At 68.1% G+C, this 55007-nt stretch carries 57 protein-coding genes (2 of these 57 running past the window's edge); 22 read left to right on the top strand and 35 right to left on the bottom strand.

The annotated features are described in order from the left end of the window. Both glyS and OK349_RS08630 read right to left on the bottom strand, forming a co-directional pair. Positions 1-1780, bottom strand: partial view of a glycine--tRNA ligase subunit beta gene (gene glyS / locus OK349_RS08625; protein ID WP_265117408.1) — the 5' portion only. It extends 506 nt beyond the left edge of the window; the window shows 1780 of its 2286 coding nt (coding positions 1-1780); its start codon is at positions 1778-1780; its stop codon lies off the left edge, out of view. Continuing rightward, positions 1777-2658: a glycine--tRNA ligase subunit alpha gene (locus OK349_RS08630; RefSeq protein WP_265117409.1), complete on the bottom strand. Its 882-nt coding sequence runs from the start codon at positions 2656-2658 to the stop codon at positions 1777-1779. Before OK349_RS08630 ends, glyS begins: the two co-directional genes overlap by 4 nt. A gap of 110 nt (positions 2659-2768) precedes the next feature. Here OK349_RS08630 and OK349_RS08635 point away from each other — a divergent pair, with 110 nt between their 5' ends. The 3 genes from OK349_RS08635 (at position 2769) to pth (ending at position 5243) form a co-directional block, all read left to right on the top strand. Next, positions 2769-3614 (top strand): TraB/GumN family protein, encoded by an 846-nt coding sequence (locus tag OK349_RS08635; protein WP_265117410.1) that lies wholly within the window; start codon positions 2769-2771, stop codon positions 3612-3614. A 253-nt stretch (positions 3615-3867) separates the two neighbouring features. Next, the gene (locus OK349_RS08640) at positions 3868-4587 is read left to right on the top strand and encodes a 50S ribosomal protein L25/general stress protein Ctc (RefSeq protein WP_265117411.1); all 720 of its coding nucleotides are present in this window, start codon (positions 3868-3870) and stop codon (positions 4585-4587) included. 80 nt (positions 4588-4667) lie between these two features. Beyond that, the gene (pth, locus tag OK349_RS08645) at positions 4668-5243 is read left to right on the top strand and encodes an aminoacyl-tRNA hydrolase (protein WP_265117412.1); all 576 of its coding nucleotides are present in this window, start codon (positions 4668-4670) and stop codon (positions 5241-5243) included. A gap of 63 nt (positions 5244-5306) precedes the next feature. On the opposite strand, the gene OK349_RS08650 is transcribed toward pth, so the two are convergent. Both OK349_RS08650 and OK349_RS08655 read right to left on the bottom strand, forming a co-directional pair. After that, positions 5307-6293: a transferrin-binding protein-like solute binding protein gene (locus OK349_RS08650; protein ID WP_265117413.1), complete on the bottom strand. Its 987-nt coding sequence runs from the start codon at positions 6291-6293 to the stop codon at positions 5307-5309. 150 nt (positions 6294-6443) lie between these two features. Beyond that, positions 6444-6971 (bottom strand): hypothetical protein, encoded by a 528-nt coding sequence (locus OK349_RS08655; protein WP_265117414.1) that lies wholly within the window; start codon positions 6969-6971, stop codon positions 6444-6446. 101 nt (positions 6972-7072) lie between these two features. Here OK349_RS08655 and OK349_RS08660 point away from each other — a divergent pair, with 101 nt between their 5' ends. The 3 genes from OK349_RS08660 (at position 7073) to ychF (ending at position 9581) form a co-directional block, all read left to right on the top strand. Then, a complete protein-coding gene (locus tag OK349_RS08660) occupies positions 7073-7672 on the top strand; it encodes a TIGR02466 family protein (RefSeq protein WP_265117415.1) in 600 nt (199 codons plus the stop codon). Positions 7673-7751: 79 nt separating this feature from the next. Further along, positions 7752-8234 (top strand): glycine zipper 2TM domain-containing protein, encoded by a 483-nt coding sequence (locus OK349_RS08665; RefSeq protein WP_265117416.1) that lies wholly within the window; start codon positions 7752-7754, stop codon positions 8232-8234. 246 nt (positions 8235-8480) lie between these two features. After that, complete coding sequence (ychF, locus tag OK349_RS08670) at positions 8481-9581, top strand: redox-regulated ATPase YchF (RefSeq protein ID WP_265118566.1); 1101 nt, start codon at positions 8481-8483, stop codon at positions 9579-9581. 27 nt (positions 9582-9608) lie between these two features. Here ychF and OK349_RS08675 read toward each other — a convergent pair whose 3' ends face one another. After that, entirely contained in the window at positions 9609-10445 is an 837-nt protein-coding gene (locus tag OK349_RS08675; RefSeq protein WP_265117417.1) for an oxygenase MpaB family protein, read from the bottom strand. 74 nt (positions 10446-10519) lie between these two features. Between OK349_RS08675 and OK349_RS08680 the strand changes: the two genes are divergently transcribed. The 4 genes from OK349_RS08680 to OK349_RS08695 are packed head-to-tail and all read left to right on the top strand — an operon-like array spanning position 10520 to position 14079. Further along, positions 10520-10840, top strand: coding sequence for a hypothetical protein (locus tag OK349_RS08680; protein ID WP_265117418.1), 321 nt, complete (start codon positions 10520-10522; stop codon positions 10838-10840). 52 nt (positions 10841-10892) lie between these two features. After that, on the top strand, positions 10893-12314 hold the full coding sequence (locus OK349_RS08685) for a hypothetical protein (RefSeq protein ID WP_265117419.1): 1422 nt from the start codon (positions 10893-10895) through the stop codon (positions 12312-12314). 38 nt (positions 12315-12352) lie between these two features. Beyond that, positions 12353-13591 (top strand): alkaline phosphatase family protein, encoded by a 1239-nt coding sequence (locus OK349_RS08690; RefSeq protein WP_265117420.1) that lies wholly within the window; start codon positions 12353-12355, stop codon positions 13589-13591. A gap of 38 nt (positions 13592-13629) precedes the next feature. After that, a complete protein-coding gene (locus OK349_RS08695) occupies positions 13630-14079 on the top strand; it encodes a MaoC family dehydratase (protein ID WP_265117421.1) in 450 nt (149 codons plus the stop codon). Positions 14080-14101: 22 nt separating this feature from the next. On the opposite strand, the gene OK349_RS08700 is transcribed toward OK349_RS08695, so the two are convergent. From OK349_RS08700 to petA, 5 genes are all read right to left on the bottom strand, one after another. Then, positions 14102-14629 carry a hypothetical protein gene (locus tag OK349_RS08700; protein ID WP_265117422.1) on the bottom strand — a complete coding sequence of 176 codons (528 nt, stop codon included), beginning with the start codon at positions 14627-14629 and terminating at the stop codon, positions 14102-14104. Positions 14630-14694: 65 nt separating this feature from the next. Further along, on the bottom strand, positions 14695-15228 hold the full coding sequence (locus tag OK349_RS08705; protein ID WP_265117423.1) for an adenine phosphoribosyltransferase: 534 nt from the start codon (positions 15226-15228) through the stop codon (positions 14695-14697). Positions 15229-15302: 74 nt separating this feature from the next. After that, positions 15303-16136 carry a cytochrome c1 gene (locus tag OK349_RS08710; RefSeq protein ID WP_265117424.1) on the bottom strand — a complete coding sequence of 278 codons (834 nt, stop codon included), beginning with the start codon at positions 16134-16136 and terminating at the stop codon, positions 15303-15305. Between the two features lie 17 nt (positions 16137-16153). Continuing rightward, a complete protein-coding gene (locus OK349_RS08715; protein WP_265117425.1) occupies positions 16154-17443 on the bottom strand; it encodes a cytochrome b in 1290 nt (429 codons plus the stop codon). Between the two features lie 14 nt (positions 17444-17457). Continuing rightward, a complete protein-coding gene (gene petA, locus OK349_RS08720; RefSeq protein ID WP_265117426.1) occupies positions 17458-18030 on the bottom strand; it encodes a ubiquinol-cytochrome c reductase iron-sulfur subunit in 573 nt (190 codons plus the stop codon). A 207-nt stretch (positions 18031-18237) separates the two neighbouring features. Between petA and OK349_RS08725 the strand changes: the two genes are divergently transcribed. Genes OK349_RS08725 through OK349_RS08735 form a run of 3 tightly spaced genes read left to right on the top strand, consistent with a single transcriptional unit; the run spans position 18238 to position 20154 of the window. Then, entirely contained in the window at positions 18238-18702 is a 465-nt protein-coding gene (locus tag OK349_RS08725) for a tRNA (cytidine(34)-2'-O)-methyltransferase (RefSeq protein WP_265117427.1), read from the top strand. Between the two features lie 10 nt (positions 18703-18712). Then, positions 18713-19564 (top strand): oxygen-dependent coproporphyrinogen oxidase, encoded by an 852-nt coding sequence (gene hemF, locus OK349_RS08730; protein WP_265117428.1) that lies wholly within the window; start codon positions 18713-18715, stop codon positions 19562-19564. Then, positions 19555-20154, top strand: coding sequence for a GNAT family N-acetyltransferase (locus tag OK349_RS08735; RefSeq protein WP_265117429.1), 600 nt, complete (start codon positions 19555-19557; stop codon positions 20152-20154). Before hemF ends, OK349_RS08735 begins: the two co-directional genes overlap by 10 nt. Here OK349_RS08735 and OK349_RS08740 read toward each other — a convergent pair. Together OK349_RS08740 and OK349_RS08745 are read right to left on the bottom strand one after the other, a co-directional pair. Beyond that, positions 20118-20852 carry a hypothetical protein gene (locus OK349_RS08740; protein ID WP_265117430.1) on the bottom strand — a complete coding sequence of 245 codons (735 nt, stop codon included), beginning with the start codon at positions 20850-20852 and terminating at the stop codon, positions 20118-20120. The genes OK349_RS08735 and OK349_RS08740 overlap by 37 nt on opposite strands. Further along, positions 20849-21673: a hypothetical protein gene (locus OK349_RS08745; protein ID WP_265117431.1), complete on the bottom strand. Its 825-nt coding sequence runs from the start codon at positions 21671-21673 to the stop codon at positions 20849-20851. Before OK349_RS08745 ends, OK349_RS08740 begins: the two co-directional genes overlap by 4 nt. A gap of 88 nt (positions 21674-21761) precedes the next feature. Here OK349_RS08745 and lipB point away from each other — a divergent pair, with 88 nt between their 5' ends. The 3 genes from lipB to OK349_RS08760 all read left to right on the top strand — a co-directional run bounded on the left by lipB (position 21762) and on the right by OK349_RS08760 (position 23657). Further along, complete coding sequence (gene lipB, locus OK349_RS08750) at positions 21762-22430, top strand: lipoyl(octanoyl) transferase LipB (RefSeq protein WP_372340544.1); 669 nt, start codon at positions 21762-21764, stop codon at positions 22428-22430. An 88-nt stretch (positions 22431-22518) separates the two neighbouring features. Then, positions 22519-22773: a hypothetical protein gene (locus OK349_RS08755; protein ID WP_265117433.1), complete on the top strand. Its 255-nt coding sequence runs from the start codon at positions 22519-22521 to the stop codon at positions 22771-22773. Positions 22774-23009: 236 nt separating this feature from the next. Then, positions 23010-23657: a hypothetical protein gene (locus tag OK349_RS08760; protein WP_265117434.1), complete on the top strand. Its 648-nt coding sequence runs from the start codon at positions 23010-23012 to the stop codon at positions 23655-23657. Between the two features lie 187 nt (positions 23658-23844). Here OK349_RS08760 and queE read toward each other — a convergent pair whose 3' ends face one another. The 7 genes from queE to OK349_RS08795 all read right to left on the bottom strand — a co-directional run bounded on the left by queE (position 23845) and on the right by OK349_RS08795 (position 29879). Next, positions 23845-24477 (bottom strand): 7-carboxy-7-deazaguanine synthase, encoded by a 633-nt coding sequence (queE, locus tag OK349_RS08765; RefSeq protein ID WP_265117435.1) that lies wholly within the window; start codon positions 24475-24477, stop codon positions 23845-23847. Next, positions 24474-25175, bottom strand: coding sequence for a 7-cyano-7-deazaguanine synthase QueC (gene queC / locus OK349_RS08770; RefSeq protein WP_265117436.1), 702 nt, complete (start codon positions 25173-25175; stop codon positions 24474-24476). Before queC ends, queE begins: the two co-directional genes overlap by 4 nt. 75 nt (positions 25176-25250) lie before the next feature. Next, a complete protein-coding gene (locus OK349_RS08775) occupies positions 25251-25655 on the bottom strand; it encodes a hypothetical protein (RefSeq protein ID WP_265117437.1) in 405 nt (134 codons plus the stop codon). A gap of 44 nt (positions 25656-25699) precedes the next feature. Continuing rightward, a complete protein-coding gene (locus OK349_RS08780; RefSeq protein ID WP_265117438.1) occupies positions 25700-26620 on the bottom strand; it encodes an Hsp33 family molecular chaperone HslO in 921 nt (306 codons plus the stop codon). Positions 26621-26733: 113 nt separating this feature from the next. After that, a complete protein-coding gene (gene argF / locus OK349_RS08785; protein WP_265117439.1) occupies positions 26734-27669 on the bottom strand; it encodes an ornithine carbamoyltransferase in 936 nt (311 codons plus the stop codon). 53 nt (positions 27670-27722) lie between these two features. Further along, positions 27723-28919 (bottom strand): aspartate aminotransferase family protein, encoded by a 1197-nt coding sequence (locus OK349_RS08790; RefSeq protein ID WP_265117440.1) that lies wholly within the window; start codon positions 28917-28919, stop codon positions 27723-27725. A 111-nt stretch (positions 28920-29030) separates the two neighbouring features. Continuing rightward, entirely contained in the window at positions 29031-29879 is an 849-nt protein-coding gene (locus tag OK349_RS08795) for an ABC transporter permease (protein ID WP_265117441.1), read from the bottom strand. Positions 29880-29940: 61 nt separating this feature from the next. Between OK349_RS08795 and OK349_RS08800 the strand changes: the two genes are divergently transcribed. Continuing rightward, on the top strand, positions 29941-30597 hold the full coding sequence (locus OK349_RS08800; RefSeq protein WP_265117442.1) for a GcrA family cell cycle regulator: 657 nt from the start codon (positions 29941-29943) through the stop codon (positions 30595-30597). A gap of 151 nt (positions 30598-30748) precedes the next feature. On the opposite strand, the gene OK349_RS08805 is transcribed toward OK349_RS08800, so the two are convergent. Further along, positions 30749-32239, bottom strand: coding sequence for a ComEC/Rec2 family competence protein (locus tag OK349_RS08805; RefSeq protein ID WP_265117443.1), 1491 nt, complete (start codon positions 32237-32239; stop codon positions 30749-30751). Between the two features lie 132 nt (positions 32240-32371). Between OK349_RS08805 and parE the strand changes: the two genes are divergently transcribed. Next, positions 32372-34351: a DNA topoisomerase IV subunit B gene (parE, locus tag OK349_RS08810; protein WP_265117444.1), complete on the top strand. Its 1980-nt coding sequence runs from the start codon at positions 32372-32374 to the stop codon at positions 34349-34351. 9 nt (positions 34352-34360) lie between these two features. On the opposite strand, the gene OK349_RS08815 is transcribed toward parE, so the two are convergent. Genes OK349_RS08815 through metZ form a run of 5 tightly spaced genes read right to left on the bottom strand, consistent with a single transcriptional unit; the run spans position 34361 to position 38163 of the window. After that, the gene (locus tag OK349_RS08815) at positions 34361-34900 is read right to left on the bottom strand and encodes a GNAT family N-acetyltransferase (protein WP_265117445.1); all 540 of its coding nucleotides are present in this window, start codon (positions 34898-34900) and stop codon (positions 34361-34363) included. Beyond that, positions 34897-35769 carry a hypothetical protein gene (locus tag OK349_RS08820; RefSeq protein WP_265117446.1) on the bottom strand — a complete coding sequence of 291 codons (873 nt, stop codon included), beginning with the start codon at positions 35767-35769 and terminating at the stop codon, positions 34897-34899. The genes OK349_RS08815 and OK349_RS08820 overlap by 4 nt, the downstream gene beginning before the upstream one ends. Next, positions 35769-36563, bottom strand: a complete 795-nt coding sequence (locus tag OK349_RS08825) for a LysR family transcriptional regulator (RefSeq protein ID WP_265117447.1) — start codon at positions 36561-36563, stop codon at positions 35769-35771. The genes OK349_RS08820 and OK349_RS08825 overlap by 1 nt, the downstream gene beginning before the upstream one ends. Beyond that, positions 36560-36958: a Co2+/Mg2+ efflux protein ApaG gene (gene apaG, locus OK349_RS08830; RefSeq protein ID WP_265117448.1), complete on the bottom strand. Its 399-nt coding sequence runs from the start codon at positions 36956-36958 to the stop codon at positions 36560-36562. The genes OK349_RS08825 and apaG overlap by 4 nt, the downstream gene beginning before the upstream one ends. Continuing rightward, complete coding sequence (metZ, locus tag OK349_RS08835; protein WP_265117449.1) at positions 36955-38163, bottom strand: O-succinylhomoserine sulfhydrylase; 1209 nt, start codon at positions 38161-38163, stop codon at positions 36955-36957. Before metZ ends, apaG begins: the two co-directional genes overlap by 4 nt. A gap of 83 nt (positions 38164-38246) precedes the next feature. Between metZ and OK349_RS08840 the strand changes: the two genes are divergently transcribed. Beyond that, a complete protein-coding gene (locus OK349_RS08840; protein WP_265117450.1) occupies positions 38247-39485 on the top strand; it encodes a phospholipid carrier-dependent glycosyltransferase in 1239 nt (412 codons plus the stop codon). 58 nt (positions 39486-39543) lie between these two features. On the opposite strand, the gene OK349_RS08845 is transcribed toward OK349_RS08840, so the two are convergent. From OK349_RS08845 to uvrC, 7 genes are all read right to left on the bottom strand, one after another. Further along, positions 39544-40647: a glycosyltransferase gene (locus tag OK349_RS08845; protein ID WP_265117451.1), complete on the bottom strand. Its 1104-nt coding sequence runs from the start codon at positions 40645-40647 to the stop codon at positions 39544-39546. Next, positions 40644-41690, bottom strand: coding sequence for a 3-isopropylmalate dehydrogenase (gene leuB, locus OK349_RS08850; RefSeq protein ID WP_265117452.1), 1047 nt, complete (start codon positions 41688-41690; stop codon positions 40644-40646). The genes OK349_RS08845 and leuB overlap by 4 nt, the downstream gene beginning before the upstream one ends. A 161-nt stretch (positions 41691-41851) precedes the next feature. Continuing rightward, on the bottom strand, positions 41852-42583 hold the full coding sequence (gene recO, locus OK349_RS08855) for a DNA repair protein RecO (RefSeq protein ID WP_265117453.1): 732 nt from the start codon (positions 42581-42583) through the stop codon (positions 41852-41854). A gap of 31 nt (positions 42584-42614) precedes the next feature. Continuing rightward, positions 42615-43532 carry a GNAT family N-acetyltransferase gene (locus OK349_RS08860; RefSeq protein WP_265117454.1) on the bottom strand — a complete coding sequence of 306 codons (918 nt, stop codon included), beginning with the start codon at positions 43530-43532 and terminating at the stop codon, positions 42615-42617. Next, complete coding sequence (locus OK349_RS08865) at positions 43529-44482, bottom strand: polysaccharide deacetylase family protein (RefSeq protein WP_265117455.1); 954 nt, start codon at positions 44480-44482, stop codon at positions 43529-43531. Before OK349_RS08865 ends, OK349_RS08860 begins: the two co-directional genes overlap by 4 nt. A 44-nt stretch (positions 44483-44526) precedes the next feature. Then, positions 44527-47325, bottom strand: coding sequence for a DUF3857 domain-containing protein (locus tag OK349_RS08870; RefSeq protein WP_265117456.1), 2799 nt, complete (start codon positions 47323-47325; stop codon positions 44527-44529). Positions 47326-47383: 58 nt separating this feature from the next. Further along, positions 47384-49300 carry an excinuclease ABC subunit UvrC gene (uvrC, locus tag OK349_RS08875; protein ID WP_265118567.1) on the bottom strand — a complete coding sequence of 639 codons (1917 nt, stop codon included), beginning with the start codon at positions 49298-49300 and terminating at the stop codon, positions 47384-47386. Between the two features lie 220 nt (positions 49301-49520). On the opposite strand from uvrC, the gene OK349_RS08880 reads away from it, so the two are divergent. The 3 genes from OK349_RS08880 (at position 49521) to OK349_RS08890 (ending at position 52728) form a co-directional block, all read left to right on the top strand. Then, positions 49521-50840 carry an amidohydrolase gene (locus tag OK349_RS08880; protein WP_265117457.1) on the top strand — a complete coding sequence of 440 codons (1320 nt, stop codon included), beginning with the start codon at positions 49521-49523 and terminating at the stop codon, positions 50838-50840. Positions 50841-50923: 83 nt separating this feature from the next. Continuing rightward, on the top strand, positions 50924-51670 hold the full coding sequence (locus tag OK349_RS08885; protein ID WP_265117458.1) for a class I SAM-dependent methyltransferase: 747 nt from the start codon (positions 50924-50926) through the stop codon (positions 51668-51670). Next, positions 51667-52728, top strand: a complete 1062-nt coding sequence (locus OK349_RS08890) for a serine hydrolase domain-containing protein (RefSeq protein ID WP_265117459.1) — start codon at positions 51667-51669, stop codon at positions 52726-52728. Before OK349_RS08885 ends, OK349_RS08890 begins: the two co-directional genes overlap by 4 nt. 177 nt (positions 52729-52905) lie before the next feature. Here OK349_RS08890 and OK349_RS08895 read toward each other — a convergent pair whose 3' ends face one another. From OK349_RS08895 to OK349_RS08905, 3 genes are all read right to left on the bottom strand, one after another. Beyond that, positions 52906-53823 (bottom strand): alpha/beta fold hydrolase, encoded by a 918-nt coding sequence (locus tag OK349_RS08895; protein ID WP_265117460.1) that lies wholly within the window; start codon positions 53821-53823, stop codon positions 52906-52908. Between the two features lie 123 nt (positions 53824-53946). Continuing rightward, positions 53947-54531, bottom strand: coding sequence for an outer membrane protein (locus OK349_RS08900; protein ID WP_265117461.1), 585 nt, complete (start codon positions 54529-54531; stop codon positions 53947-53949). 192 nt (positions 54532-54723) lie between these two features. Continuing rightward, positions 54724-55007, bottom strand: the end of a protein-coding gene (locus OK349_RS08905) for a CHASE3 domain-containing protein (protein WP_265117462.1). It continues 1573 nt past the right edge of the window; only the last 284 of its 1857 coding nucleotides appear in the window; its start codon lies off the right edge, out of view; it ends in the stop codon at positions 54724-54726.

The raw sequence follows: 55007 nt of genomic DNA on the forward strand, positions 1-55007 counted from the left end.
GGCGTATGACTTCCGTCAGTCGCCCGAGCTCCGCCTGATCAGAAAGAAAGCCCGCTTCGATAAGGTCGTGTCTAACCCCAATCGCTCGCTGTTGAACCTTGAGACGTTCCAAGAAAAAATCGAATAGATCAAAAACGACTTCTCCTTCTCCGCCGATTTTGATGAAAACTTTCTCCAACTGAAAGCGGAGAGAATTCTCGGTAATCAAGGATAGCGCGCCAATCGCAGCTCGCCGTAGAGCGAAGGGGTCCTTCGAACCTGTAGGTTTTTCGCCGACCTTGAAGAAGGATCCGATCGTGTCGATCTTATCCGCCAGCGACACCGCCACCGTCACCGGTGCGGTGGGCACGTCATCCCCCTGCCCGACCGGCTTGTAATGGTCGCGGATCGCTTCGGCGACCGCCGCGTCCTCGCCCTGCGCGGCGGCGTAGTAGCCGCCCATCAGGCCTTGCAGCTCGGGGAACTCGCCGACCATGCCGGTGACGAGATCGGCCTTGGCGAGGCGGGCGGCGCGTTCGGCGAGGTCTGCCAATTCCTCCCCCGACGGGGGAGGGGGACGGTCCGAAGGACGGTGGAGGGGCGGCGGGCGTAGCCCGCCGTGTTCCACGGCGGCCCCTCCGCCATCGCTTCGCGATGCCACCTCCCCTGAAGGGGAGGATTTTACGACCCCTTCCTCGACCAGCCAGCGCGCGAGCTTGGCCACCCGCTCGACCTTGTCGGCCACCGTCCCCAGCTTCTCGTGGAAGACGATCTTCTCAAGCTTCTTCGCCTGCTCCTCGAGCGGCACCTTCAAGTCCGTCTCGTAGAAGAAGCGCGCGTCGCTCAGCCGCGCCGCGAGCACCTTCTGGTTGCCCTCGACGATCTTCGCGCCGCCATCGGCCGCGTCGATGTTCGCGGTGCAGACGAAGGCATTCGCCAGCTTGCCCGCCGCATCCTGGCACACGAAATATTTCTGGTTCATGCGCGCCGTCAGCTGGATCACCTCGGGCGGCACGTCGAGGAACGCTTCGTCGAAACGGCCGAGCAAAGGCACCGGCCATTCGGTGAGGCCGGCATTCTCGATCAGCAGCCCCTCGTCCTCGATCAGCGTGAGGCCGGCCTTGTTCGCCGCCATCTTGGCGCCGAGCGCGATGATGTTGCGGCGCTCGGCCTGGTCGACCACGACATGGCAGGCGCGCAGCTTCTCGACATAGTCGGAGGTCGAGCCGATCGTGATGACACCGGGATGATGGAAGCGATGCCCGACGGTCGCCGCGCCCGAGACGACGCCCGCGACCTCGCACGGAACCACGTCGTCGCCGAACAGCGCGACGATGCCCTGCAACGGGCGCACCCAGCGCAGGCTCTCGGTCGAGAGCGAGGCGTCGCCCCAGCGCATCGACTTGGGCCAGGGGAAGGCGCGGACGATCGCCGGGATCGCAGCGGCCAGCACTTCGGCGGTGGCGCGCCCCGGCTTGTCGATCACCGCGAAGTACACGCCGTCGCGCTCGACCAGCTGGTCCTGGGTCAGCCCCGCCTTGCGCAGGAACCCTTCGAGCGCCTGGGGCGGCGCGCCGACGCGCGGGCCCTTGGTCTCCTCGCTCACCGCCTGCGTCTGCGCAGGCAGATCGCGCGCGATCAGCGCGAGGCGGCGCGGGGTCGCATAAGTGACGAGCTCGGCGGCCTTGATTCCGGCCTTGTCCAGCTCGGCGGCGAACAGGCGCGCGAGATCCTCCCGCGCCTTGTCCTGCATCCGCGCGGGGATTTCTTCCGAGCGGAGTTCGAGGAGGAAATCCGTCACGCCGCCCACCCGTTCTTTTCCATCCACGCCGCGCACGACCCCTTCGCGAGATCGCGCACCCGCCCGATATAGGCCTGGCGCTCGGCGACCGAGATCACGCCGCGGGCGTTGAGCAGGTTGAAGATGTGGCTCGCCTCGATCGCCTGCTCGTACGCGGGAATCGGCAGGCCCGCGCCCAGGCAGTTCTCGCACTCCGCCGCGGCCTTGCGGAACAGGTCGAACAAAGTCTCGGTATCGGCGATCTCGAAGTTCCACTTCGACATCTGCTTCTCGTTCTCGAGGAAGACGTCGCCATAGGTGAAGGTCGGCTTGCCGTCCTGCGCGTCGTTGAACGCGAGATCGTACACGCTGTCCTTGTTCTGGATGTACATCGCCAGCCGCTCGAGCCCGTAGGTCAGCTCGCCCGACACCGGCTTGCAGTCAAAGCCGCCCATCTGCTGGAAATAGGTGAACTGAGTCACCTCCATCCCGTCGCACCACACTTCCCAGCCGAGGCCCCAGGCGCCGAGCGTCGGGCTCTCCCAATCGTCCTCGACGAAGCGGATGTCGTGCCTGGTGAAATCGATCCCGATCGCGGCCAGCGACCCCAGATACAGCTCCTGCAAATCGGGCGGGCTCGGCTTCAGGATCACCTGATACTGGTAGTAATGCTGCAGCCGGTTGGGGTTCTCGCCATAGCGGCCGTCGGTCGGCCGGCGGCAGGGCTGAACGAACGCCGCATTCCACGGGTCCGGCCCCAGCGCGCGCAGCGTGGTCGCGGTGTGGAACGTCCCCGCGCCCATGCGCATGTCATAGGGCTGGAGGATCAGGCAACCCCGCTGGCTCCAGTAATCGTGGAGCTTGAGGATCATGCCCTGGAAGCTGAGCGGCGTGGTCATATGGGGCTGCGCTTTGACGCAGGGCCAGAGCGCGGTCAACCGCAAGCGCTCGCACTGGTTAACCGGGCGGTGGTTGACGGCGGCGCAAGGGATCGGCTTGGAAGCGGCAGATGCTCAAACGCACCCTTCCCGCTCTCGCCGCGCTTCTCCTCTCCGGTTGCTCGATCTTCGGCAGCGATGCCGATCCGGCTTTGTGGATGGTCAAGGACGACGATACCACCATCTACCTGTTCGGCACGGTGCACGTGCTCAAGCCCGGCATGCGCTGGTTCGACGAGGGCGTGCGCGACGCGTTCGATGCGAGCGACGAGGTGGTGCTGGAGATCGCGAAGCCCGATCCGCAGGCGATCGCCGCGCTGACCACGCAGCTCGGCACGCGCGGCGGCCCGCCCTTCGCGCCGGAGGTCGATGCGGCGGCGCAGAAGCTCGGCATGCCCAAGGGTGCGATCGACAAGATGGAGCCGTGGCTCGCCGCGCTGACGCTCAGCCAGCTCGCGGTGGCGAAAGCCGGCTATGGCACGGAGGACGGAGTCGAGGCGGCGTTGTCCGAGGCGGCCGAGGGTGCGGGCAAGCCGGTCAAGGCGCTCGAATCGGCGCGCGGACAGCTGATGCTGTTCGACGGCCTCTCCGGCGCGGCGCAGAGCGCGATGCTCGACGCCACGGTCAAGGAGTTGCCCGAGGCCGGCCCGCGGCTGGCGCGCTTCGTCACCGCCTGGGGGGCGGGCGACGCCGAGACGGTGGGCGCCGAGATGAACCGCGTGGCGCAGGCCTCGCCCGAGGTCGCCGAGGCGCTGATCGCGCGGCGCAACGCGCGCTGGGCCGACTGGGTGGCGGCGCGGATGGCGCAACCGGGCACGGTATTCCTCGCGGTCGGCGCCGGGCACCTCGCCGGCAAGGGCAGCGTGCAGGCTCTGCTCGCCGAAAAGGGGATCAAGGCCGAACGCGTGGCGTATTAAGTTCCTCCCGACACGGGGAGGTGGCATCGCGAGGCGATGACGGAGGGGCCGCCCCGCAGAGGGCGGTGAACCTCGCCGCACGCACCGCCGTCTACGCGGCGGCCCTCCACCACCGCTTCGCGGTCGCCCTCCCCGTGCCGGGGAGGATTTACTTGCCTCTGGCGCTTCACCCGCCTATAGGCGCGCGCTTCCGGTCAGGGTCATCCCTGGAGGCTTGGCCGGTGATGAACCACTTAGCGCATAGGAACGACACATGAGCGACACGCTTACGCTGTCGGCCGAGACGCGCGACCGGGTTGGCAAGGGAGCCTCCCGTGCGCTGCGTCGTGAAGGCCGCGTCCCCGCCGTGATCTACGGCAACAATCAGGAACCGCTGAGCATCCACCTGGATGAGCGCGCGCTCACCAAGGCGCTGCACACCGGCCACTTCTTCAACTCGGTCGTGATGATCGAGGGCGCCGGCGGCAAGCCGATCCGCACCCTGCCCAAGGACGCGTCGCTCGACGTCGTGACCGATCGCCCGGTCCATGTCGATTTCCTGCGCATTTCCGAGCATGCCAAGGTGACCGTCAACGTCCCCGTCGTGTTCGCCGACGAGGAAGCTTCGCCGGGCCTCGAGAAGGGCGGCGTGCTCAACATCGTCCGCCACGAGCTCGAGATCGTCTGCGACGCCTCGGAGATCCCGAGCGAGATCACCGTGTCGCTGAAGGGCATGGACGTCGGCGATGCGCTGCACATCTCGGCCGTCACCCTGCCCAAGGGCGCCGAGAGCGCGATCGAGGACCGCGACTTCACCATCGCGACGATCGTCGCCCCGTCGGCACTGAAGGCCGAGGAAGCCGAAGCTGCGGAAGCCGCTGAAGCGGAAGCGGCGGCTGACGAGGCCACGGCCGAGGGCGAGACCCCGGCCGACGAGGCTGCGCCGGCCGAGACCGCCGGTCCGACCGACGGCGAAGCCAAGGACGGCGAGTAAGCCTTTTCCCCTCACCGGGGATCGATTAGACGCCTCCGCACCCCGGTGCGGGGGCGTTCTTCGTTTCGGGAGCAAGCGGCGTGCAATTGTGGGTGGGCCTCGGCAATCCGGGACCGCAATATGCGATGAACCGGCACAATGTCGGCTTCATGGCCGCCGACGCGATCGCGGAGGTGCACGGCTTCACCCCGCCCGCGAAGAAATTCCAGGGCTGGCTGCAGGAGGGGCGCGTCGGCGGGGAGAAGATCCTGCTGCTCAAGCCCGCGACCTATATGAACGAGAGCGGGCGATCGATCCGCGCGGCGATGGATTTCTACAAGCTCGGCGAGGCGGACGTGACCGTGTTCCACGACGAGCTCGATCTCGCGCCGTTCAAGGTCAAGGTGAAGCGCGGCGGCGGCGCGGCGGGGCAGAACGGCATCCGCAGCGCGATCCAGCATCTTGGGCCGGAATTCCGCCGCGTGCGCATCGGCATCGGTCATCCCGGGCACAAGGACCGGGTGACCGGCTATGTGCTCGGCAACTATGCCAAGAGCGAGATCGAGGACCTTTCCGACCTGCTCGGCGCGATCGCGGCGGAGGCGGAGTGGCTGGCCAAGGGCGACGACGCCCGGTTCATGAGCGACATCGCGCTGCGACTCCAGCAGGCGCCCTGAGAGCAAAGAAAAAGGCCGGGCGTGAACCCGGCCTTTTCTTCGATACGAGTTCGTTGCGGCGGATCAGCCCTGCCGCCCGATCACCACGCCGACTGCACGATTGTCGCTGCCCGTGATCGCGAAGGTGATGCCGAGTTCGGTCGCCTTCGGACCATAGGCAAGGCCCTGGAAGGTGCCGCCCGCGGGACTGCCCGGGCCGAAGCTGCCGGTGAACTGGTTGTTGCCCGCCGCGATCGCACCGGTGCCCGTGAAAGTACCGTAAACCGTACCGTCCTCCCGGGTCAGGTTGAGCGTCAGGTTGACGAGGCCCGTGGCATAGTTGAGCAGCACCGTCACCGTGCCCCCGAGCTTCTGAACGTTGCTCGCGCCTGCACCGGGCGAGGTGACCACGCGGCCGGCGATCCGCGCGATATAGCTGGAGTTGCCCGTGGTGGGCATGTCGCTGGGCACGGTGGGATAGCCGAAGGTGCCATAGGTCACCCGCTTGGCCCCCGTCGTGCTGTCGCCGCGCCACCAGGCGCCATAGCTCACATAGGAACGCGCCAGTGCGACGTCGCTGGTGACGACGCTGGGCGTCGCGGTGATCGTGTTGTTGAGCAGTTCGAGCCGGGTGAACTGACCCGGCGTGGTCGGCGCGGTGGTCTCGCTATAGACATATTCGGTGACCGTCGTCGCCGGCACGACGCTCAGGTCGGCGCCGGTGAAGCGCGACTCCTCGGTATTCTCGCGCACTACGACCTCGGTCGTCTGGCTGGTCGTCGCGGTGCTCTGCAGCGCAAGGCGCACACGGTTCGAGAAGCCGTCGGTGCCGGCGGTGCCGAGCGTGACCGGCCCCGCTGCGGGATCGCCGGTATAGCTCATCGCCGCGCTGACCGTGAACACCTCCGCCGCCACGGTGAGCGGGAGGGTCGAATAGCTGACCGGCGAGGGCGACGGGCTCGGCGTCGGAGTCGGCGACGGGGTGGGCGTCGGCGAGGGGTCATCGCCGCCGCATCCGGCGACAGTCAGCGCCACAGCGGTGCTGGCGATCAGAATGGAACGGCGAATCATGCTTCGACTCCTGTTACTTGCCCATCTGCAAGGCGCTTTTCGCCTTTACCGCGGATGAACGGGCATGCGCCCGCGGGGGTTGCGTGCGTCCTCCGGTAGCGTGACGGAGACGGAAACGGAAGGCCGCAATTGGGTTCGGGCTCCGCGTCCTCAGCTTCCGGTCGCCGTCATGATCTGCCGCAGCTCCTGAATGCGGCCGAGGCGCTCCGCCGGGCTGAGCTTCGCCATCGTCCCGGTGCCGAACTCGGCTGCGCTCTGGACGCAGGTGGTGAAGGTCGCCTGCGCCTGTGCACGATCGCCCTGGCCCAGATTATTCTCGATCTGGTCGGTCGCGGCCCAGGCGAGATAGGCATCGAGATTGGCCTTAGAGAGCTCGGGCTTGGGCGCCTGCGCGGGAACCACCTGGTCGCCGAGCTTGTTTGCGATCATCGTGCGGTAATAGCCGAGGAACGGCGCCGCGCCGCCCGTGATCGAGCGCGGCACCGGGCTGTCGAGGAACTTCTCCTGCCACTTGATCGCGGCATAGCAGCGCGTGTTGAGCGCAAGCGCATCGTCCAGCAGCTTCGCCTTCTCGGCCGCCACCGCCTTGGCTTTTGCCTCCGCCGCGGCCTTTTCCTCCGCCGCCTGGTCGCCGCAGCCGGCCAGCGCGGCGAGCGCCAGGATTGCGATACGATTCATGGACTTCCTTCCGTTTCGAACGCGCGACTTTGCCGTGCGTGGCGGGGGTGTCAACATGGCACGGCTTGCGCAGCCAACGCGCGCATGCTCTGCGGAGCGGCATGACGATCCGCACTTTGTTCGCCACGCGCTTTTCGGAAACCGCGCTGAATGACGACGCGCTGCTCGCCGAGCTCGGCGACGCCTGCCGCGACCTCGCGGAGCAGGATCGCGCAGGACAGGCCTGGTCCAAGGCGCATGGCTATCGCGGCTACACCTCCTATGCCTCGCTCGACGACCTGCCCGCGCGCGACCCGCGCTTCGCCGACCTCGTCCGCCACCTCAACCGCCACGCGGCCAGGTTCGCGGCGGAGTGTGCGTTCGACCTGGCGCGCAAGCCGAAGCTCGACAGCCTGTGGGTCAACATCCTCAAGCCCGGCGGCACGCATTCGGGGCACATCCACCCGCACAGCATCATCTCGGGCACGCTCTATATCGACGTTCCGCCCGGGGCGGGAACGCTCAAGCTCGAGGATCCGCGACTGCCGCTGATGATGGCGGCGCCGCCGCGCCGGGCCGATGCGCCAGAGGATCTCCAGACGTTCGTCTATGCCCAGCCCGCGCCCGGCACGATCTTCCTGTGGGAGAGCTGGCTGCGGCACGAGGTGGTGGCGGGAAATGCCAAGGCCGAGCGAGTCAGCATCAGCTTCAACTACCGATAAATCGTATCGGGCCGACCGATTTCCGGGAACCATTGCGCATGTGATACGATTCATCTTCCTGAGCTTCAGGAGATTTATCATGCGCAAGAGTTTGACCACAATTCTCGCGCTCTCGCTCGCCATCCCTGCCGTCTCCGCGCCCGTCCTGTCGGGCACGGCGCACGCGCAGAGCTGGGAAGAGCGCGAGCGTCAGCGCGATCGCGACTGGAACGACCGGCGCGGCCGCGACTGGCGCGACCGCGACCGCGACCGGGATCGCCGCCGCGACTATCGCTGGTACGGCGACCGCAGCGACCGCCGCTGGGATCCGTCGGACAATTATCGCAACGGCAATTATCGCGAGCGGCGTTTGAGCCGGAACGATCGCATCTATCGCGGCCGCGACAACCGCTATTATTGCCGCCGCAACGACGGCACGACGGGCCTGGTGGTCGGCGCGGCGCTGGGCGGAATCCTGGGCGGCGCGATCGGCAATGGCGACCTGCTCGGCGTGCTGCTGGGTGGTTCGGGCGGCGCGCTGCTCGGCCGTGAGATCGACCGCGGCAACGTGCGTTGCCGCTGACGTGACCAGTCCTCCCCTGCCTCGCAGGGGAGGTGGCATCGCGCAGCGATGACGGAGGGGCCGCCGGGCGAAGCACGGCGGAAATCGCTCAACCCGATACCGCCCTCTTCGGGGCGGCCCCTCCACCACCCGCTACGCGGGCGGTCCCCCTCCCCTGAGCAAGCTCAGGGGAGGATTTTTTGCATGCTGGCCTTTTGCCGCCGTCCGCCCTATCTGCGCGCCTTTCCCGGACTACAGGACCAGATCATGGGCTTTCGCTGCGGCATCGTCGGCCTGCCGAATGTCGGCAAATCGACACTCTTCAACGCGCTGACCGAGACCGCCGCGGCGCAGGCGGCCAACTACCCCTTCTGCACGATCGAGCCGAACGTGGGCAACGTCGCGGTGCCCGACGACCGGCTGCAGGCGCTGGCGAAGATCGCCGGATCGGCCAAGATCATCGAGACTCAGCTCGGCTTCGTCGACATCGCCGGCCTGGTGCGCGGCGCGAGCAAGGGCGAGGGCCTCGGCAACCAGTTCCTCGGCAACATCCGCGAGGTGGACGCGATCGTCCACGTCCTGCGCTGCTTCGAGAATGACGACATCCAGCATGTCGACAACAAGGTCGATCCTATCGCCGACGCCGAGACGGTCGAGACCGAGCTGATGCTGTCCGACCTGGAAAGCCTCGAGAAGCGCGTCCCCAACCTGCAGAAGAAGGCCGCGCAAGGCGACAAGGAGGCGAAGATCGCCGCCAGCGTGCTCGGCCAGGCGCTCGACCTGCTGCGCGAGGGCAAGCCCGCGCGGCTGACCCAGCCCAAGGATATCGAGGAAGAGCGCGTCTTCGGCCAGGCGCAGCTCATCACCGCCAAGCCGGTGCTCTACGTGTGCAACGTCAACGAGGAGGACGCCGCCAACGGCAACGCATTCTCCGCGCGCGTGTTCGAGAAGGCCAGGGCCGAGGGCGCCGAGGCGGTGGTCGTCTCGGCCGCGATCGAGGCCGAGATCGCGACCATGCCCGCCGACGAGCGCGGCGAGTTCCTCGGCGAGCTCGGGCTGGAGGAGACCGGCCTCGCCCGCGTGATCCGCGCGGGCTATTCGCTGCTCCACCTGCTCACCTTCTTCACCGTCGGCCCCAAGGAAGCGCGCGCCTGGACCACGCATGTCGGGGCCAAGGCGCCGCAGGCCGCGGGCGAGATCCACACCGATTTCGAACGCGGCTTCATCCGCGCCGAGACGATCGCATTCGACGATTACGTCAAGTTCAACGGCGAGGCCGGCGCGCGCGACAACGGAAAGCTGCGCTCCGAGGGCAAGGAATATGTCGTCCAGGACGGCGACGTGATGCTGTTCAGGTTTAACGTGTAGATTCCCCCTCCCACAGGGAGAGGGGTTTTAGCCGAACGCCCAGCGAAACGTCTTGGCGATCGCCAGCGTCGAGCCGCGCACCAGTGGCGTCGCGGGCGGGCGCTTGAGGCCGTGCATCGCACGCGCCCAGTCGGGCAGCAGGTCGACCGCGGCGGCGAAGATCGCGGTCTGGGCGGGCGCGACGACCAGGCTCGGCGCGGGATGCTCGAGCACGAAGCGCGCGACCTCGCGGGTGCGGGCATCGACCACCAGCTGCGGGCGAATCGCGGCGATCAATGCGTCGGCCTCGGCCTTGCTGCGCGGGACCGGATCGGCGCCGAGCGCTTCGGCAATGCGCGCCGTCTCGGCATAATAGATGTCCTCCTCGGCGCGCGTGATCGGCACGCCATAGCGCTGCCAGGCGGCGAGAAAGCTCCACATCTCGGTGACATGCACCCAGGCGAGCAGCTCGGGATCGTCGGCGCGATAGGGTGTCCCGTCGGGCAGCGTGCCGGCGACGCGCGCGTGCACCTCGCGCACCCTCGCGATCGTCGCCTCGGCGATGCTGCGCTCGGCATAGGTGGTCTCGGCGATGAAGCGCGCGGTGCGGCGCAGGCGGCCGAGCATGTCCTTGCGGAAGGCGCTGTGGTCCCACACCCCCGCGAGCACCGCCGGGTGGAGCATCTGCAGCAGCAGCGAGGCGACCCCGCCGACCATCATCGTGGTGACGTCGCCATGCACGCGCCAGGTGACGCAGCCACGCGGGAACAGCGCGTCGTCGCTGCGCTGGACCGGCTTCTCGCCCTTTTCCTGGTCGTTGAAGGTGCGGCGCACCACGCCGATCAGGCGGGCGCGAAGTCCAGCGGAAAGATCGGGCGAAGGCATCGCGACGAAGCTAGGTGCGGCGCCGCGCAGGAGCAATGGTTGGCGGCGCGGCGCACACACGCTATGGGGACGCGATGCTCGTCCGGCTGTTCCTGATGCTTGCGCTGGTTCTCAGCACCCTGCCCGCCCCGGCGACGGCGGCGCCGGCGTGCCATGACGAACCGGCCGCGATGGCCGGGCATGCGATGGCGATGGACGATGCGCCCGCTCCCCAGCCCGATCAGCCGGTGAAGATGGGCAAGGCATTGTGCGTCGGCTGCATCGCCCCGGCGACGCTGAAGCTGGTGCGAGTCGCGCCGCCACGCTTGCATATCGCCCGCCACGGACTGCCGCCGCTGGCCGCGGGCTCACCCGCCTCGGCGCTGACGCCCGAACCACCTCCTCCGCGCGCCTGATCGTCGCCGGGGCCTGTGCCCCGCTCGAACGATCACACACGGAGATTTTGAGATGAAGACACAGATATCGCTCGCCGCCCTGCTGGCGGCGGCGCCGCTGCCCGTCGCGGCCCAGCAGCACGACCATGGCCAGCACCAGATGCCGGCTCCCGCACCGGCGCCAACCCCGGCTCCGGCGCCGGCCCCCGCCCCGACGCCGACACCGGCCCCCGCACCGCAGCCGGATCACGGCCAGCACCACATGCCCGCGCCTGCACCCACCCCGGCTCCGGCACCCACTCCGCACCAGCATCACCAGCATGGCCCCGCGCAAGAGGAGGCCGCTCCGACCAAGCCGGGCCCCCATGCCGTGATGGCGTCGGGCACCGCGCTGCTCCCCGCGGCGGAGGGCGGCCAGCATGATGGCCTTCACCTCATGGCCGGCGACTGGATGATCATGGGCCATGGCTATCTGTGGGGCGTCGCCACCGACCAGGGCGGGCCGCGCGGCGACGACATGGCCTTCGTCCAGTCGATGGGGATGGTGACCGCCGCTCGCGACCTGGGCGAAGGTGCGCGGATCGAGCTCAGGACGATGTTCAGCCTCGAACCGCTGATGGGGCGGCGCGGCTATCCCAATTTGTTCGCGACCGGCGAGACCGCGTTCGGCGAGGCGCTGGTCGATCGCCAGCACCCGCACGACCTGTTCATGGAGCTGGCGGCGCGAGTCGAGGTCGATGTCGCCGACGGCGCCACCGCCTTCCTCTATGGCGGGCCGGTGGGCGAGCCTGCGCTGGGGCCGCCCGCCTTCATGCACCGCCGCTCGGCGCGCTACCAGCCGATGTCGCCGATCGCGCACCACTGGTTCGATTCGACTCATATCACCTACGGCGTCGCCACGGCCGGGGTGCGAACGCGCGCGTTCCAGCTCGAGGGATCGCTATTCACCGGGCGCGAGCCCGACGAGGAGCGCTGGGGGATCGACACGCCCAAGTTCGATTCGTGGAGCTTGCGCGCGACGCTCACCCCCTCGCCCAACTGGGCGATGCAGGTGAGCCATGGGCGGCTCAAGGAGCCCGAGGCGCTGCACGGCGGGGACGAGGCGCGGACCACCGCGAGCGTGCATTATGCCCGCGGCGGGCTCTCCGCGACGCTCGCCTTCTCGGCCAAGAACCGCATCCCCGGTGACACGCTGACCGCGTGGCTGGCCGAGGCGAATTGGGACATCGACGCCCGTCACACGCTGTTCGGGCGCGCCGAGGTGACCGAGAATAGCGAGCTGTTCCCCGATCACGCCCATCCGCTGCACGATCAGGCGTTCCGCGTCGCGCGGTTCGAGGGCGGCTATGCCTATCGCATCCCGATCGTGAAGTCGGTCAACCTCGCGCTGGGCGGGACGGTGGCGGCCTATGCCAAGCCCGACGCGCTCGATCCCTATTACGGCAAGTCGCCGGTCAGCGTGACCGGGTTCGCCAAGCTCTCGCTCGGGAGCTAGCCTTCGTCGTGTAACGCAATCCGATTAGGGCCGCCGCCATGCGCTGGATCAAGACCGTGGCGGCGGCTGCAATCGCCGGATTGCTCTATGCCTGCACCACCCCGCCCGCGATCGCGCCCACGCCGCCGGCGCCCGCGGGCGAGGTTCGGACGCCGGTGACCATCCTGATCTCGATCGACGGCTTCCGCGCCGACTATCTCGACCGGGGAATCACCCCGGCGCTGTCGCGGCTGGCGACGGCGGGCGCGCGCGGCGCGATGCGGCCGGCCTTCCCGACCAAGACCTTCCCCAATCATTATGCGATCGTCACCGGCCTCGTCCCCGATCGCAACGGCATCGTCGCCAATCGCTTCGAGGATCCGGCGCGGCCGGGCGAGACGTTCACCATGGCCGTCACCGACCCCTATTGGTGGGAACAGGGCGAGCCGATCTGGGTGGCGGCGGAGAAGGCCGGCATCCGCACCGCGACGATGTTCTGGCCAGGCTCGAACGTGAAGATCCAGGGCGCCTATCCATCGGACTGGCAGCAGTTCAGCCAGCAGGTCAGCGGGCGGCAGCGCGTCGACGCGGTGATCGACTGGATGCGGCGGCCCGCTGCGACGCGCCCGCGCTTCGCAACGCTCTATTTCGATGTCGTCGACACCGCCGGCCATCGCTTCGGACCCGACGCCGCCGAGACCAATGCGGTGTTGCGCGACGTCGATGCGCTGATCGGCCGGCTGACCGACGAGCTCGCGGCGCTGGGCCAGCCCGCGAACCTCGTGATCGTCGCCGATCACGGCATGGCGGCGGCGAGCACCGAGCGGCTGATCCGGCTCGACCAGATCGCCAACCCGCAGGACTATCGCGTGATCGAGGAGGGCCCGTTCGCGACGATCGAGCCGCAGCCGGGACGCGGGGCGGCGCTGGCCGCGGCGCTGCGCAAGCCGCATCCGCGGATGCAATGCTGGCGCCAGGCCGAGATCCCCGCGCGGCTGCGCTATGGCCGCAACCCGCGGGTGGCGTCGTTCCTGTGCCTCGCCGAGACGGGCTGGATGATCGCCACCAAGCCCCCCGCCGAGCCGTGGCACGGCGGCAATCACGGCTGGGACAATGCCGCGCCCGAGATGCAGGCATTGTTCATCGCCAGCGGACCCGCCTTCGCCGCGGGCGTGCGGCTGCCGCCGTTCGACAATGTCGACGTCTATCCGCTGCTGCGCACGCTGATCGGGCTGCCCGCCGCGCCTGGGATCGACGGCGATGACTCGGCGCTGAGGCCCGCCCTGCGCGCACGATAGGGCTTGCAAAAGATAGGTTTCAAGGCGAAACTGATTCCATGAAATATTTCGAGGACCTGACGGTCGGCGAGAAAGCGAGCTTCGGCTCGTACGAGGTGACGCGCGAGGAAGTGCTGGCGTTCGCGGGGAAATACGACCCGCAACCCTTCCACCTGTCCGACGAGGCCGCGGCCAAGACGCATTTCGGGAAGCTCGCCGCGAGCGGCTGGCACACCTGCGCGATGACCATGGCGATGTTCGTCGAGCATATGAAGGCCAACCCCTCGGCCAGCCTCGGTGCTGGCGGGATCGACGAACTGCGCTGGATCAAGCCGGTCTATCCCGGCGACACGCTGCGCTGCGAGAACGAGCTGCTCGAGAAGGAGCCGATGGAAAAGCGGCCCGAGATGGGACGCACGCGCGCACGGATGACCGTCTACAACCAGCATGACGAGCCGGTGATGAGCTTCGTTGCGCGCGGATTGGTGGCGCGGCGGCCCGCAGTCTAAGCCACAGGCCGCCGTCTATCGATTAGTCGCGGCGGTTCTCGCGCCGCAGCTCGCGGCGGTCCTGACGATATTCGCGGCGATACTCGCGCCGGTCGTCGCGGCGCTCGGCGCGGTATTCGGGCCGGGTCACCTGACCGCTGCGATAGGCCTGACGGTCTCCGCGACGGTCCTGGCGGAAGGCGCGGTCGTCGACGCGGCGGTCCTGGCGGAACTCGCGCCAATTCTCGCGCACCTCGCGGCGGTCACCCCGCCAATTGTGGCGGCGCTGCTCCCAATAGCGGCGCTGCGCGCCGCTCCAGCGGACGGGACGGCGGTAGCGGTCGTAGACGTAGTAGCCACTGCCCGGGTAATAATAGTCGCCATACCAGCCCCAGTAGGGGCTGCCGTAATAGCCTCCACCATAGTAGCCGCCATAATAATCGTCGTCGTAATAGCCGCCGCTACCATAGCCGAGCGAGACGCCGGAATAGCCATAGCCGTCGGTGCACGCCGACAGGCCCAGCGCCGCCGCGCCGATCAGCCCTGCGGTGAAGATACGCGGGATGTACATGTCACTCTCCACGGGCGCATGGCGCGCCATCCTATTGATAACGGGAGAGTTGACGCCCCGGTTCCTTAATGCCCCTTGAACGCTGTCAGGGCCGTCACATGGATGCCCTCGGCACGCAGCGCGTCGGCGCCGCCGAGATCGGGCAGGTCGATCACGAACGCCGCCTCGGTCACCTGCGCGCCGGCCTTGCGCAGCAGCCGGACCGCGGCGCGCGCGGTGCCGCCGGTGGCGATGAGGTCGTCGATCAGCAGCACGCGCGCGCCGGGCGCGAACGCGTCGGCGTGGATCGCAATACGGTCGGTGCCGTACTCAAGGGCATAGTCCTCGGCGACGGTGGCTCCGGGCAGCTTGCCGTCCTTGCGCACGAGCAGAACGCCCGCGCCGAGCGCGAGCGCCACGGGCGAGGCGAAGATGAAGCCGCGCGCCTCGATCCCGGCGACGAGGTCGACCGGGCTGTCCACCGCGTCGACGATTCCCTCGACCGCGCGGGCGAGCCCGGCGGGGTCGAGCAGCAGCGTGGTGATGTCGCGGAACATGATCCCCGGCTTGGGGAAATCGGGGATGGTGCGGATCAGCGCGGCGAGGTCGTCGGCAGGCATCGTCTTATCCCTTCAAACGAACGGCCCGGGAATCGCTTCCCGGGCCGATGGAGAAACTTGTCCAGGCGAAGGTCTCAGTCCTTCACGTTCCGCCAGATCTGCTTCTTGGCGCCATAGGCGAGGAAGCAGAAGATCAGGAGGAAGATGACCGTCGCGAGACCGGCGGTCTTGCGCGCTTCCATCTTGGGCTCGGCGGTCCAGGTCAGGAACGCCGCGACGTCCTTCGCGTAATTGTCGCGCGTTGCGGCGGTGCCGTCGGAATAGGTCACCTGCCCGTTACTGAGCGGCGGGATCATCGCGAGGTTGAGCGTCGCGAAATAGGGGTTGTAGTGCAGCCCCTGCGGCGTCTTGGCCTCCGGGAACTCCTTGAGCAGCTCGGCCGGCTGGTCCTGATAGCCGGTCAGCAGCGAGTAGATGTAGTTGCTGCCGTCGTGGCGCGCCTTGGCCATCAGCGAGAGGTCGGGCGGGATCGCGTTGTTGTTCGCGGCGCGCGCGGCGACGTCGTTGGCATAGGGCGACGGGAAGCGATCCGAGGGGATGCCGTCGCGGGTCGCCGGCTCGCCCGTCTCCGGGTTGATCGACGGGACCTGGAAGCCCTTGGCGATCGTCTTCACCTGGCCTTCGTCATAGCCCAGCGCCTGAAGGTCGCGGAACGACACCAGGCGCAGCGAGTGACAGGCGGCGCAGACTTCCTTGTAGACCTGCAGGCCGCGCTGGAGCTGGCGGTTGTCGTACTTGCCGAAGAAGCCGTTGAACGAGAAGTCCACCTTCTTGGGATGATGGTGGAATTCATGCTCCGCGGTCGCCGCGGGGGGCTCCTTGATCCAGTTGTAGACCGTGTCCCAGATGCCGAGGAGAAGGGCGAAGACGAAGCCGACGCCGATGATAAATCCGCCGATGCGAACCATGTTGTCTCAAGCCCCTTTTATTCGGCAGCCAGCGCGGTCTGCGCAGGCGAGGTGCCACCCTTGCCGGCCAGCACAGCCTCGGTGATCGAGTTGGGCAGCGGACGCGGACGCTCCATCGCCGACACGATCGGCAGGATCACGAGGAAGTGCAGGAAGTAATAGGCGGTGGCGATCTGGCCGATCAGGATCACGCCCGGCGACGGCGCGGCGCCGCCGATGTAACCCAGCACGATCACGTCGACGAGCAGCACCAGCAGGAACCAGCGATAGGCCGGCCGGTAATTGGCCGAGCGCACCGGCGAGGTGTCGAGCCACGGCAGGAAGAACAGCAGCAGGATCGAGCCGAACATCGCCAGCACGCCCCACAGCTTCGCCGGGAAGATGAAGTCGATCGTGAACGACTTCAGGATCGCGTAGAAGGGCAGGAAATACCATTCGGGCACGATGTGCGCCGGGGTCGAGAGCGGGTTGGCCGGGATATAGTTGTCCGGGTGGCCCAGCAGGTTTGGCGCGAAGAAGATCAGCGCCGCGAACACCAGCAGCACCACGCCGACGCCGACGCCGTCCTTGGCGGTGTAATAGGGGTGGAACGGCACGGTATCCTGCTCGCTCTTCACCTCGACGCCGGTCGGGTTCGACGAACCCGGGATGTGCAGCGCCCAGATGTGGAGGATGACCACGCCGGCGATCACGAACGGCAGCAGATAGTGGAGCGAGAAGAAGCGGTTGAGCGCGGCGTTGTCCGGCGCGAAGCCGCCGAGCAGCCAGATGCGGATCGTCTCGCCCACGCCCGGGATCGCCGAGAAGAAGCCGGTGATCACCTGCGCGCCCCAGAAGCTCATCTGGCCCCAGGGAAGGACATAGCCCATGAAGGCGGTGGCCATCATCAGCAGGAAGATGACGACGCCGAGCAGCCACACCATCTCGCGCGGCGCCTTGTACGATCCGTACCAGAGGCCGCGGGCGATGTGGATGTAGACGACGAGCAGGAACATCGACGCGCCATTGGCGTGCGCATAGCGGAGGAACCAGCCGGCGTTCACATCGCGCATGATGTGCTCGACCGAGTCGAAGGCGATCCCGGCGTTCGCCGCATAGTGCATCGCGAGCACGATGCCGGTGACGATCTGGATCACCAGGAACATCCCGGCGAGCACGCCGAAGTTCCAGAAATAGTTGAGGTTGCGCGGGACCGGATAGCCGGCGCCGACCGCGTTGTAGACGAAGCGCGGAAGCGGGAGCCGGTCGTCCACCCACTTCATCAGCGGGTGCTTCGGTTCATACTGCTTTGCCCAGGGAAAGCTCATTGCCTGTTCGCCCCTCAGCCGACCCGGATCGCGGTGTCGGAAATGAATTCATACGGCGGCACCTCGAGATTCTTGGGTGCCGGGCCGGTGCGGATGCGGGCGGCTGTGTCATAGGCCGAGCCGTGGCACGGGCAAAAATAACCGCCGAACGGCCCCTTGTTCTCGCCCTCGCCCGCGCCCAGCGGCACGCAGCCGAGATGGGTGCAGACGCCGAGCGTGACCAGCCAGTTTTCCTTGCCCGCCTTGGTGCGCTCGGCGAGCGTCTGCGGATCGCGCAGGTCGCTGACCGGCACCGCGTTCGCCTCGGCGATTTCCTTCGGCGTCAGGTTGCGGACGAACAGCGGCTGCTTGCGGAAGCTGGCCTTGATCGACTGGCCGGGCTGGATCGCCGAGATGTCGAGCTCGGTGGTCGACAGCGCGAGCACGTCGGCCGACGGGCTCATCTGCTGGACCAGCGGGATCGCGACGACGCCTGCGCCGACGCCAGCCCAGGCGACCGCGCCGATCGCGAGATAGTCGCGGCGGCGGGGATCGGCCGGCGCGTCGGTCGCTCCGTCCGGGGTAACAGCTTCATCAAGCGTTGCCATGCATCAGCCCTTGCACTTCAAAAACCTGGCGCGAGTGCGCCTCTATCGAATCCGGTGCGGCGAAGCGCGAACGCCACGCCAAATCCCCCGGTGCCCCCGGTGGTTGGGCGGCCTGATAGACGCCACATGCCGCATTTGCCAACCGCCTTTTTGTCTAGGATGGCCCCCACTTGTGACCGGTAGTGCCCCTGCCCTATCGGGAGAGCCATGCGAGTTGCCCTGTTCCAGCCCGATATTGCCGGGAATGTCGGCGCCGTCCTGCGGATCGGCGCGTGCCTGGCGACGCCGGTCGACCTGATCGAGCCGATGGGATTTGCGTGGGACGACAAGCGCGTGGCGCGGGCCGGCATGGATTATATCGATCATGTCGAGGTTTCCCGGCATGCGGACTGGGACGGTTTTGCGGGGCAGGCGGCGGGCCGACTCGTGCTGCTGACCACCAGGGCGGCGACGCCGTTGCACGCGTTCGCCTTCGCCGCTGACGATATCCTGCTGTTCGGGAGCGAGAGCGCGGGGGCGCCCGAGCACGTTCATACGCGGGCCGATGCGCGGGTGGTGATCCCGATGGCGCCGGGGCTGCGCTCGCTCAACCTGTCGGTGTCGGTGGGGATCGTGCTGGCGGAAGCGCTGCGGCAAACCGGCGGCTGGCCTTTCGCCGCATCGATCGGCTAGGGGGCCGCGCATGCTGACCCTCGACGACCAACAAGCCACCGCCCGCGCCTGGTTCGAAGCGTTGCGCGACCTGATCTGCGCCGAATTCGAGGGAATCGAGCGCGAGGCGGGATCGGACGCCGCGTTCGACTACACGCCCTGGGACCGCGCCGATCCCTCCGGAGAGCCCGGCGGGGGCGGCGTGCGCGGGGTGATGAAGGGCAAGGTGTTCGAGAAGGTCGGGGTCAACGTCTCGACCGTCGGCGGCATTTTCGAGGGCGATTTCGCCAAGTCGATCCATGGCGCGGGCGAGGATCCGCGCTTCTTCGCCACCGGCATCAGCCTGGTCGCGCACATGGCCAATCCGCATGTGCCGGCGGTGCACATGAACACGCGCTTCCTGTGCACCACCAAGCGCTGGTTCGGCGGCGGGGCCGACCTCAATCCGCCGATTCCTTATGAGGACGACACCGCCGATTTCCATGCGGCGATGCAGGCGGCCTGCGACGCGCACGATCCCGCGCATTATCCGCGGTTCAAGCAATGGGCGGACGACTATTTCTACATCCCCCACCGCAAGGTGCATCGCGGGGTGGGCGGCATCTTCTACGATCACCTCGACAGCGAGGGCGACGCGTGGGACGCGAACTTCGCCTTCACCCGGGATGTCGGGCGGGCGTTCCTCGCCATCTTCCCCGCGATCGTGCGGCGGCGGATGGCCACGCCCTTCACCGAGGCGGACAAGGCACGGCAGCTCGAATGGCGCGGGCGCTATGCCGAGTTCAACCTGGTCTATGATCGGGGAACGCTGTTCGGGCTCAAGACCGGCGGCAATATCGACGCGATCCTGATGAGCCTGCCGCCGGTCGCTACATGGGGCTGATTCCGGTCAAGCCGGGCGAGGTGGCGACGATCGTCACCAGCCTGGAGATGCTGGAGCGCCCGCGGCCCCGTCCCCTGCCCGATTCGCCGCTGCGGCTGGTGAAGTGGGAGAAGCCCGCGCCGGACAAGTATCGCGCACTGTTTCGCCGCGTCGGTGAGCCGTGGCTGTGGTTCTCGCGCCTCATCATGGACGAGGCGCGGCTGACGGCGATCATCCATCATCCCGGCGTCGAGATCTTCGCGGTGGCCGACCCGCGCGGGATCGAGATCGGGCTGCTCGAACTCGACTTCCGCGAAGCGGGAACGTGTGAATTGTCCTTCTTCGGGCTGGTGCCCGAACTCGCCGGGCAGGGGCATGGCCGCTGGCTGATGGCGCAAGCCCTCGCGCGTGCCTGGCGGAAGGAGGTAACGCGGGTGTGGGTGCATACTTGCACGCTGGACCACCCGTCGGCGCTGGGCTTCTACCGGGCGAGCGGCTTCACGGCGTTCAGCCGCGCGGTCGAAACCTTCCCCGATCCGCGCCTGTCAGGCCATGTGCCGCGCGAAGCGGCGCCTCACATCCCGTTGCTCGACCCCGCCAGCCGGCGATAGGCGGCGACGCGCACCAGCGTGAAGGCGGCATAAGCGGCGGAGGCCGCTGCGGCGACGGGAACGAGGAACACCGCCTGCGCCCATTGCGCGCTCCCCGCCGCCGCGATCAGCATCTGCGCCACGATCAGCAGCGCGAGCGCCCCGGCGCCGATCACCATCGCCACGCCGAACCCCAGCAGCGCGAGGCGCCAGCCGTTGCCGGTGCTGAGGCGAAAGCCGCGCTCGATCGCCCCGAACAGCCCGCGACCCGGCTCCGCGGCATAGGCGGCGCCCATCATCCAGGTGCGGCCGAAGATGTAGACGCCGGGAAGGACGAACAGCGTGAAGCCGAGCTGCATCACCGCGCCATTGGCGAAACCGAGCAGGACGAAGGGCAGCAGCCGCACCGCCGCCGCCTGGAGCACGCCGCGCACCGTGTTGCCGCCCTGCAGGAAGAGCTTGAGCAGCGCCAGCGTGCCGAATTCGAGCGCGGCCGAGATCAGCAGCAGCCAGACCAGGTTGGCGCGATAGAAGTCGCTGACCGCCTTACTCACCTGCTCGGGCGTCGCCTGGTCGGGCAGCGCCATCCCGCTCGCCAGCATCGCCAGCGCGAGGATCGGCAACAGGTAGAAGACCCCCGCGATGCGGACGACGAGGTCGCGCTCGGAGCGCCACAGGGCCGCAGCATCGGCGAGCGTGCTGCCAAGGGACAGCCTCATTGCGCGGCGGCAGCCTCTTTGGCCGCACGCAGCGCGAGGAACAGCTTGGCGGTGAACGCAGTGCCGAGCACCGTGAACGCGGTCGACACCGCGCCGCCGACGGTTCCGGTGAGCACGGTGGCGAGCGACAGGCCGTCCTCGCCGCGCCCGGCGACCAGCGTGATGACCGCGCCGAACGCCGTGGTGGCGGCGAGGCTGGCGACGGTGGCCACCACCGCATAGAGGATCAGCACGCCGACGATCTTGAGCGCTACCCCACCGGTCAGCCGCCAGCTGCGCGGAATCGCGCCGATCGCCAGCCGTTCGCCGACCAGCGCGGGCAGCACGACCGCGAGCCGCGCGGCGAGCCACAGCAGCACCGGCAGCAGGGCCAGGACGTAGAGAGTCACCCACAACGCGGCGGCGGGCGGCACCTGCGGCATCGCGCCGGGCGTGGCCGCGCTGAAATCGACGCCGTTGAGGGCGAGGATCACCCCGACCGGGATCGCCAGCAGCAGCGCCGCGAGCAGCAGCACGATCATCACCAGCAATCCGGCGGGCAGCCGGCGCGTGGCGGCAGGCACCGCGCCCTTGCCGAGCGAAGGATCGAGCGCCAGCGCGGTGATTGCGAGCTGGCCCCAGAATGTCACCACCGCGAGCAGCAGCGAGGCGAGGCCGAGCCCCGCCGCCAGCCCGGGCGTGGCACCGCGGTTCAGCTCACCAAGGCTGCCGCTGATCGCGGCCGGAACGAAGATCGCGGTCAGCGCGATCGGCAGGATCGTTCCCAGATTGTCGCTCAGAAATTCCGCCGTCCGATCCCAGACGGTACCCATGCTGATCATGTTTCACCCCTTATTGCGAACCGTTAGCCGATCCTGCCGAGCCGCGCCACCGGTTGCGAAGCGGCACACAACGCGCCATTTGCGCGCGATGGAGACGAAGAGCGGCATCGAGTGGCAGGTGGCGGAGGGGCGCGTGCCCTATCCTGAGGCACTGGCGGCGATGGAAGCGCGGGTCGCCGCGATCCAGCAGGGCGAGGCGGACGAGCTGATCTGGCTGCTCGAACACCCTCCGGTCTATACCGCCGGCACCAGCGCCGACCCGGCCGAGCTGATCGATCCGCGCTTCCCGGTGTTCGCGACCGGGCGCGGCGGGCGCTACACCTATCATGGGCCGGGACAGCGGATCGGCTATGCGATGCTCGACTTGGGTCGCCGCAACAAGGACGTGCGCTGCTATGTTCACGCGCTCGAGGGCTGGGTGATCGCGGCATTGGCCGGGCTGGGCATCAACGCCTTCCGCGCCGAGGGGCGGATCGGGATCTGGACCCGCGATGGCGGCAGCGAGGCCAAGATCGGCGCGATCGGGGTACGCGTGCGGCGCTGGGTGACGATGCACGGCTTCGCCGTCAATCTCGACCCGAACCTCAATGATTTCAACGGGATCGTTCCGTGCGGACTGCCCGAATTCCCGGTCACCAGCGCCGCCGCGCTCGGAAAAGACATTTCTCCGGCAACCTTTGACGCTGCGCTTGCGTTAGCGTTCCCGGCCTTTCTCGACTCGCTGGGCGGCGCATGCACCGCCCAGAAGCGGGGTTGAGAGCAAGGCACGAAGCGACTAATGTCCACGCCGGTTCGGGGAATAACGGCCAATGCGCCGGCCCCACCGTATCTAGGGAGCCTCATACATGCGTGCACTTTTCACCAAGGCCGTTGCCGGTTCGATGATCGCCAGCGCCGCGCTGCTGGTTTCGGCTTGCGGCGAGAAGACCGAGACCACCGCTGACAACACCGCTGTGACGGACGTCAACGCGACCGACCCGGTGCTCGATGGCACCACCAGCGACAATATGACCATGGTCGACGGCGCCACCGGCAACGACATGGGCATGGCCAACGACACCATGTCGATGGGCAACGACGCCATGGGCAACGGCATGTAATCTCGCGCCCAAGCGAATTGCAGTTTGTCGAGGGCCGCCCGGCAACCGGGCGGCCCTTTCGATTCCGGTGGGTCTGGTAAGGTTGAACCGGCGGCTCCGCATTCCTGCGGCTCCTTGCGCCGCCGCAACGAAGCCGGGGTCAAAAAGCGCTTGGGAGCGCGGTAAAAAATCCGTAACCCGGGCGCACGGTATTCGAGTTCAAGGGGTTGAGGATGCTCGTTTCGCGTTTGGTTTGCATGGGTGCCGCAACGGCGGCGCTCTGCATTGCGGCGCCGGCATCGGCGCAATTCTATTTCAAGGGCCCGGACATCTCCGGCCCGCGCATCACCGGCGAGGAGCCGGGCGTGCTGGCGCAGGCGCTGCCCGGCGCCACCCAGCCCGAGCTGCGCGCGGCGATGGTGTGGAACCTGCGCGCCGCGCTCAACGTCGCCGCGCTGCAGTGCCAGTTCGCGCCGACGCTGCTGACGCTGCCCAACTACAACACCATCCTCAAGGACCATGCCGCCGAGCTCAACAGCTCCTACACCACGCTGACCAAATATTTCATGCGCACCAACAAGACCGCCAAGGCGGGGCAGATGGCGCTCGATCAATATGGCACCAAGGTCTATTCGAGCTTCTCGGCGGTGCATGCCCAGCTCACCTTCTGCGCCGCGGCCGACGATGTCTCGAATCAGGTGGTGTTCACGCCGCGCGGCCAGTTCGGCGAGGTCGCGGCGCAGCGGCTGCGCGAGATCCGCAACAGCCTGATCCGCTGGGGCGAGCAGCAATTCCCTAGCATGTATTTCGCACATGTGCCCGCAGTGGTGGCGCCGATGCTCGCCAACGAGAAATGCTGGCGCAAGGACGTGTATTCGCCGCAGCGGTGCCAGCCGAAGCGGTGAGCAGGATCGATATTCCATAATTCCTCCCCCGGAGGGGGAGGTGGCATCGCGAAGCGATGATGGAGGGGTAACCTCCACAAACGATGTCGCGTGGGGAGAGTACCCCTCCACCGCCTGCGGCGCCCCCCTCCCCCTCCGGGGGAGGAATTGGGCACTTCATCCCAAGATGGGCTGATCCCGATCCGCCCTAACGCAGCCCCAGCGATTTGTGCGCCTGAAGCGTCAGGCGCCATTTCGGGCGAGCGAGCGCGAAATCCACCGCCGCCTGGACATTGGCGGCGGCGTGGGCATCGTCCATCGGCTGGACCAGGAAATGGGCAAAGTCCCAGGTCTCAAGCATCGCGACGTCGGTGCCCGCTTGCGGCCAGACCAGCTTGAGCTCGTCGCCCGCGCGCTGGACCACCTCGCTCCCCGCCTTGGGGCTGATGCACACCCAGTCGATGCCGGGATGCACGGGCAGCGTCCCGTTGCTCTCGATCGCGATGCGAAAGCCGCGTGCATGCAACGCGTCGACCAGCGCGCCGTCGACCTGGAGCATCGGCTCACCCCCCGTCAGCACCACGAACCGCCGCTCGCGTCCTTCGCCCCAGAAGCCCTCGACCGCCGCGGCCAGTGCATCCGCATCGGCAAATTTGCCGCCGCCCAGGCCGTCGGTGCCGACGAAATCGGTGTCGCAGAATTTGCACACCGCCGCGGCGCGGTCCTGCTCGCGCCCCGACCACAGGTTGCAGCCGGCAAAGCGCACGAACACAGCGCGCGCGCCGGCATTCACTCCCTCGCCCTGGAGGGTGAGGAACATCTCCTTGACCGCATAGGTCATGGGTGCTGCGCGTAGCGGGTCGGGTCGGGGACGCCCGCTTCCTCGAAGCCCTTGGAGCGCAGCCGGCAGCTGTCGCACAGGCCGCAATGCAGCCCGCCCGGCGCGGGATCGTAGCACGACCAGCTGAGCCCGAGATCGAGCCCGAGCCTCACGCCCTCGCGGACGATGCCGGCCTTGGTCATGTCCTGCAGCGGCGCGTGGACATGGAACGGCTCGCCCTCGACGCCCGCCTTGGTCGCAAGCTCGGCGAGTTTCTCGAACCCCGCGATGAACTCGGGCCGGCAATCGGGATAGCCCGAATAATCGAGCGCATTGACGCCGATATAGAGGTCGCGCGCGCCCGCCGCCTCGGCCCAGCCGAGCGCGAGGCTGAGGAAGATCGTATTGCGCGCGGGGACATAGGTGACGGGAATATCCTCCCCGACTCCGCCCTTGGGCACGTCGATGTCGGCGGTGAGCGCCGAGCCGCCGAACTGCGACAGGTCGAGCGGAAGCACGACATGGCGCTCGGCGCCGAGCGATGCGGCGATGCGGCGCGCCGCAGCGAGCTCGACCTGGTGACGCTGGTTATAGTCGACCGAGAGCGCGAGCAGGCGATAGCCGTCGGCGCGGGCGCGCGCGGCGGACACGAACGAGTCGAGGCCGCCCGAGATCAGGGCGACGGCGATCGGCGCGCGGGACGTCGAATTGTCGGTCATCGGCTCCGGCTACCGGCTTTGCCGGGACGCGGCAAGGCGCCACCTCCCCCCGCTCGGGGGAGGATTGACGACGGCCTAGCGCGCGGCCGCCTTGCACATGCCGGTACGCCGCCCTTCATATTCCTCGGTGAAGGGCAGGCCGCGGATAATCCCCTGCGTCTCGAGGCGGATCAGTCGCGGCGTTTCCACCGTGATCCGCGTGTCGCTCTTGCCGCTCGGGCAGGTGAAGGTGATCCGGCCGGTGTTCGGCCCGTTCTCGACGACGAAGTTGGTGCAGCCGGCGGAACGCTCACGCAGCTGGAGCAGCACGCGCGGATCGGTGACACAGATCGAGCGGGTGCTGCCGTCGGAGGCGCGCAGCTGCCACTCGCCGCGCTCGATCTTTGCGAGTGCGGCAAGCGTGCCGGACTGGGCAAGCGCATAGCCGCTGCCAGCAACGAGCAACGCCGATGCTGTGCCGATAAAAGCGAATTTTCTCATTTCATCGCTCCTCTAGCACGATTCGCCTTTCGTTTACCTGACAATTATGGTTGCGGCGCGGCGTCACTCACCGCGATGGGGAACTTCTGCGCGCAAAAGGCGCAGTCCACCGTGATGATCCCGTCCTCCGCCATCTCCGCGCGGTCCTCGGCGCTGAACTTGGCGAGCACGGACTCGATATAGGCAGAGTCGCAGCGGCAGCCACGGGCGAGTTCCACTCCGCCCTGCACGCGCACCTCATCCTCCTCGTTGAACAGCCGCCACACCAGGGTCTCGAGCGGGATCGCCGGGTCGGCGAGCTCGTCGGCGCCCATCGTCCCGCCGAGCGCCTCGACATGCTCCCATTCGGGATGATGGTCGCGCGTATGCAGCCGCTCGCCGCCCTCCTCCCCCTCGGGGAGGTGTTGGAGGAACAGCCCGCCGGCGACGCACTTGCCCCGCGCGTCATGGCCGACGCCGAGCCGCACTAGGCTGGGGATCTGCTCGGACTGATCGAAATAATTCTCCGCAGCCTCGGCCAGCGAGCCGCCGTCGAGCGGGACGATGCCCTGATAGCGCTCGCCGGTCGCCACCTGGTCGAAGGTGATCGCGAGATAGCCCTGGTTGAACAGCGCGTAGAGCGACGGGCTCGCGCCCAGCTCCGCCAGCCGCTCGGCATCGAAATCGACATAGCCGCGCAGCTCGCCGCCCTTATAGTCGCACACCAGCAGCCTGACGATGCCGCCGCCGCGTTGCGCCGGCGTCTGCGCCTGCAGCGTGAGCTGGCCCGTCGTGTCCTTGAGCGTCGAGCCGAGCAACGCGGTCAGCGTCAGCGCCTCGGCGAGCACGCGCTCGATCGGCGCGGGATAGGCGTGCGCCTCGAGGATGCGGTCGAGCACCGGCCCCAACCGCGCGACGCGGCCGCGCGCATGGCGCGCCGGCAAGGTGAAGTTGACCGTGCGGTCGAGATCGGCGGGGTTGGTCACTGTCTTGTCTCCACCGTTCAAGCGAACCGGGGTCCGGCAATGCCAGACCACAATCGAGACGAACGGATTGTCGGGTTTCGCGGGAATATGGGATCGCGAACCCGCGCTTCAACTCATCCGAGATCGGCGCCGATCTGGCCGAAGCACCAGCGCAGCACGGCTTTCTGGGCATGGAGGCGGTTCTCCGCCTCGGGCCAGATCAGCGACTGCGGCCCGTCGATCACCTCGCCGGTCACTTCCTCGCCGCGATGCGCGGGGAGGCAGTGGAGGAACTTCGCGTCGGGCTTGGCCTTGGCCATCAGCGCCGCGGTCACCTGATAGGGGGCGAGCGCGGCGAGCTTCGCGTCCGCATGCTGCTGCCCCATCGAGATCCAGGTGTCGGTGACGACCACATCGGCGCCGGCGACCGCCTCGGCGGGATCGTTGACGGTGCGCGCGCGGCCCTTGCCCGCCGCCATCGCGCTTTCGGGCAGCGCGAAGCTCTGCGGGCAGGCGGCGACCACGTCGAAATGCATCAGCCCCGCCGCCTCGATGAACGAGGCCAGCACGTTGTTGCCGTCGCCGAGCCAGGCGACCTTGAGCCCGGGCAGCGCCTTGCCGCTCTCCAGAATCGTCTGGAGATCGGCCATGATCTGGCAGGGATGGCTGTCGTCGGTCAGGCCGTTGATCACCGGCACCGTGGCATAGTCGGCCATTTCGAGCAGCTTGGCGTGATCGTCGGTGCGCACCATGATCGCGTCGCAATAGCCCGAGAGCACGCGCGCGGTGTCCGCCACCGTCTCGCCGCGGCCGAGCTGGCTGGTCGCGGCGTCGAGCACCACGGCGCTGCCGCCGAGCTGGCGGATCGCCATCTCGAAGCTGACGCGAGTGCGGGTCGAGTTCTTCTCGAACACCATTGCCAGCGTATGGCCGGCGAGCGGCGCGTCGGCGTCGGGCGCGCCCTTGGGCAGGCCGGCGCGGGCGCGCTTGCGGTCGATCGCGTCAACGAGGATCGCGGCGACGCCGTCAGGCCCGGCATCGGAAAGGCTCAGGAAGTTGCGATAGGTCATGTGAAGGCTCCCCCGTCACCGCCGGCACCGCGCTGCGGCGCCGGCGGGAAGGATCAATCGTCCGCCGGCGGCACGTAGCTGCGCGCGCCTGCGCTCAGCTTCTCGATGCACTCGGCGATATGGCTCTCGTCGATCACCAGCGGCGGCAGCACGCGGAACACATTCTCGCCCGCCGCGACGGTCAGCAGCCCGTGATTGTCGCGCAGATGCGCCACGAACTCGCGGCTCACCGCCGGTTCCTTGAGCTTGATGCCGAGCATCAGCCCCTTGCCGCGGATCTCGTCGAACAGATGGTCATGGTTGGGAATCAGCTGCTCGAACGCCGCGCGCAGCCGCTCGCCCATCTTCTCGACATGCTCGAAGAAGCCGGGCTCGAGCATCACGTCGAGCACCGCCTGACCCGCCGCCATGGCGAGCGGGTTGCCGCCATAGGTCGAGCCGTGCGTGCCGAACACCATGCCCTTGGCCGCCTCTTCCGTGGCGAGGCAGGCGCCGAGCGGGAAGCCGTTCCCGATCCCCTTCGCCACGGTCATGATATCGGGCGTGATGCCGTAATGCTCATAGGCGAAGAACTTGCCGGTTCGGCCATAGCCGCACTGGATCTCGTCGAGAATCAGCAGCAGGCCATGTTCGTCGCACGCCTTGCGCAGGCCCTGGATGAACTCGAGCGTGCCGGCAGTCATCCCGCCCTCGCCCTGCACCGTCTCGACCAGGAAGCCGGCGGTCTCGTCGTCGATCAACGACACCGCGCCTTCGAGATCGTTGAACTTCGCATATGCAAAGCCCGGCAGCAGCGGCTCGAACCCGTCGCGCATCTTGGGCTGGTCGGTGGCCGAAATGGCTCCGATCGAACGGCCGTGAAAGGCGTTCTTGAAGGTGATCAGCTTGTGCCGCTGCGGGTTGCCGTTGACATAGTGATAGCGGCGCGCGGTCTTGATCGCGCACTCGATCGCCTCGACGCCGGAATTGGTGAAGAACACCGTATCGGCGAAGCAATTGTCAGTGATGCGCTTCGCCAGCGCCTCGCCCTGCGGCGAGCCGTAGAGGTTGGAGACGTGCATCAGCGTCGCGGCCTGCTCGGCGATCGCCTTGGTGACGTGCGGATGGCCATGGCCCAGCGCGTTGACCGCGATGCCCGCGGCGAAGTCCAGGTAACGCTCCCCTCGCTCGCCGATCAGATAGCAGCCCTCGCCTCGCACCGGACGCACATCGCACCGCGGGTAGACGGGCATGAGCGGGGTGATCGACATTGGACTGCTCCTCCTAGGCTTGAGGGTTGGACTCCGGAAACGACAAAGGCGGCCCAACCGGACCGCCCGGAGCGCGCTTTTATCGCCCCCGAAACGGAGCGGCAACCCCCGCTAGTTCTTGAGCTTCCACCCGCTGCGCAGGAGGAGATAGCAGGCGATACCCAGCACCACGTCGATCGCCAGCACGATACCGCCCGCGGTCCAGATCGAGACATAGCCGTCGCTCACCCCGAGGAAGCCGTAGCGGAAGCCGGAGATCACGTAGAAGAACGGATTGAAATGGCTCACCGTCTGGAAAGCGGGCGAGAGCCGATCGACCGAATAGAAGGTGCCCGAGAGCAAGGTCAGTGGCGCGACCACGAAATTGGTCACCGCCGCGGCGTGATCGAACTTCTCCCCCCAGATCGAGGTCAGCACGCCGAGAAAGGCGAGCATCAGCGCGCCGAAGAAGCCGAACCACAGCACCGCCAACGGGTTCTGCGGGATCATCACCGCGCCGAGGAACAGCAGCATCGCCAGCCACACCGTCGCGCCGACGCAGAAGGCGCGCGTCACCGCGCCGCCGCACAGCGCCGCGAGCAGCTCGCCAGTGGAGAGCGGCGGCATCAGATAGTCGACGATCGTGCCCTGGATCTTGCCGACCAGCAGCGAGAAGCTCGAATTGGCGAAGGCGTTGTTGAGCATCCCCATGATGACCAGCCCCGGCGCGATGAAGGTGCCGAAGGGGACGCCGACTCCGCCCACCGACACCTCGCCGCGCGCGCCGAGCGCGGTGGTGAACACCACCAGCAACAGCAGCTGCGAGACGGCCGGCGCCCAGATCGTCTGGAGCTGCACCTTGAAGAACCGGCGCACCTCCTTCACATATAGCGTCGACAGCCCTCCCCAATTGACGTTGCGAATCACCGGAACGCCGGGGGCGGGGATCATGGTTTCATGCGGCTGGGGTTGTTCGGCCATATCAAGGCCGGGTAAAGGCTGCCGCCGCGCCCCGCAACGGGGATGATGTAAGGACGTTTGAATGAGCTGGACCGACGAACGGATCGAGACGCTGCGCAAGATGTGGGACAGCGGCATGACCGCCACCCAGATCGCCGAGGAACTGGGCGGGGTGAGCCGCAATGCCGTGATCGGCAAGGCGCACCGCCTCGGCCTCGCCTCGCGCCCCTCGCCCGTAAAGCCCAATGCGCCCGAGGCGAAGGCGGCCGCACCCGCCGCCGAGGCCGCGCCGGCACCCAAGCCGGCTCCCGCGCCCAGGCCCGCCCCCGCCCCGGCTCCCCAGCCGCGCGAGGCTGAGCCGGCTGCCGCCACTGCGGTGCCCGCCACGCCCAAGGCGGACGGTCCGGTGCTGCGCTCGGTCGGCCCGGGCGGCTTCATCCGTCAGAATCCCGGCGAGCAGACTCCGCCGATCGCCCCCGCGCCGCCGCGCCGCCTGGTGCCGGCCAAGCCGAGCAAGGAGATCGAGGGCAAGACCAGCCTGCTCGACCTCAACGACAAGATCTGCAAATGGCCGCTCGGCCATCCCGGTGAGCCCGACTTCCACTTCTGCGGCGACAAGGTGAACCCGGGCTTCCCCTATTGCGTCGCGCATTGCGGCCACGCCTATCAGGCGCAGCTGCCCCGCCGCGACCGCCGTCCGCCGCCGCCGCTGCCTTATGGCGGCCCGCGGGTTCGGTAACTTGGAAATCCTCCCCCGCCAGGGGGAGGTGTCAGCCGCAGGCTGACGGAGGGGGCGGATGCCAGAACGCTGGCGGTGTGCTTCCTTCCCCTCCGTCGCGCTTCGCGCCACCTCCCCCTGGCGGGGGAGGATCGGAGGTCGAATATCCGCCCTAAGGCAATTTTGGCGCGCTGACCGACACGGGCTTGGGCGCGAAGGCGATGTCCCCGTTGGCCGAGACCGCGAAGCGATAGGCTTCGTTGGTGCCGCGCTCGCCCGAGTGGGTGAAGGCGAGCACACGCGTGCCGTCGGTGCGGATGTGGATGATGCCGTAGTTGGTGCGCTCGAACCCGAAATAGACCGGCTTCTCCTTCGCGCCGGGATCGAGATCGCGCGAGGGTCCGCGCATCGCGAAGAACGCGGCGAGTTCGGTGCAGAAGATCACCGCGGGCGTGGTGCGCGAGGCCTTGCCCAGCGCCGCCATCAGCGTGGCACGCGGGTGGATATGCTCCTTGGCCGCACTCTCGTCACCCGACGAGATCATCGAGACGACCGCACCGACCTCCTTCAGGAACTCCATGTCGAAGTCCGCCGCGCCATGGTGCGGCGTCTTGAGGATTTCCGAGCGCAAGGCGGCATTGGGCAGCGCCGCACGCATCCGCGCCATCGATTCCTGGTTCATGTCGCCGGTGAACATGAAGCGGACATTGCCGTAGCGCAGGCGAAAAGTGATCGAATGGCCGTTGATCGTGTGGCTGTCCGACCAGCTGCCCTTGCCCGGCGGCGGAAAGGTGCCGAGCATCATGTCGGCATTGCTCGGCGGGGTGCGCAGGAAGCGCAGGCCGGGTCCGTTCGGCGTCGGTTCGCTGATCGGTCCGAGCAGCTCGACGACGACACCGTCCTCGTGCAGGAAATCGAACGCATCGGTGCTCAAATGATCGATCCGGCGGCGGACCATCGGTGCGCCGGTCAGGGCCATGGTCCGCGCGTCCCAGGTCTCCAGCGCCTTGACCCATGGCTTGAAATGCTTGTTGCGCTCGATCTCGGGCACGTCGGCGGGATCGTCGACCAGGCCGGTGACGAACGGCACGCCGTCGACCTCGGTGATCGCGCCCAGCATCTCCAGGTCCTTGCGCGCCACCCCGTCGGGCTTGTTGCCTGGCCGCTTGACCATGCCGTTATGGTAATAACGCAGCGGGACGATGAAGAGCCGTTGCCGCTCGTCGATCCCGTCCTCGGTCTCGGTCCCCTGCAGGATGTTGAGCCCTTCGAAATGGTCGGCATCGCCATGGGTGACGAGTAGCAGGTCGACCTTGAGCGGATCGGCCACGCTGGTGCCGCGAAAGCGGAAGGCGGCGTGGCGCGCGAACAGCTTGTTGTCGCCGCCGTCGATGAAGATCGTCTTGCGCCCCGGCGTCTCCAGGATCAGCCCGTCGCCCTGCTGCACGTCGATCATCGACAGGCGCAGCAGCGCGGTGTCGCGGAACCGCGCCGAGGATTTGACGAGCCCCTCACGCCGCACCTTGCCGCCATGCTCCAGCGCCTTGATGCGGTGGCCGGCGGCGCTGGTCGAGACCAGCTCTACCTCGTCGCCCCAATAGAGGTGCCAGATGCTGCCGTCGTCGCAGCGCATGTCGATGAAATCATCGTCCAGAAAGGGCATGGTCGTCCCCCTACGATCCGTGCGGGCCAACATAGCGCAGAATGATGACGGTTGCGCATCGAAACGATCCGCAGCGGACGTGTCGACGGCATCGCTTGCCCCTGCGCCGCGGCACGATATAGCAACGGGACGATGTCCTCCGATTTGTTCCAGCCCGCTTCCGCAACGCCCGCCAATGCCTATGACGCCTCGTCGATCGAGGTGCTCGAGGGGCTCGAGCCGGTCCGCCGCCGCCCGGGCATGTATATCGGTGGCACCGACGAGCGCGCGCTACACCACCTCGCCGCCGAAGTGCTCGACAATGCGATGGACGAAGCGGTGGCGGGGCACGCCAACCGGATCGAGGTGACGCTGGAGGCCGGCAACCGGCTGACGATCAGCGACAATGGCCGCGGCTTTCCGATCGACCCGCATCCCAAATTCCCGGACAAGTCGGCGCTCGAGGTGATCCTCTCGATGCTCCATTCGGGCGGCAAATTCTCGGGCAAGGCCTATGCGACGTCCGGCGGTCTGCACGGCGTCGGCATCAGCGTGGTCAATGCGCTGTCGGTCGACACGGTGGTGGAGGTGGCGCGTGACAAGCAGCTCTATCGCCAGCGCTTCAGCCAGGGCCAGACGCTGGGTCCGCTCGAGCATCTCGGCGGAATCCCCAACCGGCGCGGGAGCGTGGTGAGCTTCGTTCCCGATTCCGAGATTTTCGGCGAGATGCAGTTCAAGCCGGCGCGGCTCTACAAGCTGGCGCGCTCCAAGGCGTATCTGTTCGCAGGCGTCGAGATCCGCTGGAAATGCGATCCCGAACTGATCAGCGACGATACGCCTGCCGAGGCGGTGTTCCAGTTCCCCGGCGGTCTTGCCGATCACCTCAAGGAACAGCTCGGCACGCGCGAGGGCGCGACGGCGGAATTCTTCTCGGGCGGCCAGGAGTTTCCCGAAGGCCAGGGCCGGGTCGAATGGGCGGTGGCGTGGCCGCTGTGGAGCGACGGTTCCTACAGCTGGTACTGCAACACCATCCCCACGCCCGACGGCGGCACGCACGAGCAGGGGCTGCGCCAGGCACTGGTGCGCGGTATCCGCGCGTTCGGCGACCTCGTCGGACAGAAAAAGGCCAAGGACATCACCGCCGACGACATCATGGTCGGCTCCGAGCTGATGCTCTCGGTGTTCATCCGCGAACCGCAATTCCAGTCGCAGACCAAGGATCGGCTGACCTCGCCCGAGGCGACCGCCCTGGTCGAAAAGGCTGTGCGCGACCATTTCGACCATTTCCTCGCCGACCGCATGGACCGCGGCAAGGCGCTGCTCGGCTATGTGCTCGAGCGGATGGACGATCGCCTGCGCCGCAAGCAGGAGCGCGAGGTCAAGCGCAAGACCGCGACCTCGGGCCGCAAGCTGCGCCTCCCCGGCAAGCTCACCGACTGTTCCGCCGACGATCCCGCCGGCACCGAACTGTTCATCGTCGAGGGCGACAGCGCGGGCGGCAGCGCCAAGCAGGCGCGCGACCGCAAGACCCAGGCGATCCTGCCGATCCGCGGCAAGATATTGAACGTCGCCAGCGCCACCTCGGCGAAGATCGGCGCGAACAGCGAGATCGCCGACCTGATCCAGGCGCTGGGCTGCGGCACACGCAAGGACTGCGTGCCCGACAATTTGCGCTACGAACGCATCGTCATCATGACCGACGCCGATGTCGACGGCGCACATATCGCGACGCTGCTGATGACCTTCTTCTTCCAGGAGATGCCGGAGGTGGTGCGCCGCGGGCATCTCTACCTCGCCCAGCCGCCGCTCTACCGGCTGACCGCCGGGACCAAGTCGCTCTACGCGCGCGACGACGCGCATCGTGCCGAGATCGAGGCGAACGAGTTCAAGGGCCGCAAGGTCGAGGTGGCGCGCTTCAAGGGCCTGGGCGAGATGAACCCCGCACAGCTGCGCGAGACGACGATGGACCCGAAGACGCGCGGCATGATCCGCATCACCCTGCCCCAGGAATATGAGGAGCGCGCGGGGGTGAAGGACCTGGTCGATCGCCTCATGGGCACCAACCCGGCGCACCGCTTCGCCTTCATCCAGGAGAATGCAGCGCGGCTCGACGAGGAAGCGATCGACGCCTGAGGCGACGGCTCAGCGGCCGCCGCGCCACTCGTCGCGAAGCAGGCCGTAGATCGTCGTGTCGCGCACGCCGAGATGGGTCTCCCATTCGGCGCGTAGGAGCGCCTCGAACTTGAAGCCGAGCCGTTCGAGCAGCGCGCGCGAGCCCATATTGTCTGGATCGGTATCGGCGAAGACGCGCCGCTGGCCCTCGGCGAAAACGCGGTCGATCACCGCGCTCACCGCCTCGCGGGCGATGCCGCCGCCCCAATGCGCGCGGGCGAGCATGTAGCCGAGCTCGGTGACGTTGCCCTGCCGCTTCTCGCCCGCCGCGACCAGGCCGATCGCCGTGTCGTCGCCGCGCAGCGTGATCGTCCAGCGGCGCCACTCGGGCGCCTCGCGCGCGAAATCGGCGCGCGTCTCCTCGACACTTTCATGCGGCGGGCCGGACCAATAGGTCATCAGCTCGGCATCGGCGAACGCGGCATGCAGCGCGTCGGCGTCCTCGATCCGGCGCGGGCGCAGGATCAGCCGCGGCGTCTGGAGCACCGGTGTGTCGCGCGGCGCGATCACTCCGCGGCGAGTTTCTTGCGGTGCTCGGCGAGGTCCGCGGCGAGCTCGGGCCGTGCGCAATATTCGGTCTCGAACGCCGTCAGGGGCGGCGGCGCAGGCTGCTTGTGGCGCGCCGCATATTCCTGGCCGAGGCAGCGGAACGTCACGTCGCGGTCCGCCATCATGTCGATCGGCAGGCGCGCCGGATCCTTGCGTGCGATCGGCCCCGCAAGCTTCTTGAGATAGCCCGACCATCCCTCGCGGTTCTTCGGCGCATCCTCGCCGTCACCGCCCGCGTCCGGCGCGACGACGATGCCAGCACGCAACGCCTCCGCCTCGTCGAACTGGCCCAGCTCGCGCAGGGCGTTGGCGGCACGGGCGCGCAGCGCGATCGATTGGAAGTCCTTGGCGTCAGCCGGCACCGCCGTCGCCGCCGCGGCGAACGCGGCGTTGTAGCGGCGCGCCCGCTCACTGGCCGGGTCGGTATTCTTGGCTTCCCAGGTCGCGGACAGCAGCAGCCACGCCGCCTGCTTCTTGTCTCCCAGCGCGTCGGCCAGCCAGGAGGCCCGGTAGTAGCTGCTCTCGGCGCCGCGCAGGGCCTTATAGGCGTCGCTCGCGACCAGCGGCCCGAGCTTCGCCACCTGCTCGGGCGTGAACTCGTCAAAGATCACCAGCCCGTTGCCCGGGCACTCGGCGAGCAGGATGGGAAAGCCGATCGACCCGATCGGCTGCCCGTCGGGCAGCGCGCCGAAGGTCGAATAGTGCATCAGCGCCGGGGCATCGAACTTCTCGCCGCCGACCGGGCAGGTCGTGGCGCGGCCGGCATAATGGGGCGGAAACCGGGGTGCCTCCTGCGCCAATGCGAGCATCGCCACAAGAGTTGCCAGCATCACGCCTCTCCCAATGCCTCGACCAGTGTCTTGACCTTCTTCTGCCGCCATTGCGGCAGCGGCGCGACCATCCAGTAGCCGAGCCGCGAGGGCTTGGGATCGCCGACCACTGCGACGCGCCCTGCCTCGATATCGTCGCGCGCGAGCAACTCGGGCACGGTCGCGCGCCCGAGGCCCTGCGCCGCCGCGTCAAGCGCAAGCCCGGCATCGCCGACGCGCACCAGCGCCACGCCATCCTCGGCGACGCAGCCGGGCCAGGCGATCGGCGTCTCGGCATTCGATCCGGGGCGGGCGACGGTGACCATGCCGTCGCTCTCCAGCGCCTCGCCCTCATGTTCGCCGGGACCTTCACCCCAGCGGATCGCGAGGTCGAGATTGGCTTCGGTGAAGTCGATCGCCTCGTCCGCGGCGATCAGCACGAAGCGCAGTTCGGCATCGTCGCGCGCGATGTCCGCGAGCCGCGGCATCAGCCATTTCTCGGTCAGGTCGCGCGGTGCGGCGATGGTCAGTGACTTGGACGACTGGCCCGCCTGCATCGCGCGCACCGATTCCTCGAACTGGAGGAACCCGGCACGCAGCGCCGCGAGCCCCGCCTCGGCCTCGGGCGTCAGCTCGAGCCCCTTGGTGGTGCGGCGGAAGAGGACGACGCCGAGCGTATCCTCGAGCGCGCGGATCTGCTGCCCGACCGCGGCCGGGGTCACCGCCAGCTCGTCCGCGGCGCGTGTGAAGGAGAGGTGCCGCGCGGCGGCGTCGAGCACGCGCAGGCCGTTCAGGGGAAGATGAGTCCGCTTCATTCCGCTACCGCCGGCGCCAACAGGGTGAATTTGGGGATCGCCACGTCGAACTCCATGCCGTCGGCGCCGACCATGCGATAGCTGCCCTGCATCGATCCGGTGGGCGTCGCCAGCGGGCAGCCCGAGACATAGTCGTAGCTCGCGCCCGGGGCGATCATTGGCTGCTCGCCGACCACGCCCTCACCCTCCACCGAATGGCGCGAACCGCGGCCGTCGGTGATGATCCAGTGGCGGGTGAGCAGCTGCACCGCCTGGTGCCCCGCATTCTCGATGCGGATGTGATAGGCCCAGAACCAGCGGCCGCGATCGGGCTCGGACTGTTCGGGCAGATAGCTCACCGAGACGCGCACGACGATGTCGCGCGTGATTTCCTCCTCGGAGAAGAGCGCCTTCACAACCCGACCGCGCCGAGCGCCTGGTCGAGATCGGCGATCAGGTCCTCCGGATCCTCCAGCCCGACATTGAGGCGCAGCATCCCCTCGCCCACGCCCATGATCAGGCGCTGGTCCTCGGCGACGCCGCTGTGGGTGGTGGAGGCCGGGTGAGTCATCAGCGAGCGAGAATCGCCGATATTGTTCGAGATGTCGATAAGGCCGAGCGCGTCGAGCAGGCCGTGCGCCTGGGTGCGCCCGCCGTCGAGCTCGAACGAGAAGATCGGCCCCGCCGCACTCATCTGGGCCATCGCCAGATTGTGCTGCGGGTGGCTCGGCAGGCCGGGGAAATTGACGCGCGGCACGCGGGTTTCGAGGAAGCGCGCGACCTTCAGCGCATTCTCGCTCTGGCGCTGGATGCGCAGGTCGAGCGTCTCCAACCCCTTCAGAACCACCCAGGCGTTGAAAGGCGACAGCGTCGGCCCGGTGTTGCGGTGGAAGGGCAGCAGCGTGTCGTTGATGAACGCCTCGGTCCCGCACACCGCGCCCGCGAGCACGCGGCCCTGCCCGTCCATCATCTTGGTCGCCGAATAGGCGACGACGTCGGCGCCGAACTCCAGCGGCCGCTGCAGCGCGGGCGTGGCGAAGGCGTTGTCGACCACCGTGACGATGCCGCGCGCGCGCGCGATGTCGCACACAGCCTTCAGGTCGACCACGTCCATCGTCGGGTTGGCCGGGGTCTCGAAGAAGAACACCTTGGTATTCGGGCGGATCGCGTCGGCGAACTGCTGCGGGTCGCGCGCGTCGATCACCGTCGTCTCGATCCCGAAGCGCGGCAGCAGCGTATCGGTGAGCCAGCGGCACGAGCCGAACGCCGCGCGCCCGCCGACCAGATGGTCGCCGGCCGACAGCTGGCAGAGCAGCGCCGCGGTCATCGCCGCCATGCCGCTCGCGGTGGCGCGGCACGCCTCCGCGCCTTCGAGCAGGGCGATACGCTGTTCGAGCATCTCGACCGTCGGGTTCTGCAGCCGCGAATAGGTCATGCCCTGCTGGTCGCCCGCGAAGCGCGCGGCGGCGTCGCCGGCGCAATCATAGGCGTAGCCCGAGGTCAGGAAGAGCGCCTCGCTCGTCTCGCCCCATTCGCTGCGCGCGGTGCCCCCGCGCACGGCGAGCGTGGCGGGCTTCCAGTTGCGGGTGACGTTACGGTCTTGTCCGGTACGGCGCTTCATGGCGAACCCTCTAGAAGCCTAGGGCACAGGCGCGCAAGGGCAGCGGGTGACGGCGCCCAAAAGCTACGCTATCCAACTCGCCGATGCTCGATCGCCTCGAACAACGCCCCGTCCTGTTGGCGCTGCTGATCGGCATTGCCGCGCTGCTGCTGTTCGGCATCGGACTCGACCGGCCGAGCAAGCTGACCTTCGACGAAGTCCATTATGTGCCCGCCACGCGCGTGCTGCTCGAGCTCTCGCATCCGGTGAACATCGAGCATCCGCTGCTCGGCAAGATCCTGATCGCGCTCGGCATGCTCGTGGCCGGTGACAATCCGATCGGCTGGCGGTTGACCGCCTGCCTCGCCGGCGCGCTGACCATCGTCGGCGTCTATGCTTTTACCTGGCTGCTGACGCGCGCGACGCGCCCGGCCCTGTTCGCCGCGCTGTTCGCGGCGCTGGGGCAATTGGTGTTCGTGCAGGCGCGGATCGCGATGCTCGACGCGTTCCTCGGCATGTTCCTGGTGTGGGGCGGCGTCGCCTTCCTGTGGGCGATGCGGAGCGATTCGCGGCGCGCGCTGTGGCGCTGGGCGGCCTGCGCCGTGCTGCTGGGCGCGGCCGTCGCGGTCAAATGGGCGGCGGTGCCCTATGTCGCCTTCGCCGGGGTCGCCTTCCTGTGGCTGCGGCGCGGGCAGGCCGAGCGCTTCGGCGGGATGAACTGGCTGGCGGGCCTCGCGATCCTCGGCACGGTCAGCATCGCCACTTATTTCCTGACCTTCGCGCCCGCCTTCTTCTACGCGACCGAGCCGCTGACGCTGGCCAAGCTGATCCCCTTCCAGCTCGAGATGTGGAAGCTCCAGACGCAGGCGCTGACTCCGCATAACTACCAGTCGGACTGGTGGAGCTGGCCACTGCTGATCCGCCCGATCTGGTATTTCTACGAGCCCGACCAGGGCGCGACGCGCGGCGTGCTGCTGATCGGCAATCCCGCGATCATGTGGGGCGGGCTGGTCGCGGTGGCGGCGTGCTGGTGGGCTGGGCTGCGCGAAAAGGGGGCCGCGCCGCTCGCCGCCGCGCTCCTGTGGACCTTCGCGCTCGGGGTGTGGGCGGTAATCCCCAAGTCGCTCGGCTTCTATTATTATTACTATCTGCCCGGCATCATCCTGTCGGTCGTGCTGGCGGTGGCCTTTCACCACTATGCGGCGCGCGTGAAGCGCAACGATGAGTGGTTCCTGGTGCTGTGCGTCGGGCTGTTCGCCTATTTCTACCCGATCCTCGCCGCGCAGGCCTTGTCCAGCCCGCGGGGGTTCGAACGCTGGATGTGGTTCTCCAGCTGGGCTTAGCTTTGTCGAGGCACCGCACACTGGCTGGCGCCGCATCCGGCTATAGCCGGATCAAATCTTAGTACCTGCCCCATACGAAGCGCGACGACAGCGCGAAGTTCCACACCGCCGCCACCAGGATGCCGGCGAGCGCCGAGGGCGCCCATTGCGCCTGCTGCACGTCGTGGAGGAACGCCGCCACCCCGACATTGGCGATCGCGCCGACCGAACAGACCAGGCAGAAACCGATCCAGCCGTCCAGAAGCTGGCGGAACCCCTTGAGGCGCGCGTCGCGATAGGTGAGCGCGTTGTTGAGAAAGAAGTTGAACGTCATCGCCACCAGCGTCGCGACGATCGTACCGGTGAGGAAGCTGTAGCCGAACAGGCGGTAGAACAGCCACAGCGCTCCGAAATGCACCCCCGCGCCGAGCGCACCGACGCCCGAGAACATTACGAACCGCACCGGAATCACACGCCCAAACATGCGGTCGTAGAGCGCAATCAGATATTCCATCGCCACGACGTGATCGAGCTTGCTCTCGCCCTCGGCACGGGTGCGGAAGACATAGGGCAGCTCGACGAACTTCAGCGGCCGCGGGCTGGCCGTCATGATGTCGAGCAGGATCTTGAAACCGATCGCCGAGAGATGCGGGACCATGCCCCGCACCAATTCGCTGCGGATCATGAAGAAGCCGCTCATCGGATCGGTGAGATCGGCCTTGAGCACGCGGCGCGACAGCTTGGCCGCGAGCGCCGACTTGGCGACGCGGTCGCCATCCCACGCACCAGTGCCGCCGCCGTCGACGAAGCGCGAGCCGATCGCGACGTCGAGGCCGGCATCGGCCTGGAGCGCGTCGAGCATCCGCGGCAGCAGCGTCTCGTCATGCTGCATGTCGCCGTCGATCACCGCGACCAACGGCGCGGCGGTCGCGCACATCCCCTCGATCGTCGCCGAGGAGAGGCCGCGCCGCCCGATGCGCTGGATCACGCGGACGCGCGGATCGATCCGCCCCAGTTCGCGCGCCGCGTCGGCGGTGCCGTCCGGGCTGTCGTCGTCGACGAAGATCGCTTCCCAGCGCCGCCCCGCCAGCGCCTTGTCGAGCGCGGCGACGAGCACCGGCACATTGCGTTGCTCGTTGAAGGTCGGAATGACGACCGCCAGCTCGAGCGAAGCCTGGCTCACCCCAGGGCCTTCAGCACCGCGTCGCCCATCTCGGCGGTCGAGAGCGATCCACCCAGATCCGCGGTCCGTGCGCCGCGCACCAGCGCCGCGGTCACCGCCGCCTCGATCCGGTCGGCCGCGTCCTCCATCCCAAGCGAATAGCGCAGCAGCATCGCTGCCGAGAGGATCGTCGCGCAGGGATTGGCCTTGCCCTGTCCCGCAATGTCCGGCGCCGAGCCGTGGATCGGCTCGTACAGCCCCTTGCCCGACCCGCCGAGCGCGGCCGAGGGCAGCATGCCGATCGAGCCCGCGCACATGCTCGCCTGATCCGAGAGGATGTCGCCGAACAGGTTTCCGGTGACGATCACGTCGAACTGGCCCGGGTTGCGCACCAGCTGCATCGCGGCGTTGTCGACATACATATGGGTCAGCGCGACGTCCGGGAACTCGGCCGAGACCTCGATCACCACGTCGCGCCACAGCTGCGAGGTTTCGAGGACATTGGCCTTGTCGACCGAGCAGAGCTTCCTGTTGCGCACCCGCGCGGTCTCGAACCCGACCCGGGCGATGCGCGCCACCTCGTCCTCGTTATAGGACATGATGTCATAGCCCTCGCGGCGCCCGCTCGCGGTGGTTCGCATGCCCTTCTCGCCGAAATAGACGTCGCCGTTGAGCTCGCGCACGATCACCATGTCGATCGCGCCCGCCACCTCAGGCTTGAGCGCCGAGGCGTCCTCGAGGCCGGGGAACAGCCGTGCCGGGCGCAGGTTCGCGAACAGCTCGAGCGCCTTGCGCAGACCGAGGATCGCCTGTTCGGGCCGCAGATGGCGTTCGAGATTATCGCAGCGCGGATCGCCGACTGCGCCGAACAGCAGCGCGTCGGCACGCCGCGCAAGGTCGAGCGTGCGCTCGGGAAGCGGATGGCCGTCGCTGAAATAGGCCGCGCCGCCGACCGGGGCCTCCTCGAAGGTCAGGCCGAGATCGAGCGCGTCGAGCACGCGGCGCGCCTGCGCGGTGACTTCGGGGCCGATCCCGTCGCCGGGAAGAATTGCGATCAGCGGCATTGGCACTCCCACGCTCGTCCTCGGTCCAGCGGTGCTGGACCGTGTGCGGCACCAGCCCGCTCCCCCACCCGGCCACCCATAGGATACTGGCGTTGGGAGGCCGGGTGGGGGAGCGGGCTGGTGCCGCCACAATCTAAGCGCGCATTACCGCCTTGGCGGCGTCACGCAACCGCCCTCTTGAGCCGCTCGACCAGCCGCGCGCGCGCGGCGAGCACCTCAGCGGCCTTGCCGTGCAGCAGGTCGCGCTCGAGGAAATGCCCGGTGAGGCGCAGGCCTGCGAAGATGTCGTCCCACTCCGCCGCCCCGCCTGCGATCACGAAGCGCGGCAATGGCAGCAGGCGCGATTCATAGCCGATCGCGCCCGAGCGGCTGACCGCGGTCCCGCTCTTCGGGCTCACATAAGCGAGGTCGTCATTGATGCCGGTCGCGGCACAGCGGTCGAGATCGAGCCCGAAGCCGAGCGCCGCCAGCATCAGCAACTCGTAACGCACCAACGCCGCCGCCCAGCCGCGCGCCGCGGGCGCCGCCTCGATCGCGTCGAGCATGCCGCCGAGCGCGGCGTGGATCTGCGGATAGGGCTGGCTCTCGGGCAGCGAGGCGGCGGTGAGCGCGGTCGCCCATTCGAACGCGGCGGCGGGCAGTGGCTCGCGGAACATCGGCGCGCGGCTATGGACCAGCTCGACGGTAAGCGCGGGCAATTGCTCCTCGGTCCGCGCGCGCCAGTCGCCGAGGATGACGTTGGCGGGCTGGAGCACCGGCCGCAGCTGCCGCGAACGCCCGCCACGGACATAGCCGGCCAGCAGCCCCGCCTCTGCCGTCAGCGCCCGCACGATCGCCCCGGATTCGCCGTGCGGGCGGATCGCGAGGACGATGGCGGTGGTGGCGAGGTGCATGGCGTCTGTGTAGGCGCAATGGCGGTGGTTTTCAGCCCCGCCGCAGCTTCTTGCTCAGCCCGTCCAGCCCCGCGGCCTCGACCAGTGCCTTGCCGCCCGCCACCGCGCGGTTGAAGCCGCCGAGTGCCGTAGTCGCCGCACGATTGGCGAGGCTGGGGCGGAGCAGCAGCAGGTCGAGACAGGCGACCCCGCCGGTCGAATATTGCCGCTTGTGCTGCCCCTCGCCCTCGGTGAAGTCGAACCGCGCGAACCGGCCCTCCGCGAACAGGTCGCGAAACGCCTCCATCTGCAGCACCGCCCCCGGAGACAGCTCGTTGAACGCAGGATCGTGCCCGACATATTCGTAGATCAACGTTTCGCCCATCGCCGGGCAATAGAGATAGGCGGCAGGCGCGTCGCCGATGAAGAGCAGCCACGCGCGCACTTCGTCCGCGGCGGCCTTCTCCAGCATCGTGCGGATGAAATCGGGCGTGCCGGGCAGCCCCTCGCCCATCAGCTTTTCCTGATAGGTATTGACCGCGATGCCCCGCGCGATGCCGTGGAACGCCTGCAATTCGGCCTGGGTACGGAAGCGCCGTACATTGAGCTGCCCGCCCGACACCTGCGCGACCTTCTTGGCCTTGCGCTTCACCCCCTGGCGCGCGTTGGACGAGAGGCTGCCGAGATAGGCGTCGTAGGTGCCGGTCAGGTCCGCGAAGTAACGCGTATAGCGCTGGCGCACGAAGCCGATCATCCCGCCCGAGGCATAGGTCATCGCCTCCAGCCGGTCCTCCGGCAGCGAGGTCACGATATAGCCCTGCGCGTCGTCGGGCAGCGGCGGGAGCTGCGGCAGCCGCCCCTCGCGCGCCCCATCGAGGCTCACCGGCACCGGCACCATCGTCCGCTTGACGCGCAGCACGGTGCGCGCGCCGATGCGGAAGTTGAGCGCGGCGGCCGCGACGCTGGTCACGCGGCCCGCTCCGCCACCAGGTTCGACCAGAGCTGCTGCGCCTGGCGGAGGCGCGTGCGGAGCAGGCTGGGCCCCAGCGGCGCGTCGTCGCGGTCGAGCGGGAGGTCGGGAAGCCCGGCGAAATGGCTGGTGACCAGCGCGCCGCGGCGCTCGGCGAGCATCCGGCACAATGCCTCGAAGCGGTGGACGTGCACCGCATTGGGGCGCGTGCCGGCGCGGTTGGCGAGCTCGAAGCCGTGGCTGACGATCGTCACCGCGACATGACCCGCGCGCCCGGCATGATCGAGCGCATCGCGCATCTCGGCGGTCGACAGCGCGCAGATCTGGAAATGACGCAGATGCCCGGCGCGGTCCTCGATAAGGGTCACCGGCAGCTCGATGATCCCGCGATGTTCGACCGGCGCGATCTGGCGCTCGGGCAAGCCGATCGCGCTCGGCCAGGGATGCTCGGAGCCGTTATGGCTGCTGTCGTAGCGGAAGCCGAGCTCGGCCAATGCGGTCAGCGTATCGTCGCTCGCCGAATAGCTGCCCGAGCGGAACGCCACCGGCTTCTGCGCACCCGCCGCAACGAGCAGGTCGGACGCGGCGCGGATCAGCTCGCGCTGCTCGGCAAGCGTGAAGTCGATCAGCTCGAACGAAGCGTGACGGCCGCGCTCTTCGTCGCTTGCTGCGGCCCAGTTGGGGTGGAGATGCAGTTGCACCTCCTGCCCCGCCGCGAGAATCGCCTCAACCACGCGCTTGATCGGGTCAATGCCATAGGCGACCGCCGGCATCGGATCGACGAAGAAGGTCGCCTTGAGCCCATGCCGCGAGAGCATGCGGAGCTGATAGCCGATGCCGACCCCCGCCGGCTCGAGCGAGCGTTCGGCGATGGCGTCGATGTCGAGCCCGGCGGCGTGGTGCCGCCACATCAGCTCGGTATCGACGGTCAGGAACACGCGAGTCGGCATGACGCGGCATTATCGCGCGGCGGTGAAGATTTCCCAAAAGCCGCTCAGGGCTTGATCCCCCATTTGCCATATTGGGCGTCGATGCGCGGCGCCATCATCCGCGCCGCGGCGAGATCGGTGTCGCTCCCGGCCTGTCCCGCCGCCTTGCGCACCACGCCACGCATGTAGAGCGCCGCGGCCATGTCGGGCGCGGTATCGAGCGCGGCGTCGAGGTCGCCCAACGCCTCCTCGGTGCGGCCGAGACGGAAATAGACCATCGCCCGACTGTCGAGCGCCGGCGCGGGATTGTCGCTCAGCTCGATCGCGCGGGTGCAGTCCTTGAGCGCGGTATCGAGCGCGAGCTGGCGCGTGCCCTTGAGCCAGCAGCGGCTGTTGAGCAGCGCAGGATTGCCCGGATGCGCCGTCACCGCCGCGTCGAGCACCGCCAGCGCCTCGTCCGCGCGGCCGTCGTCGGCGAGCAGATCGGCCTTGAGCGAGAGGAAGTCGGGCTTGTCCTTGCCCGCTGCCTCGATCTGGCGCTCGACCATCTCCAGCGCCTCGGCGCGCTGGCCCTTCTCGCCGCGCAGGTTGATCGCGGTGCTGATCGCGGTGGACGAGCCGGGATCGAGCTCGCGCGCGGCGTCGGCATCGGCGATCGCCTTGTCGAGCTGCCCGCTCGCCTGGAACAGGCCGGCGCGGCGCAGGTGCGAATCGACCGAGGGCTGAAGCGCGATCGCCTTGTCCATGTCCTTGATCGCCGCGGGATAATCGAACACGCGTTCGTAGAACCAGGCGCGGTGGATATAGCCATCGGCTTCGCCAGGATCCTTGGCGATGCGCTGGCCATAGGCGGCGAGAATCTTCTGGAACGCCCCGCTCTTGCGTGCGCTCGCCACGTCCTGCCAGCGCTGCGGATAGGCGGCGGGCGCGACCGCGCGGAGCAGCCGGGTCTTGGCCTGGGCGAGCTGCTGACGCGCGGCGCCGATCTCCGCCGGCGCGACCTCGGCGCCGGTGACGATGCGCCGGTCCTCGACCGTGAGCACCCCGCCCGCCACGCTGGTCTGGCGCGCCAGCACGCGCCCGGCGATCTGCGCCGGCAGCTTCTCGTCGCCCTCGAACGCGAAGCCCGCCCCGCCGCCCGGCAGGCGATAGCTGATGCGGACGCGGGCATGGCCGGGATCGCCGGTCGAGACCGGCAGGTCGCGCCACGCCGTGCGGCTGCGGTCGGGTTCGAAGCCGATTCCCTGCACCGCGGCGTCGAGCGTGATCTTGAAGCGCTCATTCTCGCGCACCCAGCCGGGATAGGCGATTCCGGCCGCGGTGACGACGACCGTGCCCGCGGCATCGTCGAAGCTCAGCTTGCGCTCGGTATAGGTGCTGCCGGAGACATATTCGTCGATCGCGCCGCCGGCCATCTTCTCGATCTCGTCCTTGCCCAGCGTCGCGGTCGCGGCGCGCAGCATCTGCACGATCTGACCGCGCATCGTGAGCTTCGCGGTGAACGGCGCGGGAAAATGGATGCCCGCGCTCTGATCCATGTCGATCTCGGCATCGACATCGGGCCGCGCGCTCGGGCGCGCCGGCAGCGCGATCAGCTCCGCTCCCGTCTCGCGCAGCGGCAGCGCATGGCGGAAGGGCGGAACGTTGCCGAGATCGGCGAGCCGGTCGCCGCTCGAGGTGCCGTCGAGCCACAGGCTCTCGCCGCCGATCACCGCGCGCACGATGACATGGTCGAACGCGCCCGGCATCGGCAGCCGGGTCGGCACCAGATCGCCGAGCTTGCTGTGCACCAGCACCGCCTCGGCCTCGATTCCCAGCTCGCGCAGGATCGCCAGCAGCAACAGGGTCTTGGCCTTGCAGTCGCCATAGCGCAGCGACCAGGTCTCCACCGGTGACTGAGGTACGTAATTGCCCTGCGCCATGCCATTGAACAGGTAGCGGACCTTGTCCTGCACCAGCTGCAGCGCCGCAGCAGCACGCATGCGCTGGTCGCTCGAGCCGCTCGCGATGACGGCGACTTCCTTGGCCAGCGCGCTGTCCGGCGCGATCAGGCCCTGGGTGCGGTAAAGCGGCGCCATCGTCCGCGCGACCGCCGCCCAGCCGGCATAGCTGGTCGCGTCGATGAAGGTCATCGGCTGGAACCGCGCGGGCGCGTCCTGGGGCATCTCGACCTGCTTGGGGATCGGCAGACTGACGCTCAACTCGCGATAGCCGCCCGCGATGCTGGTCACCTGCGGCTTGGCATAGCCGGCATAGGATTTCCAGTTCACCTTCGCCGTCTCGGGCCAGATCATCCGCACGCGTCCGAACTGGACGCGCATCGGCTCGGGAAACAGCGGCAGGCTGCTCTGCATCTCGCCGCCGAGCGTGGGGTCCTTGCGCGTGGTCGAGAAGCGCAGGCGCAGCACGTCGCCGACGCGCAGCCCCTCGACCGGCATCGTCGCGGTGAGCAGCCCATCGAGCTGCATCTGCTCGAGCTTCTGCTCGCGCCGGATCACCGACAGCTGCTTGCCCCCGGCGAGCAGGTCGATCGTCTCGCCGTCGCGCAGGATCGATGCGCTGTGCACGATCAGGTCGCCCCGGTCCGGGCTCCAGGGGAGCGTGATCGTCCCCGCCTGGGTCAGCACCTGCGGCGAGGCGATGCGCATGGCGCTCTCGACATAGTGCCACACCTGCCCCTCGGCGAAGCGCTGCTGCTGGTCGAGCACCAGGAGCACCGGCGCGTCCTCGCCGATCTTCGCCGGGTCGACCGGCGGCGCCGGCTTCACCCAGTCCGGCGCCGGCGCATAGACGGGCTTGTCGCCCGCCCATGCGGGCGCGGCGGATGCCAGCAGCACGGCCAGCAAGGCAGTCTTACGGATCATTGTAACCCCCGGTGTTCTCACCGGAACCTAGCGCGGGCCGCGACGGGGGCAAGCGCGATCAGCGCGCGTGGTAGAAGTCGTAGACCTGCTGCGCGACCGCGGCGCTCACGCCAGGCGCCTTTTTGAGGTCGTCGAGGCTGGCGCCGCGCACCGCGCGCGCAGTGCCGAAGTGCATCAGCAGCGCCTTCTTGCGCGCCGGGCCGATGCCCGGAACCTCGTCGAGCGGGCTGGCGGTGATCGCCTTGGCGCGCTTCTGGCGGTGCGCGCCGATCGCGAAGCGGTGGACCTCGTCGCGCAGCTTCTGGATGTGGAACAGCGCGGGCGAATTGGCCGGCAGCATCCGTTCGCTGCCGTCCATCAGATGGAACACCTCGCGCCCCTCGCGCCCGTGATGCGGCCCCTTGGCGACGCCGACCAGGCAGACATCCTCGATCCCCAGCTCCTCCAGCACCGCACGCGCGGCGTTGAGCTGGCCGCGCCCGCCGTCGATCAGCACGAGATCGGGCCACACGCCCCTGTCGCGATCCGGGTCCTCTTCCTGCGCGCGGCTGAAGCGGCGCGTGAACACCTCGCGCATCATCGCGAAATCATCGTCGGTCGCGGCGCTGCGGATGTTGAACTTGCGATACTGGCCGGTGCGGAATCCCTCCGGCCCGGCGACGATCATCGCGCCGACCGCATTGGTCCCCTGGATGTGCGAGTTGTCATAAACCTCGATCCGGTCGGGCGGCTCGGCCAGCCCGAACAGGTCGGCGATGTCGCGCAATATCTTCGCCTGGGTGGTCGATTCGGCCATGCGCCGGTCGAGCGCCTCGACCGCGTTGCGCTGCGCCTGCTCCATCAGCTTGCGCCGCGCGCCGCGCTGGGGGCGGGAAAGCTCGACCTTGAACCCGGCGCGCTCGGCCAGCGCCTCGCCGAGCAGCGCCGCCTCGGGCAGCTCGCGGTCGAGCAGCACCGTCTTGGGCGGCGGGACCTCCTCGTAGAATTGCATGAGGAACTGGCTCAGCACCTCCTCCTCCGGCACCTCGGCGGTGTGCGCGGGGAAGAAGGCGCGGTGGCCCCAATTCTGCCCGCCGCGGATAAAGAAGGCCTGGATGCCCATCACCCCCTGCTTGCACGCGAGCGCGAAGATGTCGGCGTCGCCCACCCCCTCGGCGTTGATCGCCTGGCTGCCCTGGATGAAGGTCAGCGCCTTCAACCGGTCGCGCAGCACCGCGGCGAGCTCGAAATCGAGATTCGCGGCCGCGGCCTGCATCTGCTCGCCGAGCTTGGCCTGGACCTTGGTCGACTTGCCCGACAGGAAGTCGCGCGCGTCGGACACCAGTTCCTCATACCCCTCTTTGTCGATGCGATCGACGCAGGGCGCCGAGCAGCGGCGGATCTGGTAGAGCAGGCACGGCCGGTCGCGGGTGTTGAAGAAACCGTCGGTGCAGGAGCGCAACAGGAACAATTTCTGCAACGCATTGAGCGTCTTCCGCACCTGCCCCGCGCCCGCGAACGGCCCGAAATAGTCGCCCTTGATGCGCCGCGCGCCGCGATGGAGCTGGACGCGCGGGAAATCATGGTCGCCGCGCAGCAGGATGTAGGGGAAGCTTTTGTCGTCGCGCAGCAGCACATTGTAGGCGGGGCGGAAGCGCTTGATCAGCTGCGCCTCGAGCAGCAGCGCCTCGGCCTCGTTGTTGGTCGTCACCACGGTCATCGACCGGGTCTGCGCGATCATCCGGCGCAGGCGGTTGGAGAGCTTGGCGGGCTGGGTGTAGTTGGCGACGCGGTTCTTGAGCGCGCGCGCCTTGCCGACATAGAGCACGTCGCCGCGCGCATCCTGCATGCGATAGACGCCCGGCCGCACGGGCAAGGTCTTCAGGACATTGCGGATCGCCGCCACCCCGGCGTCGAGATCGGGCGTCTCCGACCCGCGCACGGCGTAGGTCGCGGTCTCTTCGTTGAAACGGTTGGGGGAATTGGGGTCGGACATCGTCGTCGCGATGTAAGCGGATTGCGCCGCACTTTCCATCTGATAGCCTGCACCGATCATTCCTCCCCCGGAGGGGGAGGGGGACCAGCGAAGCTGGTGGAGGGGTAGTCGCCCCGAGCGATACCGTTGGTTGTGCGGGGAGCTACCCCTCCACCGCCTTCGGCGGTCCCCCTCCCCCTCCGGGGGAGGAATTGAGCAACATAACCCGGGGGATACTGCCATGCGTCTGCTGACCGCGCTTCTCGCCACCTCGCTGCTCGCCGCGCCCGCGCTTGCCGGGCCGGACTTCGCGCCGGCGGTCGAGGCGGACTATACCGCGCATCTCGAGAAGCTGTTCCTCGACTTCCACAAGAACCCCGAGCTCTCGTTCAAGGAGACGCGCACCGCGGCGATCATGGCCAGGGAACTGCGCGCCATTGGAGGCATCGAGGTGACCGAGAAGGTCGGCGGCACCGGCGTGGTCGGGGTGATGAAGAACGGCGACGGGCCGGTGGTGCTGGTGCGCGCCGACATGGACGCGCTGCCGCTCAAGGAGGACAGCGGGCTGCCCTATATGTCGACGGTGACGCAGACCGATATCGACGGGATCGTCAAGCCGGTGATGCACGCCTGCGGCCACGACGTGCACATCACCGCGATGATCGGCACCGCGCGCCAGCTCGCGAAGATGAAGGACCGGTGGAAGGGCACGGTGGTGTTCGTCGTCCAGCCCGGCGAGGAGCGGATCGACGGCGCGCGGCGGATGCTCGCCGACGGGCTCTACACGCGCTTCCCCAAGCCCAACTATGCCGTCGCCTTCCACGTCACCGCTGGCGTGCCCACCGGCAAGCTCGGGCTCGAGCCGGGGATCAGCTCCTCCTCGTCGGACAGCGTCGACATCACCATCCATGGCGTCGGCACCCACGGCGCGGCGCCGCACATGGGCAAGGACCCGATCTTGATGGGCGCCGAGATCGTGATGGCGCTGCAGACGCTGGTGAGCCGCGAGATCGCGCCGTTGAAGCCCGGCGTGGTGACGGTCGGCTCGTTCCATTCGGGGTTCAAGCACAACATCATCTCGGACAAGGCCGAGCTCCAGCTCACCGTGCGCTCGGACGACGAGGAGACGCGCAAGAAGCTGCTCGACGGGATCAAGCGCATCGCCGCCAATGTCGGCCGGATGAACGGGCTGCCCGAGGACAAGCTGCCGCAGGTCAGGGTCGGCTTCGAATCGACTCCGGTGACGCGCAACGATCCCGCGCTGACCCAGCGCGTGCGCGGCGCCTTCACCAGCGCGTTCGGCGAAGGCATCATGCATTTCGAGGAGCGCCAGAGCATGGGCGCCGAGGACTTCGCCTATTTCATCCAGCAGGATTTGGGCGTGCCCGGCGCCTATTTCATCGTCGGCGGCACCCCGCAGGCCGAGATCGACGCGGACAAGAAGGGCGGCAAGCCGGTGCCCGCGCACCATTCGCCCTTCTTCAAGATCGAGCCCAAGCCCTCGGTGACGCTGGGGACTCAGGCGATGACCGTGGCGGTGCTCGACCTGCTCAAGAAATAGGCGCACGTCGTTCGTCGAACGAGCGATTGCAGGCGCCCTCGTGCAGGCATAGCCTTGGCGCTGACCTTATAGGGGAGGTTCGCATGAGATACGCCATTGCCGCCGCGCTGCTGCTCGCCGCCGCCGCGCCGCTCGCCGCGCAGAAGGTGACGCCGGCGATCACCGCCGCGCTCGCCGACACCTCGCGCCCGGCCGAACAGCGCGCGCGCGACGCCGCGCGCAAGCCCGCCGAGATCCTGGCCTTTGCCGGGATCAAGCCGGGGCAGAAGGTCGCGGACTTCGTGATGGGTGGCGGGTATTGGACCCGCATCCTGTCGCCGCTCGTCGGGGCGAAGGGCAAGGTCTATGCCTATCAGCCCGCCGAGTTCATCAAGTTCCGCGCAGCCTATGGCGAGGAGCAGAAGACCGCGGTCGCCGGGCTCGCCAACACCGTGGCGCTGAGCGACAGCTTCGGCGCGCTGGTCTTCCCCGAGCCGCTCGACGCGATCATCACCGTGCAGAATTATCACGACCTGTTCCTTGCGCCCTTCCCCAAGGGCACCGGCGAAGCGGTGACGCGCAAGCTATACAATTCGCTGAAGCCCGGCGGGGTGCTGCTGGTGGTCGACCATGTCGCCAACGCCGATCCCGAGAACAAGGCGCCGACCGCGCTCCACCGCATCGACCCCAATGTCGCGCGGCGCGAGCTCGAAAAGGCCGGCTTCCGCTTCGCCGGCAAGCTCGATGTGCTGCGCAACACCACCGATCCGCACACCGCGAACGTGTTCGACGCCTCGATCCGCGGCAAGACCGACCAGTTCGTGTTCAAGTTCGTGCGGCCGCGCACATGATCCGTGCCGCGATTCTCGCCGTCGCACTCGCCGCGGCCCCGCAGGCATGGGGCAACGCGGCGGTCGAGGCCGAGCTGGCGGCGATCGGCAAACCGGCGGCGGTGTTCGTGATCGGCGACGGGCCCGGCCAGGGCTATGCCGAGGGCCTGGCCGATCCGGCGACCGGCCGCGAGCTCACCGTCGACACGCCGGTGCGCATCGCGAGCAACACCAAGACCTTCACCGCCGCCGCGGTGCTGCGGCTATGGGAGCAGGGCCGGATCGACCTCGACGCGCCGATCGGCGGGCTGATCAACCCGCGGCTGAATCGCATCTTGCGCGCCGACGGCTATGATACCAAGGCGATCACCGTCCGCCACCTGCTCAGCCACAGCGGCGGGCTGTACGATCATGGCGGCGACAAGCGCTTCGTCGAATCGCTGATGACCAACCCCGGCAAGCTGTGGACGCGCGAGGCGCTGGTGAAGCTCGCCACCGACTATGCCGATCCGCAGAGCAAGCCGGGCACCGAGTTCCGCTATTCGGACACCGGCTACATCCTGCTCGGCGACATCGTCGAGCGGATCACCGGCAAGACGCTCGCCACCTCGGTCCGCGCGCTGCTCAAGCTCGACACGCTCGGGCTCAGCGCAACCTGGTGGGAGATTTACGAGGCGCCGCCCAGGGGCGCCGAGGGCCGCGCGCACCAGTTCATCGGCGACAGGGACGTGACCGCGGTCGATCCCTCGATGGACCTGTTCGGCGGCGGCGGGCAGCTCATGTCGGCGCGCGACCTCGCCACCTTCTTCAAGGCGCTGTTCGAGGGCCGCGTGTTCGACAAGCCCGGCACGATCAAGGAAATGCTGTGGAAGGGGCCGCACAAGAATGCGGATACCTACCGCCTCGGCATCTTCGTCCAGCACACGCCCAAGGGCGAGCGCTACTGGCACAGCGGCTTCTGGGGCACCTATGCCGCCTATGCCCCCGCGAGCGGCATTGCGCTGGGCGCGGTGACGACGAAGCAGGGCACCAAGCCGCTGATGCCGCTGGTCGACAGGCTGATGCAGCAGGCGCCGTAGAGCCGATCGGAGCTTCCAAATCCTCCCCCGCCAGGGGGAGGTGGCAGCCCTCGCGAAGACGAGGGCTGACGGAGGGGGCGGATGCCAGAACGATCGTTGGGAGTCCTCCCCCTCCGTCGCCTGCGGCGCCACCTCCCCCTGGCGGGGGAGGATTGAACCATCCGCCCTCGGCCTGCGTCACTGCCAGTCGGCGCGGCTTTCCTTGCCGTCGAGGAACGGCCGCACCGTCGCCGTCAGCTCGGGCGCGAGGAAGATGTCGTAGTGCGTGCGGCCGGGCAGGATCGCGAGGCGGTGCCGGGTCATGTGCTCGCGCTGCCACCCGCCGTCGCGCTGACCGCCGCCGAGCAGCTTGAAGAACTCGACCGTCGCTTCGGGCCGCCACATATCGGCGTCGCCGACCACCAGCATGACCGGCATGCTGAGCTGCTTGACCTGCGCCGACCAGTCGAAGTCGCGGCGCATCAGATCGCCCATGCGATCGAGCAGCCGCGGGAAATCCTCGGGCTTGGGCGCCAGCGCCATATAGCCCGTGTACATCGGGGTGTCCTTCATCATCGGCGCCATCTTGCCGCTGAGCTGCCGCTGCATCGGGATCATTTCCGGCTGGATGCCCGAGGTGGCATGCGTCATCGACAGCAGCGCCAGCCGCCGCACGCGCGCGGGCGCCTGGACCGCGAGCTGGAAGGCGACGCCCCCGCCCATCGAATAGCCCATCACATCGACCTGCTTGTAACCGAGCTTGCCGAGCAGCACGTCCATGTCGCGGCCCATCGCCGCGAGATCGATCGGGCGATCGCCCAGCGTGGTGCGGCCATGGCCCTGGAGATCGACCAGGATCACCTGCCGCCCGGCGCCGAGCCTGGGCAGGACCGGATCGAACATCGCGCCGGAACCGAGCCCGCCATGCAGGAGGAGCAGCGGCTCGCCCTCGCCGCGAACCTCGTAATAATAGGCGATTCCCGCGATCTCGACCGTGCCGGAGCGGACCGGCGCGGGCTGCGCCGCGGCCGCCGGCGCGGTCTGGGCCTGGGCGGCAAGGGGCGTGATCAGCGCAGCGGCGGCGACCAGCAGGTGCGAACGAATGCGATTGAACATGTGTCATCTCCTGATCGAGCGCAGCCAATTGCGCTCTCGACAGGACGACGAGCGAGGATCGCCCGTTTCGACACATGACCTGAAAAAATCGCCCGCGCGGCGTGAACCGCGCGGGCGAGGCGATCAGAAGCGGTAGCCGAGACCGACCACGCCCTGATGGCGGGCGCCGGCGACGTCCGAATAGTCGGAGAAGCGATATTCGGTGCGGATCAGGAACTTGCCGGCGTTGAACTCGGCACCCGCGCCCAGGCGGTAACCGTCATTATTGTCGCCGAAACGGACATCGGGCGTCGCGGCCGTAGCCGGGTCGTTGTAGGTGCCGCTGAGACGGGCATTGGTGTAGCCGGCCTTGCCGTAGAGCAGCACATTCTGCCCCACCACCACGCCGAGGCGGCCGCCGGCATAGAAATCGCGCCCGGTATTGTAGCAGCTGCGATCGCCCGTCACGACGAGGCCGCTTTCACAGCCGCCCTTGGTGGAGCCGGTAATCTCGGCCTCGACGCCGTAGCGCACCTGGCCCGCGCCCAGGTCATAGGTGACCGCGCCGCCGTACAGGAAGCCGGTGTCGTCGACGCCGGCGCCGCTGGCATGGTCGACGCCGGCGACCGCCACGACGCTGGGACCGGTGAAGGGCTCAGCGTCCTGCGCAATGGCAGGGGCCGCGGCGAGAACCGCGGGCAGAATCAGGGTTTTGGCGAAGAATCGCATGACATTGTTCCTCATGGTTTGGGGACCGGCGAGGGGACGCCGGTGCGGGTACGCAACTGCTCCTCGAGCAAACACGGCCGCTGCATATCGGCCGTCACCTGGATCGTTTCGGGAGCGGGCCGAATTTTGCTCGAATTACGGCATCTGAAACTTCGTCCGCCGCAACGCTGAACCTCAGTTCAACGGCAGGTGTCAGGCGTCGAGCACCTCGCGCACCTTCAGCGCCAGCTGCTGCAGCGTGAACGGCTTGGCGAGGAAGGCGACGTCATGGTCGAGCATGCCGTTGTGGACGATCGCGTTGCGCGTGTAGCCGGTGGTGTAGAGCACCTTGAGGTCCGGCCGCTTCCCGCGCGCGAGATCGGAGAGGATGCGCCCGTTCATGTCGGGCATGACGATGTCGGTAAACAACAGGTCGATGCGCGGCTGGATCTCGAGCACGGTCAGCGCCTGGTTGGCGTCGCTCGCCTGAACCACGA

It is taken from the genome of Sphingomonas sp. BT-65, from assembly GCF_026107375.2.
In the GTDB taxonomy this organism is placed as follows: Bacteria; Pseudomonadota; Alphaproteobacteria; order Sphingomonadales; family Sphingomonadaceae; genus Sphingomonas.

What these genes read in the sequence shown, in the direction of transcription:
- OK349_RS08630 (WP_265117409.1), bottom strand. Translation starts at nt 2,658, where the DNA reads ATGACCACGCCGCTCAGCTTCCAGGGCATGATCCTCAAGCTCCACGAT.
- OK349_RS08635 (WP_265117410.1), top strand. Translation starts at nt 2,769, where the DNA reads ATGCTCAAACGCACCCTTCCCGCTCTCGCCGCGCTTCTCCTCTCCGGT.
- OK349_RS08640 (WP_265117411.1), top strand. Translation starts at nt 3,868, where the DNA reads ATGAGCGACACGCTTACGCTGTCGGCCGAGACGCGCGACCGGGTTGGC.
- OK349_RS08650 (WP_265117413.1), bottom strand. Translation starts at nt 6,293, where the DNA reads ATGATTCGCCGTTCCATTCTGATCGCCAGCACCGCTGTGGCGCTGACT.
- OK349_RS08655 (WP_265117414.1), bottom strand. Translation starts at nt 6,971, where the DNA reads ATGAATCGTATCGCAATCCTGGCGCTCGCCGCGCTGGCCGGCTGCGGC.
- OK349_RS08660 (WP_265117415.1), top strand. Translation starts at nt 7,073, where the DNA reads ATGACGATCCGCACTTTGTTCGCCACGCGCTTTTCGGAAACCGCGCTG.
- OK349_RS08665 (WP_265117416.1), top strand. Translation starts at nt 7,752, where the DNA reads ATGCGCAAGAGTTTGACCACAATTCTCGCGCTCTCGCTCGCCATCCCT.
- ychF (WP_265118566.1), top strand. Translation starts at nt 8,481, where the DNA reads ATGGGCTTTCGCTGCGGCATCGTCGGCCTGCCGAATGTCGGCAAATCG.
- OK349_RS08675 (WP_265117417.1), bottom strand. Translation starts at nt 10,445, where the DNA reads ATGCCTTCGCCCGATCTTTCCGCTGGACTTCGCGCCCGCCTGATCGGC.
- OK349_RS08680 (WP_265117418.1), top strand. Translation starts at nt 10,520, where the DNA reads ATGCTCGTCCGGCTGTTCCTGATGCTTGCGCTGGTTCTCAGCACCCTG.
- OK349_RS08685 (WP_265117419.1), top strand. Translation starts at nt 10,893, where the DNA reads ATGAAGACACAGATATCGCTCGCCGCCCTGCTGGCGGCGGCGCCGCTG.
- OK349_RS08690 (WP_265117420.1), top strand. Translation starts at nt 12,353, where the DNA reads ATGCGCTGGATCAAGACCGTGGCGGCGGCTGCAATCGCCGGATTGCTC.
- OK349_RS08695 (WP_265117421.1), top strand. Translation starts at nt 13,630, where the DNA reads ATGAAATATTTCGAGGACCTGACGGTCGGCGAGAAAGCGAGCTTCGGC.
- OK349_RS08700 (WP_265117422.1), bottom strand. Translation starts at nt 14,629, where the DNA reads ATGTACATCCCGCGTATCTTCACCGCAGGGCTGATCGGCGCGGCGGCG.
- OK349_RS08705 (WP_265117423.1), bottom strand. Translation starts at nt 15,228, where the DNA reads ATGCCTGCCGACGACCTCGCCGCGCTGATCCGCACCATCCCCGATTTC.
- OK349_RS08710 (WP_265117424.1), bottom strand. Translation starts at nt 16,136, where the DNA reads ATGGTTCGCATCGGCGGATTTATCATCGGCGTCGGCTTCGTCTTCGCC.
- OK349_RS08715 (WP_265117425.1), bottom strand. Translation starts at nt 17,443, where the DNA reads ATGAGCTTTCCCTGGGCAAAGCAGTATGAACCGAAGCACCCGCTGATG.
- petA (WP_265117426.1), bottom strand. Translation starts at nt 18,030, where the DNA reads ATGGCAACGCTTGATGAAGCTGTTACCCCGGACGGAGCGACCGACGCG.
- OK349_RS08725 (WP_265117427.1), top strand. Translation starts at nt 18,238, where the DNA reads ATGCGAGTTGCCCTGTTCCAGCCCGATATTGCCGGGAATGTCGGCGCC.
- hemF (WP_265117428.1), top strand. Translation starts at nt 18,713, where the DNA reads ATGCTGACCCTCGACGACCAACAAGCCACCGCCCGCGCCTGGTTCGAA.
- OK349_RS08735 (WP_265117429.1), top strand. Translation starts at nt 19,555, where the DNA reads ATGGGGCTGATTCCGGTCAAGCCGGGCGAGGTGGCGACGATCGTCACC.
- OK349_RS08740 (WP_265117430.1), bottom strand. Translation starts at nt 20,852, where the DNA reads ATGAGGCTGTCCCTTGGCAGCACGCTCGCCGATGCTGCGGCCCTGTGG.
- OK349_RS08745 (WP_265117431.1), bottom strand. Translation starts at nt 21,673, where the DNA reads ATGATCAGCATGGGTACCGTCTGGGATCGGACGGCGGAATTTCTGAGC.
- lipB (WP_372340544.1), top strand. Translation starts at nt 21,762, where the DNA reads ATGGAGACGAAGAGCGGCATCGAGTGGCAGGTGGCGGAGGGGCGCGTG.
- OK349_RS08755 (WP_265117433.1), top strand. Translation starts at nt 22,519, where the DNA reads ATGCGTGCACTTTTCACCAAGGCCGTTGCCGGTTCGATGATCGCCAGC.
- OK349_RS08760 (WP_265117434.1), top strand. Translation starts at nt 23,010, where the DNA reads ATGGGTGCCGCAACGGCGGCGCTCTGCATTGCGGCGCCGGCATCGGCG.
- queE (WP_265117435.1), bottom strand. Translation starts at nt 24,477, where the DNA reads ATGACCTATGCGGTCAAGGAGATGTTCCTCACCCTCCAGGGCGAGGGA.
- queC (WP_265117436.1), bottom strand. Translation starts at nt 25,175, where the DNA reads ATGACCGACAATTCGACGTCCCGCGCGCCGATCGCCGTCGCCCTGATC.
- OK349_RS08775 (WP_265117437.1), bottom strand. Translation starts at nt 25,655, where the DNA reads ATGAGAAAATTCGCTTTTATCGGCACAGCATCGGCGTTGCTCGTTGCT.
- argF (WP_265117439.1), bottom strand. Translation starts at nt 27,669, where the DNA reads ATGACCTATCGCAACTTCCTGAGCCTTTCCGATGCCGGGCCTGACGGC.
- OK349_RS08790 (WP_265117440.1), bottom strand. Translation starts at nt 28,919, where the DNA reads ATGTCGATCACCCCGCTCATGCCCGTCTACCCGCGGTGCGATGTGCGT.
- OK349_RS08795 (WP_265117441.1), bottom strand. Translation starts at nt 29,879, where the DNA reads ATGGCCGAACAACCCCAGCCGCATGAAACCATGATCCCCGCCCCCGGC.
- OK349_RS08800 (WP_265117442.1), top strand. Translation starts at nt 29,941, where the DNA reads ATGAGCTGGACCGACGAACGGATCGAGACGCTGCGCAAGATGTGGGAC.
- OK349_RS08805 (WP_265117443.1), bottom strand. Translation starts at nt 32,239, where the DNA reads ATGCCCTTTCTGGACGATGATTTCATCGACATGCGCTGCGACGACGGC.
- parE (WP_265117444.1), top strand. Translation starts at nt 32,372, where the DNA reads ATGTCCTCCGATTTGTTCCAGCCCGCTTCCGCAACGCCCGCCAATGCC.
- OK349_RS08820 (WP_265117446.1), bottom strand. Translation starts at nt 35,769, where the DNA reads ATGCTGGCAACTCTTGTGGCGATGCTCGCATTGGCGCAGGAGGCACCC.
- OK349_RS08825 (WP_265117447.1), bottom strand. Translation starts at nt 36,563, where the DNA reads ATGAAGCGGACTCATCTTCCCCTGAACGGCCTGCGCGTGCTCGACGCC.
- metZ (WP_265117449.1), bottom strand. Translation starts at nt 38,163, where the DNA reads ATGAAGCGCCGTACCGGACAAGACCGTAACGTCACCCGCAACTGGAAG.
- OK349_RS08840 (WP_265117450.1), top strand. Translation starts at nt 38,247, where the DNA reads ATGCTCGATCGCCTCGAACAACGCCCCGTCCTGTTGGCGCTGCTGATC.
- leuB (WP_265117452.1), bottom strand. Translation starts at nt 41,690, where the DNA reads ATGCCGCTGATCGCAATTCTTCCCGGCGACGGGATCGGCCCCGAAGTC.
- recO (WP_265117453.1), bottom strand. Translation starts at nt 42,583, where the DNA reads ATGCACCTCGCCACCACCGCCATCGTCCTCGCGATCCGCCCGCACGGC.
- OK349_RS08865 (WP_265117455.1), bottom strand. Translation starts at nt 44,482, where the DNA reads ATGCCGACTCGCGTGTTCCTGACCGTCGATACCGAGCTGATGTGGCGG.
- OK349_RS08870 (WP_265117456.1), bottom strand. Translation starts at nt 47,325, where the DNA reads ATGATCCGTAAGACTGCCTTGCTGGCCGTGCTGCTGGCATCCGCCGCG.
- uvrC (WP_265118567.1), bottom strand. Translation starts at nt 49,300, where the DNA reads ATGTCCGACCCCAATTCCCCCAACCGTTTCAACGAAGAGACCGCGACC.
- OK349_RS08880 (WP_265117457.1), top strand. Translation starts at nt 49,521, where the DNA reads ATGCGTCTGCTGACCGCGCTTCTCGCCACCTCGCTGCTCGCCGCGCCC.
- OK349_RS08885 (WP_265117458.1), top strand. Translation starts at nt 50,924, where the DNA reads ATGAGATACGCCATTGCCGCCGCGCTGCTGCTCGCCGCCGCCGCGCCG.
- OK349_RS08890 (WP_265117459.1), top strand. Translation starts at nt 51,667, where the DNA reads ATGATCCGTGCCGCGATTCTCGCCGTCGCACTCGCCGCGGCCCCGCAG.
- OK349_RS08895 (WP_265117460.1), bottom strand. Translation starts at nt 53,823, where the DNA reads ATGTTCAATCGCATTCGTTCGCACCTGCTGGTCGCCGCCGCTGCGCTG.
- OK349_RS08900 (WP_265117461.1), bottom strand. Translation starts at nt 54,531, where the DNA reads ATGCGATTCTTCGCCAAAACCCTGATTCTGCCCGCGGTTCTCGCCGCG.